40 protein-coding genes and 1 pseudogene are annotated in these 57,671 nt (G+C 66.0%); 19 read left to right on the top strand and 22 right to left on the bottom strand.

Annotated features, from left to right (window positions below; translation table 11 throughout):
* From HMPREF2716_RS01610 to HMPREF2716_RS01640, 7 genes are all read right to left on the bottom strand, one after another.
* Positions 1–1,114: alpha/beta fold hydrolase (locus HMPREF2716_RS01610; RefSeq protein WP_049263036.1), on the bottom strand; the 1,114-nt coding region annotated here is incomplete at its 3' end.
* 418 nt (positions 1,115–1,532) lie between these two features.
* Positions 1,533–1,904: a gamma-butyrobetaine hydroxylase family protein gene (locus HMPREF2716_RS01615; protein WP_003095857.1), complete on the bottom strand. Its 372-nt coding sequence runs from the start codon at positions 1,902–1,904 to the stop codon at positions 1,533–1,535.
* 94 nt (positions 1,905–1,998) lie between these two features.
* A complete protein-coding gene (hslU, locus tag HMPREF2716_RS01620; protein WP_003095854.1) occupies positions 1,999–3,342 on the bottom strand; it encodes an ATP-dependent protease ATPase subunit HslU in 1,344 nt (447 codons plus the stop codon).
* A gap of 28 nt (positions 3,343–3,370) precedes the next feature.
* Complete coding sequence (gene hslV, locus HMPREF2716_RS01625; RefSeq protein ID WP_003095852.1) at positions 3,371–3,904, bottom strand: ATP-dependent protease subunit HslV; 534 nt, start codon at positions 3,902–3,904, stop codon at positions 3,371–3,373.
* 118 nt (positions 3,905–4,022) lie between these two features.
* Entirely contained in the window at positions 4,023–4,718 is a 696-nt protein-coding gene (locus tag HMPREF2716_RS01630) for an SPOR domain-containing protein (protein ID WP_003095850.1), read from the bottom strand.
* Between the two features lie 34 nt (positions 4,719–4,752).
* Positions 4,753–6,516: an arginine--tRNA ligase gene (argS, locus tag HMPREF2716_RS01635; protein ID WP_003110892.1), complete on the bottom strand. Its 1,764-nt coding sequence runs from the start codon at positions 6,514–6,516 to the stop codon at positions 4,753–4,755.
* Between the two features lie 249 nt (positions 6,517–6,765).
* Positions 6,766–8,985: a primosomal protein N' gene (locus HMPREF2716_RS01640; RefSeq protein WP_003103282.1), complete on the bottom strand. Its 2,220-nt coding sequence runs from the start codon at positions 8,983–8,985 to the stop codon at positions 6,766–6,768.
* A gap of 175 nt (positions 8,986–9,160) precedes the next feature.
* Here HMPREF2716_RS01640 and rpmE point away from each other — a divergent pair, with 175 nt between their 5' ends.
* The 4 genes from rpmE (at position 9,161) to HMPREF2716_RS01660 (ending at position 13,010) form a co-directional block, all read left to right on the top strand.
* The gene (gene rpmE, locus HMPREF2716_RS01645; protein ID WP_070621782.1) at positions 9,161–9,376 is read left to right on the top strand and encodes a 50S ribosomal protein L31; all 216 of its coding nucleotides are present in this window, start codon (positions 9,161–9,163) and stop codon (positions 9,374–9,376) included.
* 59 nt (positions 9,377–9,435) lie between these two features.
* Positions 9,436–10,203: a thermonuclease family protein gene (locus tag HMPREF2716_RS01650; RefSeq protein ID WP_003103280.1), complete on the top strand. Its 768-nt coding sequence runs from the start codon at positions 9,436–9,438 to the stop codon at positions 10,201–10,203.
* A complete protein-coding gene (locus tag HMPREF2716_RS01655) occupies positions 10,200–11,639 on the top strand; it encodes a M48 family metalloprotease (RefSeq protein WP_070621783.1) in 1,440 nt (479 codons plus the stop codon). Before HMPREF2716_RS01650 ends, HMPREF2716_RS01655 begins: the two co-directional genes overlap by 4 nt.
* 102 nt (positions 11,640–11,741) lie before the next feature.
* A complete protein-coding gene (locus HMPREF2716_RS01660; protein ID WP_003103278.1) occupies positions 11,742–13,010 on the top strand; it encodes a malic enzyme in 1,269 nt (422 codons plus the stop codon).
* 104 nt (positions 13,011–13,114) lie between these two features.
* On the opposite strand, the gene HMPREF2716_RS01665 is transcribed toward HMPREF2716_RS01660, so the two are convergent.
* Complete coding sequence (locus HMPREF2716_RS01665; protein ID WP_023518163.1) at positions 13,115–15,586, bottom strand: penicillin-binding protein 1A; 2,472 nt, start codon at positions 15,584–15,586, stop codon at positions 13,115–13,117.
* 184 nt (positions 15,587–15,770) lie between these two features.
* On the opposite strand from HMPREF2716_RS01665, the gene pilM reads away from it, so the two are divergent.
* The 11 genes from pilM (at position 15,771) to hemE (ending at position 31,494) form a co-directional block, all read left to right on the top strand.
* Positions 15,771–16,835, top strand: a complete 1,065-nt coding sequence (gene pilM / locus HMPREF2716_RS01670; protein WP_003110888.1) for a type IV pilus assembly protein PilM — start codon at positions 15,771–15,773, stop codon at positions 16,833–16,835.
* Positions 16,835–17,431, top strand: a complete 597-nt coding sequence (gene pilN, locus HMPREF2716_RS01675) for a type 4a pilus biogenesis protein PilN (protein WP_003095839.1) — start codon at positions 16,835–16,837, stop codon at positions 17,429–17,431. Before pilM ends, pilN begins: the two co-directional genes overlap by 1 nt.
* On the top strand, positions 17,428–18,051 hold the full coding sequence (pilO, locus tag HMPREF2716_RS01680; RefSeq protein ID WP_003103268.1) for a type 4a pilus biogenesis protein PilO: 624 nt from the start codon (positions 17,428–17,430) through the stop codon (positions 18,049–18,051). Before pilN ends, pilO begins: the two co-directional genes overlap by 4 nt.
* On the top strand, positions 18,048–18,572 hold the full coding sequence (pilP, locus tag HMPREF2716_RS01685) for a type 4a pilus biogenesis lipoprotein PilP (protein ID WP_003095836.1): 525 nt from the start codon (positions 18,048–18,050) through the stop codon (positions 18,570–18,572). Before pilO ends, pilP begins: the two co-directional genes overlap by 4 nt.
* Before the next feature lie 53 nt (positions 18,573–18,625).
* The gene (pilQ, locus tag HMPREF2716_RS01690) at positions 18,626–20,770 is read left to right on the top strand and encodes a type 4a pilus secretin PilQ (protein ID WP_070621784.1); all 2,145 of its coding nucleotides are present in this window, start codon (positions 18,626–18,628) and stop codon (positions 20,768–20,770) included.
* Between the two features lie 11 nt (positions 20,771–20,781).
* The gene (gene aroK / locus HMPREF2716_RS01695) at positions 20,782–21,300 is read left to right on the top strand and encodes a shikimate kinase AroK (RefSeq protein ID WP_003095833.1); all 519 of its coding nucleotides are present in this window, start codon (positions 20,782–20,784) and stop codon (positions 21,298–21,300) included.
* 49 nt (positions 21,301–21,349) lie between these two features.
* Positions 21,350–22,456 carry a 3-dehydroquinate synthase gene (gene aroB / locus HMPREF2716_RS01700; RefSeq protein ID WP_003112148.1) on the top strand — a complete coding sequence of 369 codons (1,107 nt, stop codon included), beginning with the start codon at positions 21,350–21,352 and terminating at the stop codon, positions 22,454–22,456.
* Between the two features lie 6 nt (positions 22,457–22,462).
* Positions 22,463–24,118: an AAA family ATPase gene (locus HMPREF2716_RS01705; RefSeq protein WP_015503769.1), complete on the top strand. Its 1,656-nt coding sequence runs from the start codon at positions 22,463–22,465 to the stop codon at positions 24,116–24,118.
* 224 nt (positions 24,119–24,342) lie between these two features.
* Positions 24,343–28,788, top strand: coding sequence for a glutamate synthase large subunit (gene gltB / locus HMPREF2716_RS01710; protein WP_023518162.1), 4,446 nt, complete (start codon positions 24,343–24,345; stop codon positions 28,786–28,788).
* A 28-nt stretch (positions 28,789–28,816) separates the two neighbouring features.
* Complete coding sequence (locus tag HMPREF2716_RS01715; RefSeq protein WP_003095829.1) at positions 28,817–30,250, top strand: FAD-dependent oxidoreductase; 1,434 nt, start codon at positions 28,817–28,819, stop codon at positions 30,248–30,250.
* Positions 30,251–30,426: 176 nt separating this feature from the next.
* The gene (gene hemE / locus HMPREF2716_RS01720; RefSeq protein ID WP_017148632.1) at positions 30,427–31,494 is read left to right on the top strand and encodes a uroporphyrinogen decarboxylase; all 1,068 of its coding nucleotides are present in this window, start codon (positions 30,427–30,429) and stop codon (positions 31,492–31,494) included.
* A gap of 120 nt (positions 31,495–31,614) precedes the next feature.
* On the opposite strand, the gene HMPREF2716_RS01725 is transcribed toward hemE, so the two are convergent.
* Together HMPREF2716_RS01725 and HMPREF2716_RS01730 are read right to left on the bottom strand one after the other, a co-directional pair.
* Entirely contained in the window at positions 31,615–32,595 is a 981-nt protein-coding gene (locus HMPREF2716_RS01725; RefSeq protein ID WP_003103696.1) for a PA5033 family protein, read from the bottom strand.
* Between the two features lie 73 nt (positions 32,596–32,668).
* Positions 32,669–33,742, bottom strand: coding sequence for an AraC family transcriptional regulator (locus HMPREF2716_RS01730; RefSeq protein WP_019726983.1), 1,074 nt, complete (start codon positions 33,740–33,742; stop codon positions 32,669–32,671).
* A 111-nt stretch (positions 33,743–33,853) separates the two neighbouring features.
* Here HMPREF2716_RS01730 and HMPREF2716_RS01735 point away from each other — a divergent pair, with 111 nt between their 5' ends.
* Positions 33,854–34,783: an oxidoreductase gene (locus tag HMPREF2716_RS01735; protein WP_019726982.1), complete on the top strand. Its 930-nt coding sequence runs from the start codon at positions 33,854–33,856 to the stop codon at positions 34,781–34,783.
* A 27-nt stretch (positions 34,784–34,810) separates the two neighbouring features.
* Here HMPREF2716_RS01735 and HMPREF2716_RS01740 read toward each other — a convergent pair whose 3' ends face one another.
* Positions 34,811–36,127: an MFS transporter gene (locus tag HMPREF2716_RS01740; protein WP_003103690.1), complete on the bottom strand. Its 1,317-nt coding sequence runs from the start codon at positions 36,125–36,127 to the stop codon at positions 34,811–34,813.
* A gap of 175 nt (positions 36,128–36,302) precedes the next feature.
* On the opposite strand from HMPREF2716_RS01740, the gene HMPREF2716_RS01745 reads away from it, so the two are divergent.
* Positions 36,303–37,208, top strand: coding sequence for a LysR family transcriptional regulator (locus HMPREF2716_RS01745; protein ID WP_003095817.1), 906 nt, complete (start codon positions 36,303–36,305; stop codon positions 37,206–37,208).
* A 90-nt stretch (positions 37,209–37,298) separates the two neighbouring features.
* Positions 37,299–38,066: a ParA family protein gene (locus HMPREF2716_RS01750; protein WP_003103688.1), complete on the top strand. Its 768-nt coding sequence runs from the start codon at positions 37,299–37,301 to the stop codon at positions 38,064–38,066.
* A 21-nt stretch (positions 38,067–38,087) separates the two neighbouring features.
* Here the strand turns inward: HMPREF2716_RS01750 and HMPREF2716_RS01755 are convergent, their stop codons facing one another.
* From HMPREF2716_RS01755 to HMPREF2716_RS01790, 8 genes and pseudogenes are all read right to left on the bottom strand, one after another.
* Positions 38,088–38,903 carry a universal stress protein gene (locus HMPREF2716_RS01755; protein ID WP_003161256.1) on the bottom strand — a complete coding sequence of 272 codons (816 nt, stop codon included), beginning with the start codon at positions 38,901–38,903 and terminating at the stop codon, positions 38,088–38,090.
* Between the two features lie 112 nt (positions 38,904–39,015).
* Positions 39,016–39,468 (bottom strand): YiiD C-terminal domain-containing protein, encoded by a 453-nt coding sequence (locus HMPREF2716_RS01760; RefSeq protein WP_003116142.1) that lies wholly within the window; start codon positions 39,466–39,468, stop codon positions 39,016–39,018.
* Between the two features lie 90 nt (positions 39,469–39,558).
* Positions 39,559–40,837 (bottom strand): annotated as a pseudogene (locus tag HMPREF2716_RS01765) (bifunctional O-acetylhomoserine aminocarboxypropyltransferase/cysteine synthase).
* 120 nt (positions 40,838–40,957) lie between these two features.
* On the bottom strand, positions 40,958–41,932 hold the full coding sequence (locus HMPREF2716_RS01770; RefSeq protein WP_003103681.1) for a sulfite exporter TauE/SafE family protein: 975 nt from the start codon (positions 41,930–41,932) through the stop codon (positions 40,958–40,960).
* A gap of 150 nt (positions 41,933–42,082) precedes the next feature.
* Positions 42,083–43,543, bottom strand: a complete 1,461-nt coding sequence (gene selO / locus HMPREF2716_RS01775; protein ID WP_003116144.1) for a protein adenylyltransferase SelO — start codon at positions 43,541–43,543, stop codon at positions 42,083–42,085.
* Between the two features lie 66 nt (positions 43,544–43,609).
* On the bottom strand, positions 43,610–46,966 hold the full coding sequence (mscK, locus tag HMPREF2716_RS01780) for a mechanosensitive channel MscK (RefSeq protein WP_019726981.1): 3,357 nt from the start codon (positions 46,964–46,966) through the stop codon (positions 43,610–43,612).
* 91 nt (positions 46,967–47,057) lie between these two features.
* Complete coding sequence (locus HMPREF2716_RS01785; protein WP_019726980.1) at positions 47,058–48,800, bottom strand: potassium/proton antiporter; 1,743 nt, start codon at positions 48,798–48,800, stop codon at positions 47,058–47,060.
* Positions 48,801–49,092: 292 nt separating this feature from the next.
* Positions 49,093–50,895 (bottom strand): acyl-CoA dehydrogenase, encoded by a 1,803-nt coding sequence (locus HMPREF2716_RS01790; RefSeq protein WP_003114561.1) that lies wholly within the window; start codon positions 50,893–50,895, stop codon positions 49,093–49,095.
* 301 nt (positions 50,896–51,196) lie between these two features.
* On the opposite strand from HMPREF2716_RS01790, the gene HMPREF2716_RS01795 reads away from it, so the two are divergent.
* Entirely contained in the window at positions 51,197–52,033 is an 837-nt protein-coding gene (locus HMPREF2716_RS01795; protein ID WP_003095790.1) for a 23S rRNA (adenine(2030)-N(6))-methyltransferase RlmJ, read from the top strand.
* 3 nt (positions 52,034–52,036) lie between these two features.
* Here HMPREF2716_RS01795 and msrA read toward each other — a convergent pair whose 3' ends face one another.
* The 3 genes from msrA to aceF form a co-directional block, all read right to left on the bottom strand.
* Complete coding sequence (msrA, locus tag HMPREF2716_RS01800) at positions 52,037–52,684, bottom strand: peptide-methionine (S)-S-oxide reductase MsrA (protein WP_019726979.1); 648 nt, start codon at positions 52,682–52,684, stop codon at positions 52,037–52,039.
* A gap of 93 nt (positions 52,685–52,777) precedes the next feature.
* On the bottom strand, positions 52,778–55,477 hold the full coding sequence (gene dipA / locus HMPREF2716_RS01805; RefSeq protein ID WP_003114559.1) for a phosphodiesterase DipA: 2,700 nt from the start codon (positions 55,475–55,477) through the stop codon (positions 52,778–52,780).
* A 417-nt stretch (positions 55,478–55,894) separates the two neighbouring features.
* On the bottom strand, positions 55,895–57,538 hold the full coding sequence (gene aceF, locus HMPREF2716_RS01810; protein WP_003115359.1) for a dihydrolipoyllysine-residue acetyltransferase: 1,644 nt from the start codon (positions 57,536–57,538) through the stop codon (positions 55,895–55,897).
* Between the last annotated feature and the right edge of the window lie 133 nt (positions 57,539–57,671).

The raw sequence follows: 57,671 nt of genomic DNA on the forward strand, positions 1-57,671 counted from the left end.
TGGGGCGCATCCAGGCGAACACCTTGGCCATGTCCTTGCCTTCCAGCACGCCGGACTGGTAGGAGCGACGCTTGGCGGCCTCCAGGGTCTTCTCGTCGGCGAACAGCGCGACCTGGGTATTCAGTTCGAAGTCGAGCACGCTGACCAGTTGGGTGAAGGCGTTGACCTTCTTCTCGCCGCTGGCCACGTAGTGGCCGACCAGGGTCGCGGTGGTGATCCCGCCGGAGCAGGCGCCGAGGAGGTTGAGGTCCTTGCTGCCGGTGATCGACAGGACTACCTCGATGGCCTCCTTGAGCGCCTCGATATAGGTGGTCAGGCCCCATTCGCGCTGCGACTTGGTCGGGTTGCGCCAACTGACGATGAAGGTCTGCACGCCGTTGCGCAGGCAGAAGCGCGCCAGGCTCTTGTCCGGCGACAGGTCGAAGACGTAGAACTTGTTGATCTGCGGCGGCACCACCAGCAGCGGGCGTTCGTGCACCGACTCGGTGATCGGCCGGTACTGGATCAGTTCCAGCACGTCGTTGCGGAACACCACGGCGCCCTCGGTGGTGGCCAGGTTCTTGCCCACCTCGAAGGCGTCCATGTCCACCTGGCTCGGCATCCCGCCGTTGTTCACCAGGTCCTTGGCCAGGTGGCCGAGGCCGTCCAGCAGGCTCTTGCCGCCGGTCTCGAAGAAGCGCTTGACCGCCGCCGGGTTGCTCAGGCTGTTGGTCGGCGACATCGCCTCGGTCAGCAGGTTGATGACGAACTGGCCACGACTGATGTCCTGCGGCGACAGGTCGCTGTGGCTGATCCAGCTGTGCAGCTCCTTGCGCCAGGCCAGGTAGGTCTGCATGTAGCGCTTGTACAGCGGATTCTGGCTCCAGGCCGGATCGGAAAAGCGTCGGTCGTCATCGCCTGGGCGTAGCTCCGACTGGCCGAGCAGGACGTTCTTCAGCTCCAGGCTGAAATGCGCCACGTGCCTGGCGCTGTGCAGCGGCTGGCGCACCGCCTGGAGCAGGACCATGCGCGCGGAGGTGAGCAGGTCCTTGCCCCGGATGCCGATCACCGGATTCAGGTTCAGCGTGTTTTCCGCGGCTTGCTTGGGAAGCTCGTTATTGTTCTTCTGACTCATCGGCAACGCTCCATTGTTCGAGGCGAAACAGGGGACCGCAACGAAACCGGGGACCAGGTGTCCGGCCGGCTACTGCTCGACTACCAGCCCACCCGCACGTTTCAGGGCGGGGCGGACGCACGTCAGGGAAGGGAACCCGGACAAGGGGCTGCACCGTCTTGGTTACGCGAGTTTCCGCTGGCGTGCAAGCTGGCAGAAGCATCGGTGGCCGGCGTGGCTGGCCCGGCGAGCGGCCGACCTGCGGACTAGAGCGTTGCTGCCGTGCAGGGTAGGACATTCGCCGTGGCGACCGCGCCGACCGGATGTCTGGCCTGGCAGTCTGCGGGGCGAATGTTGCAAATGACGTGCCCTCGTTCGGGGCAGCGGGGAAAAATCGCCTGGATGCCGTGTGCCGCGAAGGGGCACTCGGCCCGGCGCTTCAGAGCATCAGCTTGACGACCGACTCGTCGGGGTCGCGCGACTTGCCGGCGCTGGCCAGCTCCGCCAGGTAGTCGGCCCATAGCTGGTCCTTGCGGGTCGCCAGCTCGTACAGGTAGTCCCAGGTGAACAGGCCGCTGTCGTGGCCGTCGTCGAAGCTCAGCTTAAGTGCGTACTGGCCGGCGGGTTCGACGCCGACCAGGCCGACGTTCAGCTTGCCGTACTGCAATACCGGGTTGCCGTGGCCCTGGACCTCGGCCGAGGGCGAATGCACGCGGAGGAACTCGGCAGGCAGGTCGTAGCTATCCTCGCCGTAGCGCAGGGTCAGGGTCTTCGAGGCTTTGTGCAGCTGGATGGCGGAAGGGATACGCATCGCATCGGACTCGCGGAAGGGCGGAGTACAAGGATACCCCGGTTCGGGACCGCGCGGCCCGCCGCCACGGTGTTGGCCGTGGCGGCGGCGGTGGTCAAAGGATGTAGCGGGACAGGTCCTCGTCCTCGGCCAGCTCGCCGAGGTGGCTGTTGACGTAGCCGGCATCGATCAGGATCGGCTTGTCGCTATGCTCGCTGGCCAGGTCGGCGGCGCTGAACGAGACCTCTTCCAGCAGCCGCTCGAGCAGCGTATGCAGGCGGCGGGCACCGATGTTCTCGGTCTTCTCGTTGACCTGCCAGGCGATCTCGGCAAGGCGCTTGATGCCGTCCTCGGCGAACTCGATGGCCAGCCCCTCGGTCTTCAGCAGCTCGCGGTACTGCTCGGTGAGCGAGGCATGCGGCTCGGTGAGGATGCGCTCGAAATCGTTCGGACTGAGGGCCTTGAGCTCCACGCGGATCGGCAGGCGGCCCTGCAGCTCGGGAACCAGGTCGCTCGGCTTGCTCAGGTGGAAGGCGCCGGAGGCGATGAACAGGATGTGGTCGGTCTTGACCATGCCCAGCTTGGTGTTCACCGTGCAGCCCTCGATCAGCGGCAGCAGGTCGCGCTGTACGCCCTCGCGGGAGACGTCGGCGCCGCCGGCGTTGGCGCGCTTGGCGATCTTGTCGATCTCGTCGATGAAGACGATGCCGTGCTGCTCGACCGCCTCCAGGGCGCGTGCCTTGAGCTCTTCCTCGTTGACCAGGCGCACCGCCTCTTCGTCGCGGATCAGCTTCAGGGCCTCGGCGACCTTCAGCTTGCGGGTCTTCTTCTTGCCCTTGCTCATGCCGGAGAACAGGTTCTGCAACTGGTTGGTCATCTCCTCCATGCCGGGCGGGGCCATGATCTCCACGCCGGCCGGGTTGTCGGCCACCTCGATGTCGATTTCCTTGTCGTCCAGCTGGCCTTCGCGCAGGCGCTTGCGGAACAGCTGGCGGGTGTTGCTGTCCTCGCGTGCCGGCTCGTCGCCGAAGCCCATGGCGGGACGCGCGGCCGGCAGCAGGGCATCGAGGATGCGCTCTTCGGCGGCGTCCTCGGCGCGATACTTGACCTTCTGGATCTCCTGTTCGCGGAGCATCTTCACCGCGGCGTCGGCGAGATCGCGGATGATCGATTCGACGTCGCGTCCGACATAGCCGACCTCGGTGAACTTGGTCGCCTCGACCTTGATGAACGGCGCGTTCGCCAGGCGCGCCAGGCGGCGGGCGATCTCGGTCTTTCCGACGCCGGTGGGGCCGATCATGAGGATGTTCTTCGGTGTTACCTCGGCGCGCAGCTCGGCCGGCAGTTGCATGCGTCGCCAGCGGTTGCGCAGGGCGATGGCGACGGCGCGCTTGGCGTCGTCCTGGCCGATGATGTGGCGGTTGAGTTCGTGGACGATCTCGCGGGGCGTCATGGACATTCGTTTACTCCAGCGGGGGACGAGCGCTTCAGACGGCGCTGTCCAGCTCCTCGATGGTCAGGTTCTGGTTGGTGAAGACGCAGATCGAGCCGGCGATGTTCAGCGCGGTCTCGGCGACTTCCCGAGCGCTCAGCTCGGCGTTGTGCTGCAGCAGGGCCAGGGCCGCGGCCTGGGCGAAGCCGCCGCCGGAGCCCATGGCGATCAGGCCGTGTTCGGGTTCGACCACGTCGCCGTTGCCGGTGATGATCAGCGAGGCATCCTTGTTGGCGACCGCGAGCATGGCTTCGAGGCGGCTCAGGGAGCGGTCGGTGCGCCAGTCCTTGGCCAGTTCGACGGCGGCGCGGACCAGGTGCCCCTGGTGTTTCTCCAGTTGCTGCTCGAAGCGTTCGAACAGGGTGAAGGCATCGGCGGTGGCGCCGGCGAAACCGGCCAGTACCTGACCGTGATACAGGCGCCGGACCTTCTTGGCGTTGCCTTTCATCACGGTGTTGCCCAGGGAAACCTGGCCGTCGCCGCCCATGACGACTTTGCCGTTGCGGCGGACAGATACGATGGTGGTCAAGGGGGAAATCTCCACACTGCGGGGCCGAATGCCCGGAATGCTGGGAGATATAGGGGCGATCCGCGGCTTTTCAACCGCACGCACCGCCGTGCGTCGGAACGCACGGCGTGGCCCGCGTTCAGCGGGCCTTGCGTTGCTGTAACAGCAGGTTGCTGAAGCCGTTGGAGGACAGTGTCTTCTGCGCCTGGGACAACTGGTCGCGGCTGTTGAACGGGCCGACCATCACCCGGTACCAGGTCTCGTCGCGGACGTTGCCGGCCTCGACGTTCACCGACTGCCCGAGCAGGATGATCTGCGCGCGCACGCGGTCGGCGTCGGACTGCTTGCGGAACGAGCCGGCCTGCAGGAAGAACTGCGTGCTGGCGGCGACCACCGCTTTCGGCAGCGGCGGTGGCACCTGCCCGGCGAGTGCGGCCTTGGCCCGCGCTTCGTCGGCCTTGGCCAGCTCGGCGGGGGTGGGCGGCGGCGGGGCCTTCTCCGGTACCGCTTCCGGCGGCACCACGACCTCGGACTCCGGCAGCAGGGTGTAGAACTCGTACTTCGGCTTGGCCTGGGCCGGCGTCTGCGTTTGCGCGGGCTGCTGGGCCTGGCCGTTCTGCTGCGGCTGCTTGCCCTGCACGGCGGCCGGGCGCTGGGCGTCCGGGCGTTCGCGCTGGACGTCCTTGCGCCCGGGTTCGAGCTTCATCAGGAACATGATGAAGCCGCCGATGGCCAGGCCGGCGACCAGCCAGACCCAGCCGGGAACGCCGTTCTTCGCGGCGGGCGCCTGGTAGCGGCTGGCGCCGCGCTTGGGGGCGGGTTTCTTCTTTGCCATGGGGGTTCCCGGACTCCTGTTCGGGCGGGTTCGATTACATGCGTTCCAGAGTCTTCAGACCGAGCAGCTCCAGGCCCTGTTCCAGGGTACGGCCGGTCAGCGCGGCGAGACGCAGGCGGCTGTCCTTCTGCGCCGGGTCCTCGGCGGTGAGGATCGGGCAATGCTCGTAGAAGCTGGAGAACAGCCCGGCCAACTCGTACAGGTAGGCGCAGAGCAGGTGCGGCACGCCCTTGAGCGCGACGTTGTTGATCAGGTCGCCGAACTGCGCCAGCTGTGCGGCCAGGGCCAGCTCCTGGGGCTGCTCGAGGACGATCTTCCCGCCCAGTTGCTCGCGGCCCTGGCCGAGCTTGCGGAAGACGCTGGCCACGCGGGTGCAGGCGTAGAGCAGGTAGGGTGCGGTGTTGCCTTCGAAGCTCAGCATCAGTTCGAAGTTGAAGCTGTAGTCGCTGGTGCGGTGCTTGGACAGGTCGGCGTACTTCACCGAGTCGATCCCCACCACCCGGCCGATCTCGCGCAGCTGGACCTCGTCGAACGGCTCCTCGCCACGCTCGGCGCGCTGCTCGTTGCGTTCCTTGACCAGCGCATAGGCGCGGCTCTCGGCCTCTTCCAGCAGGTCGATCAGCTTCACCGTACCGCCGTCGCGGGTCTTGAACGGACGGCCGTCGGCGCCGTTCATGGTGCCGAAGCCCATGTGCTCCAGCTCCATGCCGGCCGGAACGAAACCGGCGCGCCGCGCCACTTCGAAGACCTGCTGGAAGTGCAGGGCCTGGCGCTGGTCGACGAAGTACAGCACGCGGTCGGCGTGCAGCACGTTGTGCCGATAACGCATGGCGGCGAGGTCGGTGGTGGCGTAGAGGTAGCCGCCGCCGGCCTTCTGCACGATCACCGGGAGCGGATTGCCCTCGGCGTTCTTGAACTCTTCGAGGAAGACGCACAACGCGCCGTTGTCTTCGGTGAGCAGGCCCTTGGCGGTCAGGTCGGCGACCACCTGGGCGAGGTCGTCGTTGTAGGCGCTCTCGCCCATGACGTCGGCCATGCTCAGCTTCACGCCGAGACGGTCGTAGACCTTCTGGCAGTGCGACAGGGAAATCTCGTTGAAGCGGGTCCACAGGCGCAGGCAGTCGGGGTCGCCGGCCTGCAGCTTGACTACCAGTTCGCGGGCGCGGTCGGCGAATTCGGGAGACTCGTCGAAGCGTTTCTTCGCCGCGCGGTAGAAGACCTCCAGGTCGTGCAGCTCGGCCTCGGCGTCGACCGGTTGCTCTTCCAGGTAGGCGAGCAGCATGCCGAACTGGGTGCCCCAGTCGCCGACATGGTTCTGCCGGATCACCGTGTCGCCGAGGAACTCGAGGACGCGCGCGACGGCGTCGCCGATGATGGTCGAACGCAGGTGGCCGACGTGCATCTCCTTGGCCAGGTTCGGCGAGGACAGGTCGATCACCACGCGCTGCGCCGGGCCTGCCTTGCGCACGCCGAGACGTTCGTCGGCGAGTGCGCGGTCGAGGCTGGCGGCGAGCCAGACGTGATCCTGGAAGAAGTTGAGGAAGCCGGGGCCGGCGATCTCCACCTTGGCCAGTTGCTCGTGGGCGGGGATTGCCTCGACCAGCCTGGCGGCCAGGTCGCGCGGCTTCATCCCGGCCGGCTTGGCCAGCATCATGGCGATGTTGCTGGCGAAATCGCCGTGGCTACGGTCCTTGGTGTTCTCCACCTGGATGTCCGGGGTCAGGCCGGCGGGCAGGGTGCCGTCCGCGGTCAGTTGGTCGAGGGCTTGCTGGATCAGCTGGCGAATCGTGTCTTTCATCGTTTTTCTCCGTGCTCGCGGGCAGAGGGGCGGCGCGCGACGGTCGGGCAGGGGAAGGGCCGGCGGATGCGGCGCTCCGAAGTTCACTCCCCGCGATGTGCGCGGGGTGGCCGGTCGAGGCTCAGAACCGCGCATTATCCGTGGGCGGACAGGCGTTGCCAACCGTTGCGGCGATTAGCCGACAGTTTGCGCCGGACATCGCGGATTCCGGCTGACCCCAGTCAAGCGGGGCGTCTTCCTGGAAGGCGCTCAGAACAGGTCGATCGGATCGATATCGAGCGACCAGCGCACCTGGCGCCCGCCGGGCAACTGTTCGAGGCTCTGCAGCCAGGGCGTCAGCAGGCGATGCAGCGGCGCCCGGCTCATGCACTGCAGCAGCAGTTGCGCGCGGTGCTTGCCGGCACGCCGCTCCATGGGCGCGGGCACCGGCCCGAGCAGTTCCACCTCCGGTCCGCCCATCTGCTCGAGCAATTGCTCGGCGGCACTGCAGGCGCTGTCGAGGAAGGCTTCCGCCTGGCCCGGCTTGTGCGCTTCGGCGCGCAGCAGGGCGAGGTGGGCGAAGGGCGGCAGGCCGGCGGCGCGGCGTTCGCTGAGGGCCTGTTCGGCAAAGGCGAAGTAGCCGTCCTCGGTGAGCTGGACCAGCAGCGGGTGATCGGCCAGGTGGGTCTGGATCAGTACCCGTCCGGGCTCCTCGGCGCGTCCTGCGCGGCCGGCGACCTGGACGATCTGCTGGGCCATGCGTTCGCTGGCGCGGAAGTCGGCGGAAAACAGGCCGCCATCGGCATCGAGGATCGCCACCAGGGTGACCCGTGGGAAGTGGTGCCCCTTGGCGAGCATCTGGGTGCCGACCAGGATGCATGGCTCACCGCTGTTGATGGTGGCGAAGAGGTCGCGCATGGCGTGCTTGCGCGAGGTGCTGTCGCGGTCGATGCGCAGCACCGGATGGTTCGGGAAGAGAATCCGCAGGCGTTCCTCGGCGCGCTCGGTGCCGGCGCCTACCGGACGCAGGTCGAGCTTGCCGCACTGCGGGCAGTTCATCGGCGGCCGCTGGCGGTGGTCGCAGTGGTGGCAGCGCAACTCGCCGCTGCCCTGGTGCACGGTCATCCGCGCGTCGCAGCGCGGGCATTGGCTGATCCAGCCGCAGTCGTGGCAAAGCAGGGTCGGAGCGAAGCCGCGGCGGTTGAGGAACACCAGGACCTGCTGGCCGGCCGCCAGGGTATCGCCGATGGCCTGTTGCAGCGGGCGGGAAAGGCCGGCGTCGAGCGGCATGCTCTTCACGTCGAGGCGGATGAATTTCGGCGGGTGCGCGCCACCGGCGCGCTGGGTCAGGCGCAGCAGGCCGTAGCGGCCGGCCTGGGCGTTGTGCAGGCTTTCCAGGGCGGGCGTGGCCGAACCGAGCAGGATCGGCACGTTCTCCAGGCGTGCGCGTACCAGTGCCAGGTCGCGGGCGTGGTAGCGCAGTCCGTCCTGCTGTTTATAGGAGGCGTCGTGTTCCTCGTCGACGATGATCAGTCCCGGCCGCTTCAGCGGCGTGAACAGTGCCGAGCGGGTGCCGATGACGATGTCGGCCTCGCCATCCCGGGCGGCGAGCCAGGCGTCGAGGCGCTCGCGGTCGGTCAGGGCCGAATGCAGCAGGGCGATGCGCGCGTTGAAGCGGCGTTCGAAACGCGCCAGGGTCTGCGGCCCCAGGTTGATCTCGGGAATCAGCACCAGGGCCTGGCGGCCTGCGGCCAGGGTTTCGCGGATCAGTTGCAGGTAGACCTCGGTCTTGCCGCTGCCGGTGACCCCGGCCAGCAGGAAGCAATGGAAACCGCCGTGGCTGGCGCGAACCGCCTCGAAGGCGGCGCGCTGCTCGGGGTTCAGCGGCAACTCCGCCTGGGCCAGCCAGCCGCCTTCGCGCGGCGGGGTGCTGTGGCGCCGCACCTCCAGTTCGACCAGGCCTTTTTCCTTGAGCAGGTCGAGGCTGTCCTTGTTTATCTGCAACTGGTTCAGCAACTCATGGGACACCCCGTGCGGATGCTGCTTGAGAATCGCCAGGGCCTGGCGCTGGCGCGGCGCCCGGGCCAGGCGCGGATCGTCGAGGCTGGATTGCGCGGTGGCATGCCAGAAGCGCTGCTGGCGCGCCTCGGCCGGCTCGCCCTGGCGCAACAGGTTGGGCAGCGCCCAGGACAGGGTGTCGCCGAGGCTGTGCTGGTAGTACTGGGCGGTCCAGCGACAGAGTTCGAGCAGGTGCGCCGGCATCGGCGGCTTGGCGTCGAGTACCCTGAGGGCAGGCTTGAGCTTGTCTTCGGGTACTTCGGAACGGTCCGTCACCTCTATCAGAACGCCAACCAGCTCCCGGCGCCCGAACGGCAGCAGCAGGCGAATCCCCGGCTGTAGGGCGCTGCGCGGAATGCCGCGGGGCGCGCGGTAGTCGAACAGGCGGCGGAGTGGCGAAGGCAGGGCTAGGCGTAGGATCAGGTCTGACACTCAGCGGCTTCCGGGGATGAAGGAAACGAGGACTGGGCCGGCGATGTTAGCAGACGACCGGCGGGCGGGGTCGCTTGCATAGATGAATCGGTCTGGTATGATCCACGCCCTTAATTACGTGCGGTGCCTGGTAAACGCGCTGGGTGGCGGCACACAACGCCTCGAGGATTGAATCATGAAAGCGGACATCCATCCGACTTACGAAGCTATCGAAGCTACCTGCAGCTGCGGTAACGTCATCAAGCCCCGTTCCACCCTGTGCAAGCCGATCCACCTGGACGTGTGCTCCGAATGCCACCCGTTCTACACCGGCAAGCAGAAGGTGCTGGACACCGGCGGCCGTATCGACCGCTTCAAGCAGCGTTTCGGCGTATTCGGCGCCACCAAGTAAGCCGCTTGCCGCGAACGCGCGCAATGCTACTTGTCGCTGTACCGAGAAAGGCGTCCCTGGTGGGCGCCTTTTTCATGTCCGTGGTTTCCGCCTTCGCCGGTGCGGCGGAGGCCTGCCGGCCTACCGGCGCCTTGCAGAACGTCGAGGTGGCGCGGGTGGTGGACGGCGATACCGTGCGCCTGCGCGATGGCCGCAGCGTGCGGCTGATCGGCATCAACGCGCCTGAGCTGGCGCACAACGGTCGCACCACCGAGCCCTTCGCCGAAGCCGCGAAGCAGCGACTGCAGGCGCTGGTATCGGCCAGCGACGGGCGTCTCGCCCTGCAGCCGGGCCGCCAGGCCCGCGATCACTACGGGCGGACCCTGGCGCACCTGTTCGATGCCAGCGGCGCCAACCTCGAGGCGCGCCTGCTCGGCGAGGGCCTGGGCTACCTGGTGGCGGTCGCGCCGAACACCGAGCTGACGGCCTGTCAGCAAGCGGCGGAACGTGCAGCGCGTTCGGCTAATCTGGGTGTATGGAAGCGTTCGCCGGTGCTTTCGCTCGATCGACTGGCGCAGAGCGGCTTCGCCGTGGTCCGCGGGCGGGTGCTCGAGGTCGAACGCAACCGGGGCGGTATCTGGCTGGAGATGGACGGTCCGCTGGTCCTGCGGATCGAGCCGAAGGTGCTCAAGGCGTTCGATGCGAAACGGGTGATGCAGATGGCGGGACGTTCGCTGGAAGTGCGTGGCTGGGTGGTCGATCGTTCCCGCCGTGGCGCTGTGCCGGCCGGCAAGGCGCGCTGGCAGATGTCGGTGACCGATCCGGCGATGCTGGAATGGTTGCCATGAAGACCGCCTGGCTCCTGCTGCTGTTGCTGGGAGTCGGCGCGCTGGGCGGCTGCGCGGTGAACCCGGCCACCGGCAAGAGCGATTTCGTGATGATGAGCGAGCAGCAGGAACTCGGCATGGGCGCTCGCTACAACCAGGAAATCCTCAAGCAGTTCCCCCGCTACAACGATGAAAAGCTCCAGGCCTACGTGCAACGGGTAGGCGAGCGGGTCGCCCGCAGCAGCCACCGCAGCAATCTGCAATATCATTTCACCGTCATCGATTCGCCGGACATCAACGCCTTCGCCCTGCCGGGCGGCTACATCTATATCCATCGCGGACTGATCGCCTACCTTGGCTCCGAGGCCGAACTGGCCGCGGTGCTCTGTCATGAGGTCGGCCACGTCACGGCGCGCCACAGCGTGCGCCAGCAGAGCCAGGCCAGCGCCTGGAACATCCTTGGCCAGGCGGTGGCGATCGGCACCGGGGTCGGTGCCGCCGGCGACCTGGCCAACGTGCTCGGCACGGCCTTCGTCCGCGGCTACGGGCGTGACATGGAACTGGAAGCCGATGGTCTCGGCGCTCAGTACCTGGCCCGCGCCGGCTACGATCCGACGGCGATGATCCAGGTGGTGCGGGTGCTGAAGAACCAGGAGGACTTCGCTCGCGAAGAGGCTGCGCGCAATGGCCAGGCGGTACAGGCCGGCGGCTACCACGGGTTGTTCGATACCCATCCGGACAACGACCGGCGTCTGCAGGAAGTGGTCGGCCCGGCCCGGCAACTGGCCAACGGACAGCAGGAAGTGGGGCGCGAGGTCTTTCTTCGCCATCTGGAAGGCATGCCGTTCGGCGACTCGGCATCGGCCGGGGTGCGTCGCGGGCAGAACTTCTACCATGCCGAGCTGGACTTCACCCTGAGCTATCCGGCGGGCTGGAAGATCCTCAACCAGCCCAGTGCCCTGCTTGGCTATCCGGCGGACGAGCAGTCGTTCATCGGCATGAAGCTGGTGCCCCATGATTCCCGCCTGACGCCCGCGGAGTTCCTGCGCAAGAACGCCGGGCAACGGCTGGCCCAGGAAGAGTCGCTGAAGCAGGCAGGACTGAACGGCTACACGGCGGTGGTGCCAGGCAACCCGGCGCGACGGGTTGCTGTGATCTACCAGGGCGACCGCGCCTACCTGTTCGTCGGCGTGGTCAAGGTCGGTTCCCTGGAGACCCAGGACGACCGCTTCCTCAGCGTGATCCGCAGCTTCCGTCCGCTGCGCGACAAGGAGCGGGCCCTGGCGCAGCCGCGACGCCTGCACCTGGTGCAGGTCAAGGCGGGGCAGACGCTGGAGCAATTGGCGGCTGGCGGCGAGGGGTCATTGAGTGACTCCGTGGCTCGTCTGCGTCTGCTGAATGACCTTTATCCGAGCGGTGAACCCCGTCCGGGCGATTGGCTTAAAGTCGTACGCTAGAGGTCTTGACAGCCGGGTCCTGACGATCTTGTGGGGCGTCGTCTTCTTGCGTATGCTCGGTCGCCCCGTCTGTCCAACAAGCAATAAAGCGGAAGTGCCCAAATGTCCGATCTTAAAACCGCTGCCCTCGAATATCACGCACAACCCCGTCCGGGAAAACTGAGTGTCGAGCTGACCAAACCCACCGCTACCGCCCGGGACCTGTCCCTGGCCTACAGCCCGGGTGTCGCCGAGCCGGTGCGTGAAATCGCCCGCGATGCCGAGCTGGCCTACCAGTACACCGGCAAGGGCAACCTGGTGGCAGTGATTTCCGACGGCACCGCGATTCTCGGCCTGGGTAACCTCGGCCCGCTGGCCTCCAAGCCGGTGATGGAAGGCAAGGGTGTGCTGTTCAAGCGCTTCGCCGGCATCGACGTGTTCGACATCGAGGTCGACGCCGAGAGCCCGCAGGCTTTCATCGATACCGTCAAGCGTATTTCCATCACCTTCGGCGGTATCAACCTCGAGGACATCAAGGCTCCCGAGTGTTTCGAGATCGAGCGCGCGCTGATCGAACAGTGCGACATCCCGGTGTTCCACGATGACCAGCACGGCACCGCCATCGTTACCGCGGCGGGCATGCTCAACGCGCTGGAACTGGCCGGCAAGAAGCTGGAAGAAGCGAAGATCGTCTGCCTCGGCGCCGGCGCTGCCGCCATCTCCTGCATGAAGCTGCTGGTGAGCATGGGCGCCAAGGTCGAGAACATCTACATGATCGACCGCAAGGGCGTGATCCACGCCGGTCGCGACGACCTGAACCAGTACAAGTCGGTGTTCGCCACCGAGACCGACAAGCGCACCCTGGCCGACGCCCTGGAGGGCGCCGACGTGTTCGTCGGCCTGTCCGGCGCCAACCTGCTGGAGCCGGAAGACCTCAAGCGCATGGCGCCGAACCCGATCGTGTTCGCCTGCTCGAACCCGGACCCGGAGATCAAGCCGGAACTGGCCCATGCCACCCGTAACGACGTGATCATGGCTACCGGTCGTTCCGACTATCCGAACCAGGTCAACAACGTGCTCGGTTTCCCCTTCATCTTCCGTGGTGCCCTGGACGTACGTGCCACGCGCATCAACGAAGAGATGAAGATCGCCGCCGCCCTGGCCCTGCGCGACCTGGCCAAGCAGCCGGTCCCGGAAGACGTCTGCGCCGCCTATGGCGTGGACAAGCTGGAATTCGGCCGCGAGTACATCATTCCGAAGCCGATGGACAAGCGCCTGATCACCGTGGTCTCCGATGCCGTGGCCAAGGCTGCCATCGAGACCGGCGTGGCTACCCTGCCGTATCCGAAGAACTATCCGCTGAAATCGGTGGACGACGTCTTCAACGGCTGATCGATCGATCCGCCGGATAAAAAGAAACCCCGCCTTGGCGGGGTTTCTTTTTGCCTGCGCCTCGCGCTCCCGTCGTCGCCAACGAAGCGCAGGCGCCGGCCGGTTCAGAACAGGTCGATCGGCGCGCCTTCGTCATCCGGCAGCGGGCTGCCAGGGAAGCTGCCTGGCGGCAGTTCATTGACCGAGGGCGGGGTATCCTCGTTCTTGAACATCTCGAAATAGGCGCCGGGAGTGCCCGGCGCGGCCGAACGGCCGGTCACCGGGTCGATGCGCAGGCTGACGATGCCTGGCGGCTCGGCCATGGTGTGCATCGGCTTGTCCTTGAGGGCGAAGCCCATGTACCTGATCCAGATCGGCAGCGCGACGGTACCGCCGTACTCGCGGCGACCCAGGGTCTCCGGCTGGTCGAAGCCGACCCAGACGCTGGTCACGTAGTCGGAGTTGTAGCCGGAGAACCAGCCATCCTTGGAATCGTTGGTGGTGCCGGTCTTGCCGGCTAGGTCGGTGCGCTTCAGCGCCAGGGCGCGACGCCCGGTACCGCGCTTGATCACGTCCTGCAGCATGCTGGTCATGATATAGGCGGTACGGGCATCGATGATCCGCTCGGCCGGGGTCGGCTCGAAGGTGGTCTGGGCCTTGGCGGCGACTTGCTGGGCTTCGATCGAACCTTCGCCTTCGGCGCTCTCCGGATGCTCGGGGTCACCAGGATTCCCGGCGTCTTCCGCATCCGGCGCAGCGACCTGTTCTTCCACCGGCACGCGGGGCGGATTGGCCTGGTACAGCACCTGTCCGTCGCGGCTCTCGATGCGTTCGATGACGTACGGATTGACCTTGTAGCCGCCGTTGGCGAATACGCTCCAGGCGCCGGCGATTTCCATCGGTGTGACTGTCGCGGTACCCAGGGCCAGGGAGAAGTTGCGCGGCAGTTCGTCGCGCTGGAAGCCGAACTTGGTGATGTAGCTGATCGCCCGCTCGATGCCCAGGCCCTGCAGGACGCGGATCGAGACCATGTTGCGGGACTTGTACAGGGCTTCGCGCAGCGGGATCGGGCCGAGGAAGGTATTGGTGTCGTTCTTCGGTCGCCAGACCTTGTCCAGGTACTCGTCGACGAACACGATCGGCGCATCGTTGACCAGGCTGGCGGCGGTGAAGCCGTTGTCCAGGGCCGCGCTGTAGATGAACGGCTTGAAACTGGAGCCCGGCTGGCGCTTGGCCTGGATCGCGCGGTTGTAGTTGCTCTGCTCGAAGGAGAAGCCGCCGACCAGCGAGCGGATCGCCCCGTCCTTCGGGTCGAGGGAGATCAGCGCGCTCTGTGCGGCGGGAATCTGTACGAAGCGCAGGGTGCCGTCTTCCTGGCGCTGCACGCGGATCTGGTCGCCGGCCTGGGCCACGTCGGCGGGCTGGCGCGGCATCGGGCCCATGCTGTTGTTGCTGAGGAAGGGGCGTGCCCATTTCATGCTGTCCCAGGTCACGGCTTCTTCCTTGCCGTCGCGGGTCATCACCATGATCCCGCTCTTTTCCACCTGGGTGACGATCGCCGGCTCCAGGCCGCCGATGCTGCGCTGCTGGCCCAGGTGCTTGAGCCAGGCGTCGCGGGTCTGGCCCGGCAGGCGGGTCTCCGGGCCGCGGTAGCCGTGGCGCTGGTCATAGTCGATGAGGCCGTCGCGGACCGATTGGCTGGCGGCGTTCTGCAGGTCGCTGCGGACCGTGGTGATGACCTTGTAGCCCTCGGTATAGGCCTCGCTGCCGTAGCGGCCGACCATCTCGGCACGGGCCATCTCGGCGATGTAGGGCGCATTCAGTTCGGGGGTCTGCACGTGGTAGGAGGCGTTGATCGGCTCCTCGACGGCGGCCTGGTAGCGTTGCTGGTCGATGAAGCCGAGCTTGAGCATGCGCTCGAGGATCCAGTTGCGCCGCTCCGTACTGCGGGTCGGGTTGACCAGCGGGTTGTAGCGCGAGGGCGCTTTCGGCAGGCCGGCGATCATCGCCATCTCGGCCAGGCTCAAGTCTTTGATCGGCTTGCCGTAATAGACCTGTGCGGCAGCCTCGATGCCATAGGCACGGTTGCCCAGGTAGATCTTGTTGACGTAGAGCTCGAGGATCTCGTCCTTGGTCAGCTGTCGCTCGATCTGCAGGGCCAGGAGGATTTCATTGATCTTTCGCGAGAAGCTTCTTTCATTGGTAAGGAAGTAGTTCTTCGCTACCTGCATGGTGATGGTGCTGCCGCCAGTCTGGATGTGACCGCTTTTCAATAATTGCGCGGCGGCGCGCATTAGGCTTTTCACATCGACGCCATAATGGTTGGCGAAATTGTCGTCCTCGGCGGACAGCAGGGCATGGATGAAGTCCTGCGGGATGTCGGAGAAGCGGATCGGCGTCCGACGCATCTCGCCGAACTCGGAGATCAGCTTGCCGTCCTCGCTGTAGACCTTGAGGGGGATCTGCAGCTGGACGTTACGCAGAGCTTCCACCGAGGGCAGGCTGGGACTCAGATAGAGATAGGCGCCGCTGAAACTGAGCAGCACTCCACAAATCAGGGTGACGCAAGTCCACCACAGGAACTTCAGCAGGCGCATGGGTAGATTCGGATTTCCAGGAAAAAGAAAGAGTTAAGCGAATAGGACAGGAAAAAGGCAAAAGCTGTTCACATTATAAGCAATTTTTCTGTGACCTAGCCATTTGCCTGGCCTTCGGCTCTGGTATCTAATGTGAAAAAAGAAGAATCGTTCGTAAGTATTGAACGCTAATAGGGAATTGGTCGTGCTAGGGCTCATAAAGAAGAAAGCGAACACCTTGCTGGGGATCGACATCAGCTCGACCTCGGTAAAGCTCCTTGAGTTGAGCCGCTCCGGAGGCCGCTACAAAGTGGAGGCCTATGCCGTCGAGCCGCTTCCGCCGAATGCAGTCGTGGAAAAGAACATCGTCGAGCTGGAAGGGGTCGGCCAGGCGTTGTCACGGGTGCTGGTCAAGGCGAAAACCAACCTGAAGTCGGCCGTGGTCGCCGTCGCCGGTTCGGCGGTGATCACCAAGACCATCGAGATGGAAGCCGGGCTTTCCGAGGATGAACTGGAAAACCAGCTGAAGATCGAGGCCGACCAGTACATCCCCTATCCGCTGGAGGAAGTCGCCATCGACTTCGAGGTCCAGGGACTCTCCGCGCGCAATCCCGAGCGCGTGGACGTACTCCTGGCCGCCTGTCGGAAAGAGAACGTCGAGGTTCGCGAAGCGGCCCTGGCGCTGGCCGGCCTGACCGCCAAGGTGGTCGACGTCGAGGCCTACGCGCTGGAGCGCTCCTATGCGCTGCTGAGCAGCCAGCTGGGTGCCGACACCGACCAGTTGACCGTGGCGGTAGTGGACATCGGCGCGACCATGACCACCCTGAGCGTCCTGCACAACGGACGCACCATCTATACCCGCGAACAGCTGTTCGGCGGTCGCCAGCTCACCGAGGAGATCCAGCGGCGTTACGGACTCTCGGTGGAGGAAGCCGGTCTCGCCAAGAAGCAGGGCGGTCTTCCGGATGACTACGACAGCGAAGTTCTGCGTCCGTTCAAGGACGCCGTGGTGCAGCAGGTTTCCCGCTCGCTGCAGTTCTTCTTCGCCGCCGGACAGTTCAACGACGTCGACTACATCGTCCTGGCGGGCGGTACGGCGTCTATCCAGGATCTCGATCGGTTGATCCAGCAGAAGATCGGCACCCCGACCCTGGTCGCCAACCCGTTCGCCGACATGGCGCTGAACGGCAAGGTGAATGCCGGCGCCCTGGCCAGCGACGCTCCGGCGTTGATGATCGCCTGCGGCCTGGCGTTGAGGAGTTTCGACTGATGGCACGGATCAACCTTCTACCCTGGCGCGAAGAGCTGCGCGAGCAGCGCAAGCAGCAGTTCCTGGTGATTCTTGGCGGCGTCCTGGTGGCATCGGCTGCGCTGGTATTCCTTGGCGACCAGTACTTCACCGCGGCCATCGAGAACCAGAACGCCCGCAACGACTTCCTGCGCAAGGAAATCGTCGTACTCGACGCCCGGATCAAGGAAATCAGCGAACTGAAGTCGCGGCGCCAGCAATTGCTCGAGCGGATGAAGATCATCCAGGACCTGCAGGGCAACCGTCCCATCATCGGACGGGTGTTCGACCAGCTCGTGCGGACCTTGCCCGACGGCGTGTATTTCACCGACCTGAAGATGACCGGCAAGAACATCGCCATCGCCGGCGCGGCCGAGTCCAATAACCGCGTTTCCAATCTCATGCGCAACATGGACGCGTCCGAGTGGCTGACCGCCCCGACCCTGAACGAGGTCAAGGCGGTGACCCAGGGCGCGGTGGACCAGGCCAACGTGTTCCAACTGACCGTGCAGCAGACGCAGCCCGGCGAGGAAGACGCCAAGGCGAAGCATGGGGTTGCGCAAGGAGCCAAGAAATGAGTCTGGCCAGTTCCCTGGAAAGTCTGCGCAAGATCGATATCAACGATCTCGACCTGAACAACATCGGTTCCTGGCCGGCGGCGGTCAAGGTCATCGTCTGCGTGCTGCTGACCGCGGCGGTCCTGGCGCTGGGCTACAACTTCCATCTGAGTGACATGCAGGCTCAGCTCGAACAGCAGGCCGCGGAAGAGGAGACGCTCAAGCAGCAGTTCTCCACCAAGGCCTTCCAGGCCGCGAACCTGGAAGCCTACAAGGCACAGATGAAGGAGATGGAAGAGTCCTTTGGCGCCTTGCTGCGGCAGTTGCCCAGCGACACCGAGGTACCCGGGCTGCTCGAGGACATCACTCGTACCGGCCTGGGCAGCGGCCTGGAGTTCGAGGAAATCAAGCTGCTTCCCGAGGTTGCCCAGCAGTTCTACATCGAGCTGCCGATCCAGATCAGCGTGGTCGGCGGCTACCACGACCTGGCGACCTTCGTCAGCGGCGTGTCCAGCCTGCCGCGGATCGTCACCCTGCATGACTTCGAGATCAAGCCGGTCGCGCCCGGCAGCACGTCCAAGCTGCGCATGAGCATCCTGGCCAAGACCTATCGCTACAACGACAAGGGGCTGAAGAAATGAGAGCCCGCCTGATTCTGAGCAGCCTGCTGCTCGCCAGCCTGGCCGGATGCGGCGGCGGTTCCGATTTCGCCGATCTGCAGTCCTACATGGACGAGGTTCGCGCCCGGCCCAAGGGCACCATCGAGCCGTTGCCGAAGTTCCAGCCGTACGAGGCCTTCACCTATAGCGCCGCGTCGCTACGCAGCCCGTTCCAGCCGCCGGTGAAGATCGACCTGACCGTGCGGCAGAAGGGCAACAAGGTGATCAAGCCCGACGAGACGCGGGTCAAGCAGTTCCTGGAAGGCTTCAACATCGAGACCTTCGAGATGGTCGGCACCCTGTCCAACGCCCAGGGCACCTTCGCCCTGGTGAAGGGCGCGGGTGGCGTGCACCGGGTGAGGGTCGGGGACTACCTGGGGCGCAACGACGGCAAGGTCGTCGGCATCAGCGAAGGAAAAATAGACGTGATCGAAATCGTTCCTGACGGAGAGGGGAACTGGCTGGAGCGTCCGCGCAGCCTGACTCTCAAGGAACGCTCCTGAGGGCGGGGAAAAACATGCATAACCAACAGCAGTCTGTACAACGGAGTCGGACGATGAACAGTGGCCTCTCGCGCCTCGGGATCGCTTTGCTGGCCGCCATGTTCGCGCCGGCATTGCTCGCCGCGGACCTGGAGAAACTCGACGTGGCGGCACTGCCTGGCGACCGGGTCGAGCTAAAGCTGCAGTTCGACGAGCCCGTCGCCGCGCCGCGTGGCTATACCATCGAGCAGCCGGCGCGAATCGCCCTCGATCTGCCGGGGGTGCAGAACAAACTCGGCACCAAGAATCGCGAGCTGAGCGTGGGCAATACGCGCAGCGTCACGGTGGTCGAGGCGAAGGATCGCACACGGTTGATCATCAACCTGACCACGCTGTCGTCCTACACCACCCGGGTGGAAGGCAACAACCTCTTCGTGGTGGTCGGCAATTCGCCGGCCGGCGCCAGCGTCGCTTCCGCCGCTCCGGTCAAGGCAAGCCCGGCTCCGGCCAGCTATGCCCAGCCGATCAAGCTCAAGCCGTACGTGCCGGCGGGTCGTGCCATCCGCAACATCGATTTCCAGCGTGGCGAAAAGGGCGAGGGCAACGTGGTCATCGACCTGTCCGACCCGACCTTGAGCCCGGATATTCAAGAACAGGGCGGCAAGATCCGCCTGGACTTCGCCAAGACCCAGCTGCCGGATGCGCTGCGGGTTCGCCTGGACGTCAAGGACTTCGCCACGCCGGTGCAGTTCGTCAACGCCAGCGCGCAATCCGACCGTACCAGCATCACCATCGAACCGAGCGGGCTCTACGACTATCTGGTCTACCAGACCGACAATCGCCTGACCGTCAGCATCAAGCCGATGACCACGGAAGACGCCGAGCGGCGCAAGAAGGACAATTTCGCCTATACCGGTGAGAAACTGTCGCTGAACTTCCAGGACATCGACGTGCGTTCGGTGCTGCAGCTGATCGCCGACTTCACCGACCTGAACCTGGTGGCCTCGGATACCGTGCAGGGCAATATCACCCTGCGCCTGCAGAACGTGCCGTGGGACCAGGCGCTGGACCTGGTACTGAAGACCAAGGGCCTGGACAAGCGCAAGCTCGGCAACGTACTGCTGGTGGCCCCGGCCGACGAGATCGCCGCCCGTGAGCGCCAGGAGCTGGAAGCGCAGAAGCAGATCGCCGAGTTGGCGCCACTGCGCCGGGAACTGATCCAGGTGAACTACGCCAAGGCCGCGGACATCGCCAAGCTGTTCCAGTCGGTGACCAGCGATGGTGGCCAGGAAGGCAAGGAAGGCGGGCGCGGCTCGATCACCGTCGACGACCGCACCAACAGCATCATCGCCTATCAGCCCCAGGAGCGACTGGACGAACTGCGGCGGATCGTTTCGCAGCTGGATATTCCGGTGCGCCAGGTGATGATCGAGGCACGCATCGTCGAGGCTAACGTCGGTTACGACAAGAGTCTCGGTGTGCGCTGGGGCGGCGCTTATCACAAGGGCAACTGGAGCGGCTACGGCAAGGACGGCAATATCGGGATCAAGGACGAGGACGGCATGAACTGCGGCCCGATTGCCGGTAGCTGTACCTTCCCGACCACGGGTACCAGCAAGTCGCCGTCGCCGTTCGTCGACCTCGGTGCCAAGGATGCCACCTCCGGGATCGGCATCGGCTTCATCACCGACAACATCATCCTCGACCTGCAACTGTCGGCGATGGAAAAGACCGGCAACGGCGAGATCGTCTCCCAACCCAAGGTCGTGACCTCGGACAAGGAAACCGCGAAGATCCTCAAGGGCTCGGAAGTCCCCTACCAGGAGGCCAGTTCCAGCGGCGCTACCAGCACCTCGTTCAAGGAAGCCGCGCTGTCCCTCGAGGTGACCCCGCAGATCACCCCGGACAACCGGATCATCGTCGAAGTCAAGGTGACCAAGGACGCGCCGGATTACCAGAATATGTTGAACGGCGTACCTCCTATCAACAAGAACGAGGTCAACGCCAAGATCCTGGTCAACGACGGCGAGACCATCGTCATCGGCGGCGTGTTCAGTAACGAGCAGAGCAAGTCGGTGGAGAAGGTGCCGTTCCTCGGCGAACTGCCTTACCTGGGGCGGCTGTTCCGGCGTGATACCGTCACCGACCGGAAAAACGAACTTCTGGTTTTCCTGACACCGCGGATCATGAATAATCAGGCCATCGCAATCGGTCGCTGATATCGAACAACGTGGTCAACCTGATCCTCGTCGGCCCGATGGGTGCTGGAAAGAGCACCATCGGGCGCCTGCTCGCCAAGGAGCTGCATCTCGCGTTCAAGGACTCCGACAAGGAGATCGAACAGCGGTGCGGCGCGAATATCCCATGGATCTTCGATGTCGAGGGCGAGGTCGGTTTCCGCGAGCGCGAGCAGGCCATGCTCACCGAACTCTGCGCCGCCGACGGCATGGTGATCGCCACCGGCGGCGGGGCGGTGATGCGCGACGGTAACCGCCAGGTGCTGCGCGCCGGTGGCCGGGTTGTGTACCTGCATGCCTCGGTCGAGCACCAGATCGCGCGCACGGCGCGGGACCGCAACCGCCCCTTGTTGCAGAAGCCCAACCCGGGACAGATCCTCCGCGACCTGATGGCGCTGCGCGACCCGCTCTACCGCGAAATCGCCGATGTGGTGGTGGAGACCGACGAAAGGCCGCCGCGCCTGGTCGTCCAGGAAATTCTCGAACGCCTGCGCAAGTTGCCGCCCCGCTGAGGCGCGGCGAATTGCGTTATCCTATTGCCCTTTCCTGTCTGGGGGCCTCATGCGCACACTTCACGTCGATCTAGGCGAGCGTAGCTATCCCATTTACATCGGTGAAAACCTGCTGGGCGACGCCCGCTGGTTCGCGCCGCATATCGTCGGTCGCCGGGTCGCGGTGATCAGCAACGAAACGGTCGCTCCTCTCTATCTGGAAACCCTGCTCAAGGCACTGCAAGGCCACGAGGTCACCCCTGTGGTGCTGCCCGACGGCGAGGCCTACAAGCAGTGGGAAACCCTGCAACTGATCTTCGATGCCCTGCTGAAGGAGCGGCATGACCGCAAGACTACCCTGATCGCCCTGGGCGGCGGCGTCATCGGTGACATGGCCGGTTTCGCCGCGGCCTGCTACCAGCGTGGGGTCAACTTCATCCAGGTGCCGACCACCCTGTTGTCCCAGGTCGACTCCTCGGTGGGCGGCAAGACCGGGATCAACCATCCGTTGGGCAAGAACATGATCGGTGCGTTCTACCAGCCCCAGGCGGTGGTCATCGACACCGCGTCGCTGAAGACGCTGCCGTCCCGTGAGCTGTCCGCCGGGCTGGCGGAGGTGATCAAGTACGGTTTCATTTGCGACGAACCGTTCATCACCTGGCTGGAAGCGCACATGGATGCCTTGCTGGCACTGGAGCCGACCGTTGTCACCGAGGCCATCGAGCGCTCTTGCGCGGCGAAGGCCCGCGTGGTGGGCGCCGACGAGCGCGAGTCGGGCGTGCGTGCCACGCTGAACCTCGGCCATACCTTCGGTCACGCGATCGAGACCCAGCAAGGTTACGGCGTCTGGTTGCACGGCGAAGCGGTAGGGGCGGGAACCGTGATGGCACTCGAGATGTCGCATCGGTTGGGTTGGCTGAGCGCCGCCGAGCGCGATCGCGGTATCCGCCTGCTGCGCCGGGCTGGCCTGCCCGTGGTACCGCCGGCCGAGATGACGGCGGAAGATTTTATGGAACACATGGCCGTCGACAAGAAAGTGCTCGATGGCCGCCTGCGTCTGGTTTTGCTGCAAGGACTGGGGAATGCCGTGGTCACCGGCGATTTTCCCCGTGAGATCTTGGACGCGACCCTGCGCACCGACTATCGGGCCTTGGCCGACCAGCTTGGAGATGAATGAGGTCCCATGACCAGCTTGCATGCCGATGAGGCCTTCCTGGGCCACTACCAATTCAGTCACGACCCGTTCGCGCCGCGCGTTCCGGGTTTCAAGTTCTTCCCGGCGCAGCGCAAGCCGGTGCTCGGCCAGTTGCACCATCTGGCCCGCTACAGCCAGCTCCTGCTGCTGGTCACCGGGCCCCTGGGCAGCGGCAAGACCCTGCTGCGCCAGGCGCTGGTGGCCAGCACCAACAAGGATGCGGTCCTCAGCGTGGTGATCTCGGCGCGCACCGCCGCCGACGAGACTTCGTTGCTGCGCCAGGTGGCGCAGGGCCTGAGCATCAACCAGGCGAGCCTGGAGGCGATCCTGACCAAGGTGGCGCAGCTGGCGATCACCGGGCAGGACGTCTATCTGATGGTGGATGATGCCGAGCAGCTCCAGGACAGCGCGCTGGAAGTGCTGTTGCTGCTGGCTTCCGGCACCAACGAGGGACGCCTGCATGTATTCCTGTTCGGTGAGCCGTCGTTGCTGCCGCGCCTGGAGGTGTTTTCCGAGGGTGAGGAGCGCTTCCATGCCATCGAGTTGCAGCCATACAGCGAAGAGGAAACCCGCGACTACCTGGCCCAGCGTCTCGAGGGCGCCGGGCAGGGCATCGAGCTGATTTCCAACGACCTGCTGGTGGACATCCACGAGCAGTCGGAAGGCTGGCCGGGAGCGATCAACCAGGTCGCCCGCGATGCCCTGATCGAAGCGATGCTGGCCAATCGTGGCGCAGCGCGCAAGGCAACCGGAGGGTCTTTCAACTTGCCCAAGAAGCATCTGGTGATTCTTGCGGTCGTGGCCATCGGCGTGATCGCCGCCTGGTTCATGCAAGGCAAGAGCAAGCCGGAGGCGCCGCAGACCGCCTCTACCGAATTGTCCATGAATGGCGCTACGCCGGCCCAGGCCCAGCAGCCGGGCAGCGGCCCGGCCGTGGAGTTCAACGGTTCCAGCCAGCCGTTGCCGCTACCGTTGGTCGGCGAGTCGCAGCCGGTCATTCGCGAGCCGCTGGCCCAGGCCGCCGGGCAAGGTGGCGACGACGAAGGCGGCCTGCCGTCCGCCGCGGTGCCGCCTACCGTTTCCAGCTCGGCTCCTCCGGTGACGCCGCTGGCCAACAATGGCGTCACGCCGATGCATCCGGTGCCGCCGGCGCCGACCGAACCGACCGCGCCTGCGGCGACCCCGACTCCGGCGCAGACCCCGGCACCGACCGCGCCGGTCGCCAGCGCCCCGGCCAGCAAGCCGGCCCCGGCCCCCGCTCCGGCCAAGCCGGCGGCGAGCAAGCCGGCCACCACCGCCGCGGCGAAGCCGGCCCCGGCTCCGGCCGCCAAGCCGGCCAGCGGTGGCGGTGCGGGAAGTCAGTGGTATCGCAACCAGTCTGGTGGTAACTTCGCCCTGCAGATCCTCGGTACCGGCTCCGAAGCCAATGCCCAGGCGTTCATTCGCCAGCAGGGCGGCGGCGATTTCCGCTACTTCAAGAAAACCCTGCAAGGCAAGCCGTTCTACGTCGTCACCTATGGCAGCTTCCCGAACCGTGCCGCCGCCCTGGCCGCAGTGAAAAAACTGCCGTCCAAGGTGCAGGCCGGCAAGCCGTGGCCGCGTACCTTCGCCAGCATCCAGCAGGAGATCGGCCAGGCGCATTGATCCGACCTGCCGTCGCCTCTTGACGAAACTCGCTAGTCGTTAGCATGACTGGTGGGTTTCGTCTTTCATTTTGGCGACATTGAATTTCATTTTCTCGCCGCAAAATTTGTGAGGCCTTGTGCACCTATGTACAATGGCCTCCCTTTGCCTGTCGAAAACTCGCCGCATGAGCGGGTGACAGGCGAAGTAGATGACTAAAAAAGTTTTGCCGGTGAGAGTTCCTTATGAAAGCAGGTCTGTACCATCCTGAAACGTTCAAGGATAACTGCGGATTTGGCCTGATCGCCCATATGCAGGGCGAGCCGAGCCATCAACTTCTGCAAACCGCAATCGAAGCACTGACCTGCATGACCCACCGCGGTGGGATCAATGCCGATGGCAAGACCGGGGACGGCTGCGGGCTGCTGATCCAGAAGCCCGACCTGTTCCTGCGTGCCGTCGCCAGGGAAGCCTTTTCTGTCGACCTGCCCGAGCAATACGCGGTGGGCATGGTGTTCTTCAACCAGGACCCGGTGAAAGCCGAGGCGGCACGCGAGAACATGAATCGCGAGATCGTCGCCGCCGGACTGCAGCTGGTCGGCTGGCGCAAGGTGCCGATCGATACCAGCGTTCTCGGCCGCCTGGCGCTGGAGCGCCTGCCGCAGATCGAACAGGTGTTCATCGGCGGCGCCGGCCTGAGTGACCAGGACTTCGCCATCAAGCTGTTCAGCGCACGGCGCCGCTCGTCGGTGGCCAACGCCGCCGACAGCGACCACTACATCTGCAGCTTTTCGCACAAGACCATCATCTATAAGGGCCTGATGATGCCGGCCGACCTGGCCGCCTTCTATCCGGACCTTGGCGACGAGCGCCTGCAGACCGCGATCTGCGTATTCCACCAGCGCTTCTCCACCAACACCCTGCCGAAATGGCCGCTGGCGCAGCCGTTCCGCTTCCTCGCCCACAACGGCGAGATCAACACCATTACCGGCAACCGCAACTGGGCCCAGGCGCGGCGGACCAAGTTCACCAACGAACTGATCCCCGACCTGGAAGAGCTAGGCCCGCTGGTGAACCGCGTCGGCTCCGACTCGTCGAGCATGGACAACATGCTCGAACTGATGGTCACCGGCGGCATGGACCTGTTCCGCGGCCTGCGCATGATCATCCCGCCGGCCTGGCAGAACGTCGAGACCATGGACGCCGACCTGCGCGCGTTCTACGAGTACAACTCGCTGCACATGGAGCCCTGGGATGGCCCCGCCGGCGTCGTGCTGACCGACGGTCGCTATGCCGTCTGCCTGCTCGACCGCAATGGCCTGCGCCCGTCGCGCTGGGTCACCACGAAGAACGGCTACATCACCCTGGCTTCGGAAATCGGCGTCTGGGACTACAAGCCCGAGGACGTCATCGCCAAGGGTCGCGTCGGTCCGGGGCAGATCCTCGCGGTGGACACCGAGACCGGCCAGGTCCTGCACAGCGACGACATCGACAACCGCCTGAAGTCGCGCCATCCCTACAAGCAATGGCTGCGGCAGAATGCCCTGCGCATCCAGGCGACCCTGGACGACGACCATGGCGTGGCCAGCTACGACGCCGACCAGCTCAAGCAATTCATGAAGATGTTCCAGGTCACCTTCGAGGAGCGTGACCAGGTGCTGCGTCCGCTCGGCGAGCAGGGCCAGGAAGCGGTGGGCTCCATGGGCGACGATACGCCGATGGCGATCCTCTCCCGGCGCATCCGCTCTCCGTACGATTACTTCCGCCAGCAATTCGCCCAGGTCACCAACCCGCCGATCGACCCGCTGCGCGAAGCCATCGTGATGTCCCTGGAAACCTGCCTGGGCGTCGAGCAGAACATCTTCGAGGAAGCCCCGCACCATGCCAACCAGGCGATCCTCACCACTCCGGTGATCTCGCCGGCGAAGTGGCGGACCATCATGACCCTGGACCGCCCGGGCTTCGACCGCCACTTCATCGACCTCAACTACGACGAGTCGATGGGCCTGGAGGCCGCGGTGCGCAACATCGCCGACCAGGCCGAGGAAGCCGTGCGCGGCGGCAAGGTGCTGCTGATCCTCAGCGACCGCCATATCGCTCCCGGCAAACTGCCGGTGCATGCTGCCCTGGCCGTCGGCGCGGTGCATCACCGCCTGGTGCAGACCGGGCTGCGCTGCGACTCCAACATCCTGGTGGAGACCGCCACCGCCCGCGATCCGCACCATTTCGCGGTGCTGATCGGCTTCGGCGCCTCGGCGGTCTATCCGTTCCTCGCCTACGAGGTGCTGGCCGACCTGATCCGCACCGGTGAAGTGCTGGGCGACCTCTACGAGGTGTTCAAGTACTACCGCAAGGGGATCTCCAAGGGCCTGATGAAGATTCTCTCGAAGATGGGCATCTCCACCGTCGCGTCCTACCGTGGCGCGCAGCTGTTCGAGGCGGTGGGCCTGTCCGACGAGGTCACCGGCCTGTGCTTCACCGGAGTCGCCAGCCGCATCCAGGGCGCGCGCTTCGTCGATATCGAGAACGAGCAGAAGCTCCTGGCCGCCGAGGCCTGGAGCAACCGCAAGCCGATCCAGCAGGGCGGCTTGCTGAAGTTCGTCTATGGCGGCGAATACCACGCCTACAACCCGGATGTGGTGAATACCCTGCAGGCTGCCGTGCAGCAGGGCGACTACGAGAAGTTCAAGGAATACACCGCGCTGGTGGACCAGCGCCCAGTGTCGATGATCCGCGACCTGTTGCAGGTGAAGACCGCCGCGCAGCCGCTGGCGCTCGACGAGGTGGAGCCGCTGGAAGCCATCTTCAAGCGCTTCGATGCCGCCGGGATTTCCCTCGGCGCGCTGTCGCCGGAGGCCCACGAGGCGCTGGCCGAGGCGATGAACACCCTGGGCGGTCGCTCCAACTCCGGCGAGGGCGGCGAGGACCCGGCGCGCTACGGCACGCTGAAGAGTTCGAAGATCAAGCAGGTGGCTACCGGCCGCTTCGGCGTGACCCCGGAATACCTGGTCAACGCCGAGGTCCTGCAGATCAAGGTGGCCCAGGGCGCCAAGCCCGGCGAGGGCGGCCAGTTGCCGGGCGGCAAGGTCAACGGCCTGATCGCCCGCCTGCGCTATGCGGTGCCCGGCGTGACCCTGATCTCGCCGCCGCCGCACCACGACATCTACTCCATCGAAGACCTGGCACAGCTGATCTTCGACCTCAAGCAGGTCAACCCGCAGGCGCTGGTATCGGTGAAGCTGGTATCCGAGCCGGGCGTCGGCACCATCGCCGCCGGCGTGGCCAAGGCCTATGCGGACCTGATCACCATCTCCGGCTACGACGGCGGTACCGGTGCCTCGCCGATCACCTCGATCAAGTACGCCGGCTCGCCCTGGGAACTGGGCCTGGCGGAAACCCACCAGACCCTGCGCGGCAACGACCTGCGCGGCAAGGTCCGGGTGCAGACCGATGGCGGCCTGAAGACCGGCCTGGACGTGATCAAGGCGGCCATTCTCGGCGCCGAGAGCTTCGGCTTCGGCACCGCGCCGATGATCGCCCTGGGCTGCAAGTACCTGCGCATCTGCCACCTGAACAACTGCGCCACCGGCGTGGCGACGCAGAACGACAAGTTGCGCAAGGACCACTTCATCGGCACCACCGCGATGGTGATCAACTTCTTCACCTTCATCGCCACGGAAACCCGCGAGTGGCTGGCGCGCCTCGGCGTGCGCAGCCTGGGCGAGCTGATCGGCCGCACCGACCTGCTGGAGATCCTCCCCGGCGAGACCGCCAAGCAGCAGAACCTGGATCTCGCTCCGTTGCTGGGCAGTGAGCTGATCCCGGCCGACAAGCCGCAGTTCTGCGAGGTGGAGAAAAACCCGCCGTTCGACCAGGGCCTGCTGGCCGAGAAGATGGTCGAGCTGTCGAAGGCCGCCATCGAAGGCCTGAGCGGCGGCGAGTACGAGCTGGACATCTGCAACTGCGACCGATCCATCGGCGCGCGGGTATCCGGCGAGATCGCCCGCCTGCACGGCAACCAGGGCATGGCCAAGGCACCGCTGGTGTTCCGTTTCAAGGGCACCGCGGGACAGAGCTTCGGCGTGTGGAACGCCGGTGGCCTGCACCTGTACCTGGAAGGCGACGCCAACGACTACGTAGGCAAGGGCATGACCGGCGGCAAGCTGGTGATCACCCCGCCCAAGGGCAGTCCGTTCAAGACCCAGGAATCGGCCATCGTCGGCAACACCTGCCTGTACGGCGCCACCGGCGGCAAGCTGTTCGCCGCCGGAACCGCCGGCGAGCGCTTCGCCGTGCGCAACTCCGGTTCCCATGCGGTGGTGGAAGGTACCGGCGACCACTGCTGCGAATACATGACCGGCGGTTTCGTCTGCGTGCTGGGCAAGACCGGCTACAACTTCGGCTCCGGCATGACCGGGGGCTTCGCCTACGTCCTCGACATGGACAACACTTTCGTCGACCGCGTGAACCACGAGCTGGTGGAAATCCAGCGGATCAGCGGCGAGGCGATGGAGGCCTATCGCAGCCACCTGCGCAAGGTCCTGGTCGAGTACGTGAACGAAACGGCAAGCGAGTGGGGCGCGAACATCCTGGAAAACCTGGATGACTACCTGCGTCGGTTCTGGCTGGTGAAACCGAAGGCGGCCAGCCTCGGTTCGCTGCTGACCAGCACCCGTGCCAACCCGCAATAAGCGCCCGAAGTTGTGATGAGGTTTCGATATGTCTGAACGTCTGAATTCCGACCGCCTGAACAACGACTTCCAGTTCATCGAAGTCGGGCGCAAGGACCCGAAGAAGAAGCTGCTGCGCCAGCGCAAGCGCGAGTTCGTGGAGATCCACGACCTGTTCAAGCCGCAGCAGGCCGCCGACCAGGCCCACCGCTGCCTGGGCTGCGGCAACCCGTACTGCGAGTGGAAGTGCCCGGTGCACAACTTCATCCCTAACTGGCTGAAGCTGGTTTCCGAAGGCAATATCCTGGCCGCCGCCGAACTGTCGCACCAGACCAACACCCTGCCGGAAGTCTGCGGCCGGGTCTGCCCGCAGGATCGCCTCTGCGAGGGCGCCTGCACCCTCAACGACGGTTTTGGCGCGGTGACCATCGGCTCGGTGGAGAAGTACATCACCGATACGGCCTTCGCCATGGGCTGGCGTCCGGACCTGTCCAAGGTCAAGCCGACCGGCAGGCGCGTCGCGGTGATCGGCGCCGGCCCGGCCGGCCTCGGCTGCGCCGACGTGCTGGTGCGCAACGGCGTGACCCCGGTGGTGTTCGACCGCAACCCGGAGATCGGCGGCCTGCTGACCTTCGGCATTCCCGAGTTCAAGCTGGAGAAGCACGTCCTCAGCCGTCGCCGCGAGGTGTTCACCGGCATGGGCATCGAGTTTCGCCTGAACACCGAGATCGGCAAGGACGTGACCATGGAGCAGTTGCTCGATGAGTACGATGCCGTGTTCATGGGGATGGGCACCTACACCTACATGAAGGGCGGTTTCCCCGGCGAGGACCTGCCGGGCGTACACGACGCCCTGGACTTCCTGATCGCCAACGTGAACCGCAACCTCGGCTTCGAGAAGTCGGCCGAGGACTTCGTCGACATGAAGGGCAAGCGCGTGGTGGTCCTGGGCGGCGGCGACACCGCGATGGACTGCAACCGCACTTCGATCCGCCAGGGCGCCAAGTCGGTGACCTGTGCCTATCGCCGTGACGAAGAAAACATGCCGGGTTCGCGCAAGGAAGTGAAGAACGCCAAGGAAGAGGGCGTGAAGTTCCTCTTCAACCGCCAGCCCATCGCCATCGTCGGCGAGGACCGGGTGGAGGGCGTGAAGGTGGTCGAGACCCGCCTCGGCGAGCCGGACGCCCGCGGCCGCCGCAGCCCCGAACCGATCCCCGGTTCCGAGGAGATCATCCCGGCGGAAGCCGTGCTGATCGCCTTCGGCTTCCGGCCGAGTCCGGCGCCGTGGTTCGAGCGCTTCGAGATCGCCACCGACAGCCAGGGCCGCGTGGTGGCTCCGGCGCAGGCGCAGTTCAAGCACCAGACCAGCAACCCGAAGATCTTCGCCGGTGGCGACATGGTCCGTGGTTCCGACCTGGTGGTGACGGCGATCTTCGAAGGACGTACCGCGGCCGAAGGCATCCTCGACTACCTTGGCGTCTGATCCGCGGCGCCATCGGCGCTGCGACAAATCACCGCGATAGACAAAAGGCACGGCCCCCGCCGTGCCTTTTGTTTTGTGCTTTGCGACAATAGCGGCCCTTTTCGCCCGCCGGCCTGTGGATAACCCCCTTCCGCACGCGCCCGCGTGAAGCCAGCAGCCTTTGATCGGATGCCGTTATGACTGCCCTGAAGAACGACCGCTTCCTCCGCGCCCTGCTCAAGCAGCCCGTCGATGTCACCCCCGTCTGGATGATGCGCCAGGCCGGTCGTTACCTGCCGGAATACCGTGCCACCCGTGCCAAGGCCGGCGATTTCATGAACCTGTGCATGAACCCGGAGCTGGCCTGCGAAGTGACCCTGCAGCCGCTGGACCGTTACCCGCAGCTGGACGCCGCGATCCTCTTCTCCGATATCCTGACCATTCCCGATGCCATGGGCCAGGGCCTGTACTTCGAGACCGGCGAAGGCCCGCGCTTCCGCAAGGTGGTCTCGTCGCTGGCCGACATCGAGGCGCTGCCGGTTCCCGATCCGGAACAGGACCTGGGCTATGTGATGGACGCCGTGCGCACCATCCGCCGCGAGCTGAACGGCCGCGTACCGCTGATCGGCTTCTCCGGCAGCCCCTGGACCCTCGCCACCTACATGGTCGAGGGCGGCTCGAGCAAGGACTTCCGCAAATCCAAGGCGATGCTCTACGACAACCCGAAGGCCATGCACGCTCTGCTGGACAAGCTGGCGCAATCGGTGACCAGCTACCTCAACGGGCAGATCCGCGCCGGCGCCCAGGCGGTGCAGATCTTCGACTCATGGGGCGGCAGCCTGTCGGCGGCGGCCTACCAGGAGTTCTCCCTGACCTACATGCGCAAGATCGTCGATGGATTGATCCGCGAGCACGACGGACGCCGGGTGCCGGTGATCCTCTTCACCAAGGGAGGCGGCCTGTGGCTGGAGTCGATGGCCGAGGTCGGCGCCGAGGCGCTGGGCCTGGACTGGACCTGCGACATCGGCAGCGCCCGGGCCCGTGTCGGTGAGCGCGTAGCCCTGCAAGGCAACATGGATCCCTCGGTGCTCTACGCCAATCCGGCGGCGATCCGCGCCGAAGTCGCGCGGATCCTGGCGGCCTACGGCAAGGGTACGGGGCATGTGTTCAATCTCGGCCACGGCATCACCCCGGAAGTCGACCCGGCCCATGCCGGCGCCTTCTTCGAGGCGGTGCACGAGCTGTCGGCGCAGTACCACGGCTGAGCCGGAACGAAAGAAGGGGAGCCGAGGCTCCCCTTTTTCATGCGCGGGCCGACGGCCCTCCGGCGCGTTGGCTGGCGGGGTCGCGCCGGTGGCGTACCCGCCCTACGCAACCCGCCCGGCTCAACTGCTTACCTTGCCGGTGCGGTCGTTGATCACGAACAGCTTGCCGTTGGCGTCGCGCACGAGGATTTCCGCGCCCGGCTGGCCATCCATGTCGGCCACCGAATCGATGCTGTAGTTGACGTCGCCGATGCGGTAGTCGCTGCTGGCGCCGCTGGCGTGGTGGATGACCCGCACCTTGCCCTGCATCACCACGATCAGCTCGTTGCCCGGCTTGCCGTCGGTGTCCGCGGTGCCGCCATAGAGTGCCCAGGCGCTGGCGCCGATGTTGTATTCCTTGCGGGAACTGGCGTTGCTGATCACGTAGATGCCGGTGCTGGTGCGGCCGATGATCTCCGCGCCGGGCTGGCCGTCGAGGTCGGCGATCTGTGCGAGCGCGTGGTAGCCGCTGAAGGTGAAGTCCTTGGCGCCACTGGTGCGCGGGTCGATGACCTTGACGCCGTTGCCCATGTTCAGCACCAGTTCCTTGCCCGGCGCGCCGTCCACGTCGGCGACGTCGAACAGGCCCCAGGTGCCGTTGTAGCTGAAGGTGGCGTCGCGTTGCGTACGGGTGCGATCGAATACGGTGCGCACGCCGTTGCCGATGCTGAGGATGACTTCGTCGCCGGCGACGTTGTCGACGTCGGTGGCGCGCATGATCGCCCAGGAGACGTTGCCTACCGGGTACTTGCGCTGGGTGGTGCTGGCGTGGGAAACGATCACCAGGTCGGGACCGGCCTTGACCAGGATTTCCGCGCCGGGCTGGCCGTCGGTATCGGTGGCGCCGAAGACCGACCAGACCACGTTGCCGAAGCTGTAGTTGCGGGTGCTGCCGCCTTCCACCACCTGCAGGTTGGCGCCGTCGCGGTAGACCGCGGCGAGCTGGCCGTTGCCCCGCAGGTCCCAGGTTCCTACCAGAACGCCGGCCGCCTGGGCTGCGCTGGCGCAGAGGGAGAACAGTGCCGTGCCGAGCAGGCAGGCGCGCTTGATCGCTGGTTTCATAAAGTCCCTTTCATATCGCTGTCGAGGCCGGCCGGATGCCGGCCGCAGCAGCATAGGACAGCGCTTGCTGCGCTCAAGGGAAACGCGAGGGATTTGTCGAGCGCTTGGCATTTGTTCGTGAAACTGGTTGCCCGCCCAGCAGGCGGGCGCGGGTGTCGCTCGGCGGCTCGCCGGTCCAGCGCTTGAAGGCGCGGGTGAAGTTGGTTGGATCGCTGTAACCCAGGTACAGGGCGATACGCTGCAACGACACCTCGGGACGCCGCAGCAATCGCAAGGCCTGGCGCTGGCGAGCCTGACCGAGCAACTGGCGAAAGCTGGTGCCGGCGTCATGCAGATGCCGCTTGAGGCTGCGGCTGGACAGGTGCAGGCGCGCGGCTACTTCCTCCAGGTTGGGGAAGCGCTGTTCCTGGCGTTCCAGCTCCAGCCGCACGCGGGCGCAGATGTCCCGGCGGCCGGCATCGAGCAGCGCCAGTTCGCGCTCGCAGTGTTCGCGGGCGCGGCGCAACGCAGCCGGATCGGCCATCGGTAGCGAGCGGGCGAGCAGGATGGCGGGGAACACCAACTGGACGTGGGCCTGGTCGTAGCGGCACTGCGGCAGCGGCACAGGCACGGCAGGTTCGGGGTAGTCGAAGTCGAGCCTGCCGACCAGGGCCGGTTCGCCGAGCAGCCAGGCGCCGGAGCGATACAGGCCGATCAGCAGGGCTTCGCTGAAGTACCGGTGCAGCGCCGGCGGGAGCGCAGGGCCTGGCAGCAGGCGCAGGATCACCTGCTCGTCCTCGCGCAGCAGGCTGATTTCGACGTTGCCCTGCAGCAGCGGCATGTAGCGCAGCGCCAGGCACAAGGCATCGCCGAGCGTCGCCGAGGCCATCATCGCGTAGCCCAGGCTGCCATGGGCGGTGGGAGGCGTGCGCAAGGCGAGCTGTGCGCCGAGGCCGGGGTCGCCGCTCAGCGCGAGCGCCGTGGCGGCGATCGCCTGGTACTGCTGCGATGTGACGCGTGCTTCCGGCTCTTCCAGTCGCAGCGTCGACAGACCGATTTCCCGCAGCAGCGCACGTCCGTCCAGGCCGCGTTCCTCCAGCAGGCCGAGCAGCAGGCGCGGATAGGTAGCGGTGATGGTCGGTGCGTCGGAGTCCGTGCGGCGGCTCATGCTGGCGTGTCCTGGCCCGAAATGATCGGCAGTCTGGCGCGAGCGCGTCTGCCGCTGCATTGGCTGGTGCCGCGATACTGCCCGGCAACGCAGTCAAGCGGAGAACGAGCGATGCATCCCTGGGCACGACGCAACATTCCACAACTGGCCGGGCGCCTGGCGCTGGTCACCGGCGCCAACAGCGGCCTGGGTTGGCAGGCGGCGCGCACGCTGGCCGGCAAAGGGGCGACCGTGGTGATGGCCTGCCGCAATCGCGAACAGGCGGAGCGGGCGCGGCGGGCGATCCTCGACGAGTATCCCCAGGCACGCCTGGAGCTGGCCGATCTCGACCTGGCCGACCTCGCCTCGATCCGCGCCTGCGCCACCGGTTTCCGTCAGCGCCACGAACGCCTCGATCTCTTGTTCAACAACGCCGGAGTGATGTTCCTGCCCCTGCGGCGTACCCGCGACGGTTTCGAGATGCAGATGGGCACCAATCACCTCGGCCACTTCGCCCTTACGGGACTGCTGCTGGAGTCGTTGCTGGCCGCTCCACGGCCCAGGGTGGTGGGCATGACCAGCGGTTTCAACCAGTTCGGCCGGCTGCCGCTCGACGACCTCAACGCCGAGCGCGGCTACAACCGCTATCTCGCCTATTGCCACAGCAAGCAGGCCAATCTGCTGTTCAGCCTGGAGTTGCAGCGCCGCGCCGGCCAGCGGGGCGTGCTTCTGCAGAGCCTGGCGGCGCATCCGGGCTACGCGGCGACCAACCTGCAGTACGCGGCGCCGGCGATGTCCGGTTCGCGCCTGGGACGCTGGGCGATGAAGGTGGCCAACGGAGCGTTCGCGCAATCGGCGGAGATGGGGGCGTTGCCGGCACTTTCCGCGCTGACCGAACAGCGCTGGTATGGCGGGGCCTATGTCGGCCCGGATCGCTGGCTGGAAACCCGCGGTTATCCGGCGGCGGCGCGGATTCCGCGGAATGCGCGCGACCTGGGGCTGGCCGCGCGGCTGTGGGCGCTATCGGAAGAACTGACCGGAGTACGCTTCTGGTCGGAGTGAAGGCGCCGGGAGACCGGCGCATCGAACTCAGTGGGCGGCCTGCGCCAGGGTGTTGCCAGGCAGGGCCGGCAGGCGCGCCAGGTGCAGCGAGACCAATACCGCGACCACCAGCAGCGAGCCGATGAACAGCCCGATGCCGTTCCAGCCGTAGTAATGCCAGAACACCCCGCCGAGGGTGCCGGCCAGGCTCGAGCCGACGTAGTAGCTGAACAGGTAGAGCGACGAGGCCTGGCCCTTGGCGCGCAGGGCGCGGCGCCCGATCCAGCTGCTCGCCACCGAGTGCGCGCCGAAGAAGCCGAAGGTGAATAGCAGCAGGCCGGCGAGCATCAGCGGGATCGGCTCGAACAGGGTCAGCAGCAGGCCGCCGAGCATCAGCAGGATGACCGCCCAGAGCACCTTGCGTCGCCCCAGCTTGTCGGCCAGCGAACCGACCCAGGCCGAGCTGTAGATGCCCGAGAGGTAAACCACCGAGAGCACGCCGACCACCGCCTGGCTCATGTGGTAGGGCTCGGCCAGCAGGCGGTAGCCGATGTAGTTGAACAGGGTGACGAAGCTGCCCATCAGCAGGAAACCGATCAGGAACAGCCAGGGCAGTCCGGCGTCGCGGAAGTGCAAGCGGTAGCCGTTGAGCAGGGTCGCCGGTTTCAGCGGTGCCGGCCGGAAGTGTTTCGATTCGGGCAGCACGCGCCAGAACACCAGCGCGGCGACCAGGGCCAGGCCGCCGAGGACCGCCAGTGCGGCATGCCAGGAGATGAAATCGACCAGGACGCCGCTGATCAGGCGTCCGCTCATCCCGCCGATGGCGTTGCCGCCGATGTACAGGCCCATCGACAGGCCGATGTGCTGCGGATGGATCTCTTCGCTGAGATAGGTCATCGCCACCGCGGCCAGGCCGCTCAAGGACAGCCCGACCAGCGCGCGCATCAGCAGCACGCCATGCCAGGTGGGCATCACCGCGCTGCCGAGGGTGAACAGCGCGGCGGCCAGCAGCGAGACGACCATCACCGGCTTGCGACCGATCGCGTCGGAGATCGGGCCGGTGACCAGCAGGCCAAGGGCGAGCATGGCGGTGGCGACGGACAATGCCAGGCTGCTTTCCGCGGCGCTGATGGAAAACGCCTTGGACAGCACCGGCATCATCGGCTGGATGCAGTAGAGCAGGGCAAAGGTAGCGAAACCGCCGGAGAACAGCGCCAGCGAGGTGCGCATGAACTGCGGGGTGCCTTTCTCGATATAGCGTTCGACTTCGGTGGCGGCTTCCAGCACCTCGTTGGCTGCTTCGCGGGCCGCCTCGATTAACGCGGGTTCTTCTTCGGCCTGTGGCCGGACTTGCGGATTGCTCACGGGGCACCTCTGGGGTCGGTGGCGAGCAGGCACAACGAGGCCGCGCCACCTGGATTTCAGGGACAAGGGGTCGTTGTTGGAGGTTATGTGGCAAAGGATATAGATAGGTTTATATGATTTCCAATATATTGATCGACACGATTGATATGTAAAAAGACCTAATTGGAGGGGCCGCGTGGAACTCAGGCACCTGCGCTATTTCATCGCCGTCGCCGAGGAGCTGCACTTCGGCCGCGCCGCCGAGCGCCTGGGGATCTCCCAGCCGCCGTTGAGCCAGCAGATCCAGGCGCTGGAGGAGGAAATCGGTGCGCGCCTGTTCGAGCGCACCAACCGCCGCGTCGAACTCACCGACGCCGGCCGGCTGTTCCTCGACGAGTCCCGCCAGGTGCTGGCCCAGGTAGACAAGGCGGTGTTGCTGGCGCGTCGGGCCCACCTGGGGGAACTGGGCGAGCTGAAGATCGGTTTCACTTCCTCGGCACCCTTCACCTCGACCATACCCAGCAGCATCCATGCCTTCCGCAAGGCCTATCCGGACGTACACCTCGACCTGCAGGAAATGAGCAGCCGCCAGGTACTCAAGGCGCTGCTCGAGGAAAGCCTGCAGGTGGGCGTGATCCGCCCGCTGGCGCTGCCGGATGCGGTGCATTGGGTGGAGTTGTTCCGCGAACCGCTGGTGGCGGTGCTGCGGGCCGACCATCCGCTGGCGGCCGGCAGCGAGGATGGCCTGGCCATCGCCGCCCTGGCCGAGGAGCCCTTCGTGTTCTTCCCGCGCAGCTACGGCACCGGGCTCTACGACCAGGTCATCGCCCTGACCCGACAAGCCGGCTTCAGCCCGCGCATCGCCCAGGAGGCCAGCGAGGCGATGACCATCATCGGCCTGGTCTCGGCCGGACTGGGGGTGTCGATCCTGCCGGCGTCGTTCCGCCGCACCCGGGTCGACGGCGTGGTCTACCGCACCCTGAGCGATCCCGAGGCGACGACTGCGGTATGGCTGGTCCGTCGGCAGAACGAGGGCTCGCCGCTGGCGCTGTCCTTCATCGACCTGGTGACCCGTGAGGCGGCCAGCCTGCGCCGGCGCTGAACCGCTCTACGTCAGGACCGAGACGGCGCTCGCGCTTGCCCGCGGCTTTGCCTATCATCCGGGATCAGGCTCGGCTCACGGAGATTTCCCATGCGGCGCGTGGTGTTCAATCAGAAAGGCGGGGTAGGCAAGTCCAGCATCGCCTGCAACCTGGCGGCGGTCAGCGCGGCGGAGGGCTATCGCACCCTGCTGGTGGACCTGGACGCCCAGGCCAACTCCACGCACTACCTGACCGGACTGACCGGCGAGGACCTGCCGGTGGGGATCGCCGACTTCTTCAAGCAGACCTTGTCTTCCGGGCCCTTCAGCAAGAAGGGCAGGGTCGAGATCTACGAGACGCCGTTCGACAACCTGCACATCGTCACCTCCAGCCCCGAACTGGCCGACCTGCAGCCGAAGCTGGAGTCGAAGCACAAGATCAACAAGCTGCGCAAACTGCTGGACGAACTGGACGAAGACTACGACCGGATCTACCTGGATACCCCGCCGGCACTGAATTTCTACACGGTATCTGCGCTGATCGCTGCCGATCGCTGCCTGATTCCCTTCGATTGCGACAGCTTCTCCCGCCAGGCGCTGTATGGCCTTCTCCAGGAGATCGAGGAACTGCGTGACGACCACAACGAAGACCTGCAGGTCGAGGGCATCGTGGTCAACCAGTTCCAGCCGCGCGCCAGCCTGCCGCAGCAACTGCTCGACGAGCTGGTGGCGGAGGAACTGCCGGTGCTGCCGGTGTACCTGATGAGTTCGGTGAAGATGCGCGAGTCGCACCAGGCTTGTACCCCGCTGATCTTCCTCGAACCGCGGCACAAGTTGACCCAGCAGTTCGTCGAGTTGCACGGGCTGCTCGAAAGCTGAGCAGCCTCTGCGGCAGCGCTTCTACGAGGTAACCAGGACGTCGCAGCTCGGCTGGCGCAGGTAACGTTGCGCCAGGTTGCCGAGCAGCGCCTGCATCAGCGCGTTGCGGCTGTGCCGGCCGAGGGCGAGCAGCTCCGGCTGGCGCTGCTTCAACGCGGCGTCCAGGCTGTACGGCAGCACGCCGGGAACCACTTCGTGGCTCAGCTGCGGCCCGACGCCCGGCAGGCGCTCCTGCTCGTCGCTCAGCAATTGTTCGATCAGCCCGGCCTGGGTGGCCAGGTGCGCGGCATTCTGCCTGGGCAGGCCGAGCACGCTGTCGTCGGGGGACTCGAACACGTGCAGGGCGTGCAGGTCGGCTTCCACCGGCAGCAGGCGGTAGGCCTGGCGCAGCGCGGTACAGGCGCACTGGGAAAAGTCCAGGGCGCTGAGCGCCTGGCGGTAGGGTTCGTCCGCCTCGCGCACGGCGAGCAGCACCGGCACCCGGCTGCGCCGCACCACCTGGTCGAGGGTGGTGTTGCCGAAGCGTTCGAAGGTCTTCTGGTGGTGTGCGCCCATCAGCAACAGGTCCGGTTCGAGCGCCCGGGTCTGCTGCAGGATGCCGTCGATCGGCTGGCCCCTGAACAGGTGGATGGCGCTGTCCTCGTCGAGGCCGGCCTCCTTGCGCTTGAGCTGCAGCATGGCGCTGACGGTCTTCACCGCTGACGCCGATAGCCCCGGGTCGTACACGTGCAGCAGGCTGACCCGCGCATCGTGCTGGCGGGCCAGTTGGGCGGCGCGGGCGAGGGCGACGTCGGCTTCCGGGGTGAGGTCGTGGGCGACCAGGAGGTGGCGGATCATGGCGGACTCCGTGGGATGGCTACGCTGGCTTCTCCACTGTCGCGCCGCAGCTCGCTACGGACCTTGATCCATGGCAGAAAAAACCTTCGCCGTGCCCTGCGAAATCTGCCAGTCAGGGCCGCGCGTGGCTGCGTAGCTGGTACAACGCGGTGCTTTCCGCCACCACCTCCCCCTGCTCGTCGGTGAGTTGCAGTTCGAGGCTGTATTCGGCCTTGCCGCGCTCTCCAGCCTCGGTTTCCAGTTGGCGGATGCGCTCGGCATCCAGGCGTGCCTCGACGCGTATGTCGCCCTTGGCCGGGCGGCGGAAGCGCAAGGTCATCTCCTTGACGATGGGATAGAAGCGGGCGCTGTCGAAGCTGGTCAGGAACAGCGCGCCACCGGGAATTTCGGCGAGGGTGAAGAGCGCCCCGGCGTACATGCTGCCGATGTGGTTCTCGTTGCCGGCGCCCGGCATGCGCAGGCGCACGTAGCCGGGTTCGAGGACTTCCGCCCTGAGTCCGCTGCGCTGGACGAAGGCGATCTTTTCTTCGGTCAGGTGCCTGGCGAGTTCGGTGGGCAGTGGCATGGCGCTCTCCATGTCGGGGATCCCAGCCAGACTAGCCGGCCGGCCAGGCCGGGCAAGGACCGAAACGCTCGCCCGGACTGACCGATCCGCTCAGCGTGCGGCGGCGGCCAGGGCCTGGTCGAGGTCGGCGAGGATGTCGTCGATGTGCTCGATGCCGATCGACAGCCGCACCATGTCGTCGGAGACTCCGGCGCGGGCCAGTTCCTCCGCGTTCAACTGGCGGTGGGTGGTGCTCGCCGGGTGGCAGGCCAGGGACTTGGCGTCGCCGATGTTGACCAGCCGCACCACCAGCTTCAAGGCGTCGATGAAGCGCGCGCCGGCGGCGCTGCCGCCCTGGATGCCGAAGGACAGGATCGCCGCCGGGCGGCCCCCCCAGGTAGCGCCGGGCCAGGGCGTGCTCGGGGTTGTCGGCGAGGCCGGCGTATTTCACCCAGGCCACCTGCGGATGTTGTTGCAGGTAGCGGGCTACGGCGAGGGCGTTGTCGCAGTGGCGCTCCATGCGCAGCGCCAGGGTCTCCAGGCCTTGGAGGATGAGGAAGGCGTTGAACGGCGAGAGCGCCGCGCCCATGTTGCGCAGCGGTACCACCCGGCAGCGGCCGATGAAGGCGGCGGGTCCGAAGGCCTCGGTGTAGGTGACGCCGTGGTAGGACGGATCGGGCGTGTTCAGCAGCGGGAAGCGCGACTTGTTCGCCGCCCAGTCGAATTTGCCGGAGTCGACCACGATCCCGCCGATGCTGGTGCCGTGGCCGCCCATGTACTTGGTCAGCGAGTGCACGATGATGTCGGCACCGTGCTCGAACGGCCGGCAGAGCACCGGGGTGGCTACCGTGTTGTCGACGATCAGCGGTACGCCGTGGCGGTGAGCGGCGTCGGCCAGTGCCTGCAGGTCGATGATGTTGCCCGCCGGGTTGCCGATGGTTTCGCAGAACACGGCCTTGGTCCGCTCGTCGATCAGCGCTTCCAGGGCGGCGATGTCGTCGTGGGCGGCGAAGCGCGCCTGGATGCCGATGCGTGGCAGGGTGTGGGCCAGCAGGTTGTAGGTGCCGCCGTAGAGCTTGGCCACCGAGACGATGTTGTCGCCGGCTTCGGCGACGGTCTGGATCGCGTAGGTGATGGCCGCCATCCCCGAGGCCACCGCCAGCGCCCCGACCCCGCCTTCCAGCGCCGCGACGCGCTGTTCCAGTACATCGTTGGTGGGGTTCATGATCCGTGTGTAGATGTTGCCCGGTACCTTCAGGTCGAACAGGTCGGCGCCATGCTGGGTGTCGTCGAAAGCGTAGGAGGTGGTCTGGTAGATCGGCACCGCCACCGCGCGGGTGGACGGGTCAGGGCTGTAGCCGGCGTGGACGGCCAGGGTTTCCAGTTTCATGCAGCGTTCCTTCGGGCAGATTGGAAGGACGCAGCATGGGAAAGCGCGCCGGGCGGGTCAATGCGCCCGGGCAAGGAAAAGCGTGCCTGGTTAGACCGTTGTGTTCGCCGCTTATGCCTGTCAGCGCAGGCCGATGTAGATGTTGTAGGCGCTGATCAGGGTGATCAGGGTGCCGACGATGACCAGCAGGGTGCGCGGCGAAAGCTTCTTGCACAGCAGGGCGGCGAACGGCGCGGCGAACAGGCCGCCGAAGACCAGTCCGGCGACCATCTTCCAGGTGTCCGGCTGGCCGGCGAGGAGGATGAAGGAGGTGGCGCTGGCGATGGTCAGGAAGAACTCGGCGAAGTTCACCGAGCCGATGGTGGTGCGCGGGTCGCTACCCGAGCCGATCAGGCTGCTGGTGACCACCGGGCCCCAGCCGCCGCCGCCGGCGGCATCGACGAAGCCGCCGAAGAGTGCCAGCTTGGCCACGTGGCGCGGTGCCCGGCGCTTGATCACGTGGCGGTAGGCCTTGCTCAGGATGTACAGGCCCATCAGCAGCAGGTAGGCGGAGATGAAGGGCTTGAGTTGGTGGCCGTCGAAGCGGGTGATCAGCACGGCGCCGAGCACCGCGCCGATCATTCCCGGCAGCAGCAGGCGGAGGAAGAGTGACTTGTTGACGTTGCCGAGCTTGACGTGGGAAATCCCGGAAAAGCCGGTGGTGAACACTTCGGCGATGTGCACGCTGGCGCTGGCGGCGGCCGGCGTGGCGCCAGCGCTGAGCAGGAAGGTGGTGGCAGTAATGCCGTAGGCCATGCCCAGCGCACCGTCGATCACCTGGGCGAAGAAGCCCACCGCCACCGCGCTCCAGAAACCTCGGCTGGTCAGGGCCTGCTCGATGATCTCGAAGCCGCTGCTGCCGCCGTTGTCGAAGAACAGGCGCCAGGCCAGGAAGGCGAGCAGGCCGACCAGGATCAGCACCGCCGCCCACATGGCGGCGCGCAGTACCGGGTGGTCGTCCGGATGGGTGACGAAATCTTCGACAGGAGGCAGACCTAGCGCCTGGTGTTCGGTGTTGATCGAACTCTGGCTGAGATCGAGGTCGCGTATCTTCATGCGGCAAGGCGCCTGACAGGAGGTGGTAGAACAGGCTGGAATAAGTGTGGCGGCGAAGATAATCGGCTTTTCTTAGTGCGTCTAAGAAGTTTTCCGAAGGTATTTATTCCACTGCGGCATTAACGGCCGCCGTTCTGTCAGGGTATCCCGTCAGGAGGAGCAACTGATTTCCAGGTGCCGCCCCCAGTCCGGAGGGCGCCGGGTGAAGCGCTCCATGCCCGGCTGTTCCTCGAACGGGCGACTCAGCACCTGGTGCAGCAAGCGGACTTCCGTGTAGTCGCCCTGCTCGGCCGCTTCGATGGCCTGCTGTGCCAGGTAGTTGCGCAGCACATAGAGCGGATTGACCGCGTGCATGCGCCGGCGCCGCGACTCCTGGTCTCCGCCTTCTTCCTCGACGCGCCGGCGGTAGGCCTCGGCCCAGCGGTCGAAGGCCTCGCGGTCGACGAAGTCGTCGCGCAGGCTGGCCAGCGCCCGCTCCGGAGTTTCTTCGCCGAGTCGGCGGAAGAACAGCGAGTAATCCACCGCGCTGCCCTGCATGCGCTGCAACAGTTCCTGGACCAGGGCCTGGTCGTTCTCCGCGGCGACGCCCAGGCCCAGGCGCCGGCGCATCAGGTCGAGGTAGTGGGCCTGGTAGAGGGGCAGGAACAGGTCGAGGCTGGCGCGCAGTTCGTCCACTTCCACCAGTGGCGTCAGCGCCTGGGCCAGGGCGGCCAGGTTCCAATGGGCGATCGGTACCTGGTTGCTGAAGGAGTAGCGGCCGGCGTCGTCGGAGTGATTACAGATGTGATTGGCGTCGAAATCGTCGAGGAAGGCGTAGGGCCCGTAGTCGAAGGTAATGCCGAGGATCGACATGTTGTCGGTGTTCATCACCCCGTGGCAGAAGCCATAGGCCTGCCAGCGGGCGATGAGTTCGGCGTTGCGCTCGACGACCTGGCGGAACATCGCCGCGTATGGCCGCTCGGCTGCGTTGCAGTCGGCGAAGTGGTGTTCCAGAACGAACGCCGCCAACTGTTTCAACTGGTCGTGCTGGCGGGTGTAGTAGAAGTATTCGAAGTGACCGAAGCGCACGTGGCTGGGCGCCAGGCGCAGCAGCGTCGCCGCGCTTTCCTTCTTCTCGCGCCAGACCGGCGTGCTCGAACCGATCACGCAGAGCGCCCGGCTGCTGGGAATGCCCAGTGCCGGAAGGGCTTCGGAGGCGAGGAACTCGCGGATCGACGAGCGCAGCACGGCGCGCCCGTCGCCCATCCGCGAGTAGGGGGTCTGGCCGGCGCCCTTGAGGTGCAGGTCCCAGTGCTCGCCGGCCTGGTTGATCACCTCGCCGAGCAGCAGGCCGCGGCCGTCGCCCAGGCGCGGGTTATAGGAGCCGAATTGGTGGCCGGAATACACCATCGCCCGCGGCTCGGCTTCCGACCACAGCTTGTGCCCGCCGAACAGTTCGGCGAACAGCGCTTCGTCGCTGGTTTCCGCTGGCAGGTCGAGCAGCGCCAGGGCGGCGGGGCTGGCTACCACCAGGCGCGGCTCGGCGATGGGGTCGGGCAGGACTTCGGTGGAGAAGGCGTCGCCCAGGCGGGCGAAGCGGTTGTCGAAGTCGAGGTCGTCGAGTGATTTCAAGAGAGGCCTCCGGCAATTCCCGAGCATTGTGCTGGGAATTGCCGGAGGGCGTCCAGGCCCGGAGGTTCAGCGGGTCGGTTCGGCGGGACCGTCCTGGCCCTTGAGCGCGGGCGGATTGCCGACGCCGCTGTGCTGCGGCTCGCCGACGAACAGCTGGACCTGCTGGCCCTGGAGGTTCTTGACGAACACATCGACCTGGTTGAAAGCCATGTCGATCTTGTGTTCGCGGAAGCTGGTGGCGATCTTCGTCAGGATCTCGTCGGTAGAGGGGTTGCGGTCGCCCAGTTCGCGGACGTGGAAGCGCAGCTCGTAGTCGAAGGTACTGGCGCTGATGGTCAGGAAGTACAGCAGCGGCTCCGGGTCGCGCAGTACCCGCGGGTTTTCCTTGACCGCCTGCATCATCAGCTTGCGCGCCAGCGGCAGGTCGGTCTCGTAGGCCAGGCCGATCTTGATGGTGACCCGGGTCACGGTATCGCTCAGCGACCAGTTCACCAGTTGCCCGGTGATGAAGGTCTGGTTCGGGACGATGATCTCCTTGCGGTCGAAATCGGTGATGGTGGTGGCGCGGATGCGGATCCGGCTGACCGTGCCGGACAGGTTGCCGATGGTCACCACGTCGCCGATTCGTACCGGACGCTCGAAGAGGATGATCAGGCCGGAGACGAAGTTGGAGAAGATCGCCTGCAGGCCGAAACCGAGGCCTACCGAGAGCGCCGCCACCAGCCATTGCAGCTTGTCCCAGCTGACCCCGAGGGTGGACAGGGCGCTGACGATGCCGATGCCGCTGATGGCGTAGGAAAGCAGGGTGGTGGTGGCGTAGGCGCTGCCCTGGGCCAGGGTCAGGCGCTGCAGTACCAGGACTTCCAGCAGGCCGGGCAGGTTGCGCGCCAGGGCCACGGTGACCACCGCGATGGCCAGCGCCGCGAGGAAGTCGCGCAGGCTGATCGGCACGCTGGTGGCCGCTTCGCCGGTGCCGGCGGTGTACTGGTACAGGGTGACGTTGTCGAGGTAGGAGATCACGCTGATCAGGTCGGCCCAGACCCAGTACAGGCAGACGATGAAGCCGATCAGCAGGGCCAGGCGGATCAGCCGCAGCGATTGCTGGTTGATCTGCTCGATGCCGAGGGTCGGCTCCTCGACGTTGGTCTCGCCGTCGACGCCTTCCTTCGCCGCGTTCTGCCGTTTCGCCAGGGCCCGGGCGTAGGCCAGGCGCCGGGCCGCCACACCCAGGCCGCGGACGAAGGCGGCCTCGATGACGAACCAGAGCAGCAGCAGGTAAAGGGTATCGATGAGACGGTCGGTGAGCTTCAGCGAGGTGTAGTAGTAGCCGAAGCAGACCGCGACGAAGAGCACCAGCGGCAGCGCGGTGAAGAGGAGGCCGACGATCATCTTGATCAGCGACGGACGCTCGTCGCCGGGGCTGCTGAACAGCAGGCGGCTGAGCAGCCAGGCCATGGCCGCGTAGCCGAGCAGGACCACGGCGATGCCGATCACGTCGTCGGCCAGACTCGCCGGCTGGTGCTCGGCCACCGTCACCACGCCGACCAGCGCCAGGACCACAACGCCGAGGCGGACCAGGTGCCGGTCGAGGAAGCCGACCTGTTCGCGGCTCCAGTGGAAATGCCGCTCGGCGATGCCGCCCGGGGTGAGGATGCGATGGGCGGTGTAGAACAGCAGCCAGACCTGGGCCATTTCCAGCAGGGCGCTGCCGAGGGTGGCGTTCTGGCCGCGGGCGTCCAGCAGCAGGGCCAGGCCGGCGACGGCGAAGGTCAGGGTGCCGGGCAGGGCGAGGAGGATGGTGATCAGGATCGCCAGCGGGGTATGCAGCTGGCTGTCGCGCTTGAAGTGGCCGATGTCGTCGTTCAGCTCCGCCAGCTTGTCGTACAGGTAGCGGCGTTTCCACAGCAGCGCGGCGATCAGCAGGAACAGCGGCAGGAACAGCAGCGGCCGATCGACCAGGCCTTCGCCCAGTTCACGCACCCCGGAGCCCCAGGGGATCTCGGTGAGCTGGTTCTTCAGCAGGGTCGGGGTCATCTTGAACCAGGACAGGTCGAGCGGCTGGTTGCTGGGAATCCAGAACATCTGCTCGTCGAGGGTGGTGCGCAGGCTCTCGCTGGTGGAAAGCAACTGTTTCTGGTTCAACTGCAAGGTGATCGCTTCGTTGAGCAGCGCGTTGAGTTCGTGGTTGAGCCGTTCGAGCAACTCGGAACGGGTTGCCAACAGGGTGTCGAGATCCTTGCGCAGTTCCGGCGTGACCTGCTCGCTGGGCTGCTGGGCGAGCAGGTCGTCCAGGTATTGCTGCGGGGTCGCCAGCTTGTCGCGTTCCTGGTTCAGTTCGAACTGGCCGAGGCGCAGGTCGGCGATCTCGTCGGCCAGGCTCTGGTCGGCCTTGATCTTGGGCAGCGCCTGTTTCTGCTTGTAGAGGATGCGCGACAGCAGCAGGCTGCCGCGCAGGACGTTGATCTGTTCCTCGAGGGCCTGGTTGGACTGGGTCAGGTTGTCCAGTTGCTGCTTGGTCTCGAGGTTGCGCCGGGTGAGCACGTTGAGGCGGTCGGTGGCACGCAGGAGGTAGTCGGAGAGACGCAGGTTCTTGGCGTTCTCCTGGCTCAGCAGGCTGTCGGTGCCGGCCCCCTGGGCGCCTTCCTTGGACAGCTCGGCGACGGTCTTTTCCGACTGCTCGCGGCGCTTCTCGCTGATCAGCGCCTGCAGGTCGAGGGTTTCCTTTTCCAGGCGCGAGATCTTCTCGGTGAGCAGATCGTGCTGGCTCTTGCCGAGGTCCTGCAGCAGGTTGTTGCCGGCCAGCTCCTGGCGCAACAGCTGGCTCTGCACGGTCAATGCGGCCTGCTCGGCGAGCAGCTCGCCGCGACGGTCGGCGTTGATCGTCTTGCCGCTTTCCTTGCCGGCCTTGAGCAGCGAGCCGATTTCCAGGATCCGTGCCTGCATGCTGCTGATGCCGGCCTGGGCTCGTTCCGGACGGGTCTCGGCGGTGATCGACAGGCTGTTGGCCTCGCCCAGGGCTTTCTGCCACTCGGCCTGCTGGGTGGTGCGGTCGTTGAGCAGCATTTCCAGGCGGGCCGCGCTCTCGCCGCTGTAGCGTTCGCTGACCGGACGTTCTTTGGTCTTCTTCAGGCGCTCCAGTTCGCGCTGGTTTTCCTCGATCTGCCGGGGCGCGTCGCTCAGGCGCTTTTTCAGGTCCTCCAGGCTCTGCAGCGCTTCGTCGCGCGCGGCGAGGAACTTGAGGGTCTGTTCGAGGCTGGCCTTTGCGACCTTCTGGTCGGCTTCGGCGAGCTTGCGCTCGGCCAGCTTGTCGAGGCTTTGCTGGACGGCCTCGGCCGAGGGCGGCTCGGACTGGGCGAGGAGCGGCGGACTGGCAAGGCAGAGGCCGAGGAAAAGAATAGCGATCAGGGAGCGGAGGGCAGGCATGGTCGAGAAGAGACTCGAAGAAGGGTGAATGCAGGTTAGTGGTGGCTCCGAGGCGCCGCAAGGCGCCTCGGAACGGGAATTCGACAGGAAATCAGAGGAAAAGTCCGGGCCCTGGGCGGCCTTCCGGAAACTTCACGCCGACCTTGCGGATACGGTTGCCTTCCAGGGCGGCCACGGTCCAGGTCAGGCCGTTCCACTCCACCTGGTCGCCGATCACCGCTTCGCCGCCGATCTCGTGGGCGATGAAGCGCTCCAGCGCTTGCTCGCCGTCGATGCCGTCGAGCTTCAGGCCGTAGAGCGAGGCCACCGCCGACAGCTGGGCATCGCCTTCCAGCACGAAGTCGCCGAAGAAGCGCGCGCCGAGGCCGCGGTCGGGCGCCTGGCTGAACAGCTTGCCGAGGGCCGGCAGGTCGTGTTCGTGGCCGATCACGCAGAGAATGTCGTCGGCCTCGAGGATGGTGCTGCCCGACGGGTGGAGCAGTTCGGTGCCGCGGAACAGCGCGGCGATCCGGGTCCCGCCGGGCATCTTCAGCTCGCGCAGGGCGGCGCCGATGCACCACTTTTCCTTGTTCAGGTGGTAGACGAACAGCTCCCACTCGCTGGTCGGGTGGATCTCCAGGCCGGCGCGGGATATCGGTGCCGGATCCGGCGGCACCACCACCCGCAGCAGCCTGGCCGCCCAGGGCAGGCTGGTGCCCTGCACCAGCAGCGAGACCAGGACGATGAAGAAGGCCACGTTGAAGAACAGTTGGGCGTTCGGCAGGCCGGCCATCAGCGGGAACACCGCGAGGATGATCGGCACCGCGCCGCGCAGGCCGACCCAGGCGATGAAGGCTTTCTCCCGGTCGTGGAAGGCGCGGAACGGGATCAGTCCGATCAGTACCGACAGCGGTCGTGCCACCAGGATCATCCACAGCGCCAGGGCCAGTGCCGGCAGGGCGATCGGCCACAGGTCGTGGGGGGTGACCAGCAGGCCGAGGACCAGGAACATGCCGATCTGCGCCAGCCAGGCCATGCCGTCGAGCATGTGCAGGATGCCGTGGCGGCTGCGGATCGGGCGGTTGCCGAGGAGCAGGCCGCACAGGTAGATGGCGAGGATGCCGCTGCCGCCGACGGCGTTGGCCAGGGCGAACACCAGCAGGCCGCCGCTGATCACCAGCAACGGGTAGAGGCCGCCGGCCAGGTGCATGCGGTTGATCAGTTGCAGCAGCAACCAGCCGCCGCCAAGACCGAGCAGGGCGCCGAGACCGAACTGCTGCACCAGGTGCAGGGCGAAGCCCCAGCTGAGGCCGGTCTGGCCGCTGGCGAGCATCTCGATCAGGGTCACGGTGAGGAACACCGCCATCGGGTCGTTGCTGCCCGATTCGATTTCCAAGGTCGCGGTGACCCGCTCGTTGAGACCTTTGCCGCCGAGCAGGGAGAACACCGCGGCGGCGTCGGTGGAGCCGACGATGGCGCCGATCAGCAGGCCTTCCATCCAGTGCAGGTCGAACAGCCAGGCTGCCGCGATGCCGGTCAGGCCGGTGGTCACCAGCACGCCCAGGGTGGCCAGCGACAATGCCGGCCAGAGCGCCACGCGGAAGCTGGAGACGCGGGTGCGCAGGCCGCCGTCGAGGAGGATCACGGCGAGCGCCAGGTTGCCCACCAGGTAGGCCATCGGATAGTTGTCGAAGACGATGCCGCCGACCCCGTCGTTGCCGGCGATCATGCCGACGGCGAGGAAGATCACCAGGATCGGGATGCCCAGGCGGGAGGACAGCGAGCTGACGAGGATGCTCATGCCGACCAGCACCGCCCCGATCAGGAAGAAATTATTGACGGTGACGGCGTCCAAGGTCGGCCTCCTCGCGGCGGGACAGGGGGAAGGCGACGCTACGGGTCGGTTTTACGTAGGGGAATTACGTAGACAGGATGCAGGCCGCATGCCAAGTGATTCTAACCTGCGGATTTGGCGGACTGTAAAGGGGCGGCTGCGGTTTTTTTCGAAGGAATTCCAAGGCTTTCGCGTTGTCCGGGCGAGTGCGCGCGGACTCGCCGGCGTGGCCGCCAGGCAACGGCAACCCGGCGTCCATGCCCGGACATAAAAAAGCCCCGGACGTGACCGGGGCGGGAAAGGGCAGGCAGGATCAGAACCATTCTTCCTGCATGCTCGAACACACGTCGTCGCGGGCCTCCAGCAGCGCCAGTTCGTGGTGGCAGCCAGGCACTTCCCAGGTCAGGAAGTAGCGTGCGGCCTGCAACTTGCCGCGATAGAAGTCGGCGTCGGCGCAGTCGCCGCGAGCCAGCCCTTCCTCGGCGCGGATCGCCTGCTCCAGCCAGCGCCAGCCGATCACCGCATGGCCGAACACTTTCAGGTACAGCGCCGAGTTGGCCAGGCCCTGGTTGACCTGGCCCTGCATCAGGTCGCCGAGCAGTGCCAGGGTCACCTCGGACAGCCGCGCCACCAGCCGTTCCAGCGGCTGGCGCAGGGCGACCAGGGATGGGTGGGCTTCGGCGCGCCGGCAGGCGTCCTGGATCAGGCGGGTCAGCTGGCGCAGGCCGGCGCCATTGTTCTGCCCGACCTTGCGTCCCAGCAGGTCGAGGGACTGGATGCCGTGGGTGCCTTCGTGGATCGGGTTCAGGCGATTGTCGCGGTAGTACTGTTCCACCGGGTATTCGCGGGTGTAGCCGTGGCCGCCGAGGATCTGGATCGCCAGCTCGTTGGCCTTCAGGCAGAACTCCGAGGGCCAGGACTTGACGATCGGGGTCAGCAGGTCGAGCAGGTCGTGGGCCTGGCGGCGCTGTTCGTCGTCTTCCAGGGTCTGGCTGTCGTCGAACAGGCGCGCGGCGTACAGGCCCAGGTCGAAGGCGCCTTCGACATAGGCCTTCTGGGTCAACAGCATGCGCCGCACGTCGGCGTGGCGGATGATCGCCACCTGTGGCGCGCTCGGGTCCTTGCCGTCCGGCAGGCGGCCCTGCGGGCGTTCGCGGGCGTACTCCAGCGAATAGAGGTAACCGGCATAGCCAAGCATCACCGCGCCCATGCCGACGCCGATGCGCGCCTCGTTCATCATCTGGAACATGTAGGCCAGGCCGTGGTGCGGCTTGCCCACCAGGTAGCCGACGCAGGCGCCGTTGTCGCCGAAGTTCAGCGCGGTGGAGGTGGTGCCGCGATAACCCATCTTGTGGAACAGGCCGGCGAGGATCACGTCGTTGCGCGGCCCGAGGCTGCCGTCGGCGTTGACCAGGAACTTCGGCACGATGAACAGCGAGATGCCTTTCACCCCCGGCGGTGCATCCGGCAGCTTGGCCAGGACCATATGCACGATGTTCTCGGAGAGCGGGTGGTCGCCGCCGGAGATGAAGATCTTGTTGCCCTTGATCCGATAGCTGCCGTCGGCGGCCGGTTCGGCGCGGGTGCGGATGTCGGAGAGGGAGGAGCCGGCGTGCGGTTCGGTGAGGGCCATGGTGCCGAAGAAGCGGCCCTCGATCATCGGTTGCAGGAAGCGCTGCTTCTGCTCCTCGCTGCCGAAGCTCTCGATCAGGTTGGCGGCACCCATGGTCAGGAACGGATAGGCCGAGCTACCGACGTTGGCCGCCTGGAAGTGGGCGAAGCAGGCTTGCGACAGCAGGGTCGGCAACTGCATGCCGCCTTGCTCGAAGCTGCGGGTGGCGTTGAGGAAGCCGGCGTCGAGGAAGGCATCCACTGCCGGCTTCACTTCCGGAATCAGCGTGGCTGAGCCATTCTCATAGAGCGGCTCGTGTTCGTCGCCCTTGCGGTTGTGCGGGGCGAACAGCTTTTCCGCCAGGCTCCGCGCGGTGCCGAGGGCGGCATCGAAGGTTTCGCGGCTATGTTCGGCGAAGCGCGGGCGCTGGGTCAGGGCTTCGGCATCGAGGACTTCGTACAGCTCGAACGCCAGGTTGCGGGAACTGAGCAGGGTTTCGGACATGACGACCTCGGCGAAAGGGGATCGTGGGGCGGCGCGGCGAAGGCATCGACCGTCGCAGGCGGTGCCAGGGTGCCAGCGAGTCTAGGCTGGTGAATGAAGGTCGCCAACCAACATCGATATGCGTGATACAAGGGCCAAACCTGCGACGGCGAGACCGCTGCCGAAGCCTCGGGAGGCTGGTAGAATCCGCGCCCCTCGCCCATGGGCGAGGGCCTGTGCCGACGCGGGGTCGGCGCGAAACCGCCGGGGCCGGGCGGTCCGGCTAGCAGCGCTGCCTGGCGCTGTCCAAGGAGCAGTCATCATGAACTATCGTCACGCTTACCACGCCGGCAACCATGCCGATGTCTTCAAGCACCTGGTGCTGGCGCGGATCTTCGCCCTGCTGGGGCGCAAGGACACGCCGTACGCCTACCTGGACAGCCATTCCGGGGTCGGCCTCTACGACCTGCAGGGTGACGAGGCCAGCCGCACCGGCGAGTGGGAGCAGGGCATCGCCCGCCTGTGGGAGCGCGAAGGCCTGCCCGAGCAACTGGACGATTACCTGGACGTGATCCGTCACCTGAATCCGGACGGCTCCCTGCGCTACTACCCGGGCTCGCCGGAACTGGCGCGGCGCCTGACCCGCGCCCAGGACCGCGTGCTGCTCAACGAATTGCATCCCGAGGACGGCCGCCTGCTCAAGGCCAACATGGCTGGCGAACGGCGGGTCGCCGTGCACCAGGGCGACGGTTGGCTGCTGCCGCGGGCGTTCCTGCCGGCGCCGGAAAAGCGCGCGGTGCTGCTGATCGATCCGCCGTTCGAGCAGGCCGACGAATTGCAGCGTTGTGTCGCTGCGCTCGACGAGGCGATCGGGCGGATGCGCCAGACGGTGGTGGTGATCTGGTATCCGATCAAGGACGAGCGCCAGCTCAAGCGTTTCTACCAGGCCCTGGAACGTAGCGTCGCGCCGAAGCTGCTGCGTGCCGAGCTGCACGTGCATCCGATCGACGACGCCGAGCGTTTCAACGGCTCCGGGCTGGCCATCGTCAATCCGCCGTGGCCGCTGGAAGACGAACTGCGCGACCTACTGCCCTGGCTGGCCGAGGTCATGGCCCAGAGCCAGGGCGGCTGGCGTCTCGACTGGCTGGTGGCGGAATAGTCGTCAGGCCGGCAGGCACACCCCGGTGCCGCCCAGGCCGCAGTAGCCGTTGGGGTTCTTCGCCAGGTACTGCTGGTGGTAGGCCTCGGCGTAGTAGAAGGGCGGGACGTCGGCGATCTCGGTGGTGATGCGGTCGTAGCCGGCTTTCGCCAGTTCGGCCTGGAAGTTCTCCCGGCTGGCCAAGGCCGCGGCCTTCTGGGCCGCGTCGAAGGTGTAGATCACCGAGCGGTACTGGGTGCCGATGTCGCCGCCCTGGCGCATGCCCTGGGTCGGGTCGTGGGCTTCCCAGAATACCTTGAGCAGCTGTTCGAAGCTGGTCTCCTGCGGGTTGTAGACCACCAGCACGACCTCGCTGTGGCCGGTCAGGCCGGAGCAGACTTCGTCGTAGGTCGGGTTCGGCGTGTAGCCGCCGGCATAACCCACCGCGGTCACCCAGACACCCGGTTGCTGCCAGAGGCGACGCTCGGCGCCCCAGAAGCAGCCCATGCCGAACAGCACCTGTTGCAGGCCGGCGGGGAACGGCGCGGTCAGCGGGCGGCCGTTGACGAAGTGCGCTTCGGGCACCGGCATGGCGCTTTCGCGACCCGGCAGGGCCTGGTCCGGCGTGGGCAGCTCGCTTTTCTTGGTGAGGATTTCAGAACGCAGAACCATGGCTCTCGTCTCCTGCTCAGGGGGTAGGCGAATGACTCGCGGATGAGCACAGAGAGTACAGCCTTTCCGCGCCGGCGGGGGAGGCCTGGGCGATCAGTGCAGGGTGCGGCAGGGATAGCGCAGCAGACTGGTATTGAGCAGGTCGCTGGGGATCGGCCGGTCGAACAGGTAGCCCTGGCCGATGTCGCAGCGGTTGCGCCGCAGGAAGGCCAGTTGCTCGGCGCTCTCCACGCCTTCGGCGACTACCTTGAGCTTGAGGTTGTGGGCCATGGCGATCACCGCCGAGGTGATTTCCATGTCGTCCTGGCTGTCCGGAATGTCCTTGATGAAGCTGCGGTCGATCTTGATCACGTCGATGGGGAATTTCTTCAGGTAGCTCAGTGACGAGTAGCCGGTGCCGAAGTCGTCCATCGCCAGGGTCAGGCCGAGGCTCTTCAGGCGTTCGAGTTGCTGGCGGGTATCGTCGGTGGCGTCCAGCAGCAGGCTTTCGGTGAGCTCCAGTTCCAGTTGGCTGGCCGGAATGTTCTCTTCGTGGAGGATCGCCGCGATCGAGCCGACCAGGTCCGGGTCGGTGAACTGCTTGGGCGACAGGTTGATGGCGATCTGCAGCTCGCCCAGCCCGGCCTCGGCCAGCTCGCGGGCCTGGCGACAGGCTTCGCGGATCACCCACTTGCCGATCGGCACGATCAGCCCGGTTTCCTCGGCCACGCTGATGAAGCGGTCCGGGCGGATCATGCCTTTTTCCGGATGCTGCCAGCGCAGCAGGGCTTCCAGGCCGAGCAACTGGCCGCTGCGCAGGCACAGCTTGGGCTGGTAGTGCACCGCCAGTTCGTTCTGCGCCAGGGCGCGGCGCAGGTTGCTCTCGACGAACAGCTTGTAGCTGGCCTCGGCGGTCAGCGCCTCGGTGAACACCTGGACCTGGTGCTTGCCGTTGGCCTTGGCCTTGTGCAGCGCCAGGCCGGCGTACTTCATCAGGGTCTGCGGGTCGCAGCCGTGCTGCGGGGCGCTGGCCAGGCCGATGGAGCCGGTGATGTTGATCAACTGGTTGTCGACGAACAGCGGCTTGTCGAGCATGTGCAGGACCTGCGCGGCAATGCTTTCGCCCTTTTCCACCGCGGTGTCGTCGAGCAGCACGGCGAACTCGTTGCTGGCGAAGCGCGCCAGGGTGGCGCCGTCGCCGAGGCAACTGCGCAAGCGCCGGGCCAGGCTGACCAGCAGCTTGTCGCCGGTCTGGTGGCCGAGGCTGTCATTGATCCGCTTGAAGTTGTCGATGTCCACCAGCAGCAGGCTGAGCGGGCGGTCGCCGCTGCTTTCCAGGCGTTCCTCGAGGGCACCGATGAAATAGTGCCGGTTGGCCAGGCCGGTGAGGTTGTCGCGGTAGGCGAGTTTCTCGATGTGCTGCTGGGCCAGCTTGTTCTGCGTGATGTCTTCGTAGATGCCGATGTAGTGGGTCAGCTCGCCGAGATCGTCGTAGACCTTCGACAGCGACAACTGGCCCCAGTAAGGCTCGTGGTTCTTGCGGCGGCTGCGGAACTCGCCCTGCCAGCTGTTCTGCTGGGTCAGCGCGGAACGCGCGTCGAACAGCAGCTCGCTGAGGTTCTCCAGCGCCGGAAGCTCGGACAGGCGTCGGTTACGCACTTCGTCGGCGCTGTACTGGGTGATCGAGGTGAAGCTCGGATTGACGTATTCCACCACGCCGTCGCGGTCGATCAGCAGGAAGGCGCTGGCGCTCTGTTCCACCGCGCGCTGGAACAGGTGCAGGGCGCTGGAGACATTGCGTCGCTCGTGGTTCATCAGGACCTGCGCGTACTGGTCGGCGAGTTCCCCGGCGAAGGCGATCTCGTCGCTCTGCCACATGCGGTTCTCGCCGGCGTGTTCCAGGCACAGCACGCCGACCACCTCGCCGCCGATGCGGATGGTGGCGTCGAGCAGGGCGTTGACGCCCAGCGGCCTCAGGTAGTCCTTGTAGAGTTCCTGGGTGCGTGGGTCGCGCTGGGCGTTGTGGGCGTCGATGGCGCGCCCGCTGTGTACCGCCTCGAGGTAGGCGGGGTAGCGGCTGGCGTCGATGCTCTGGGGCTTCTCGTACTGGTCGAGGTCGCGGCGGTAGACGGTCACCGCTTCCAGGCGCTGGTCGTCGAGCAGCCGCCAGATGCCGGCTCGCGCGGTGCCGTAGGCTTCGCAGGCGGCCTGGGTGATCAGTTGCGCAGCCTCCAGCAGCGGGTCGCTGGACAGGTAGCGATGGCGGGCCAGGCGGACGATCAGGTTCTGCTGGGTGCGCGAGCGCAGCAGGTGTTGCAGGTGGTCGTCCTGGGAGCGCTGGTAGAGGTCCAGGGACGCCTTCAGGCGCAGGTTCTGCGATTCCAGGTCGAGCAACTGTTCGCTGCGCTCGGCGCTCTCCGCTCGCTCCTCGACCATCAGGTAGCCGTGCAGCAACTGGCGGCCATGCTGCTGGAAGGCTTCGCCGAACTCCAGCATGGTCAGCACGCCGTTGGGTGTGTGCAGCTTGTAGCTCACCTGGTAGTGCGGGCGCTTCACCAGTTGCTGCTGGATCTGCTCGTGCAGGCGGTGGCGGGCCTCGGGTTCCATCAGGCTGGCGTAAGGCGCATCGAGCAGTGCGCAGAGGGTAGTCGCCGGCAGCCCGAGCTGGCGCTCGCAGGCAGGATCGAGGAACAGCAGTGCCCAGCTCGGCTCGTTCAGCCGCTCGAAACGCAGCAGCCCGAGCCGCGACGGCACGGGTAGCTGCGTGACAACCTCGGCCGCCGAACGGCTGGCGGCATCGGGATGACTTTTCATGCGAGGCTGATTCCAGGTACTGAGCGAGGGGGAGGCCTCGACCCGTTTCGATGGGGTGCAGGCAAAGGGTGCATTATGCCGATTGGTCTGACAAGTAACTCTGTATCGGCCCGGCAGGGCCCAAGTTAAGCGTATCCGGGAAAAAACCGCTGGACGGTCGGAGGTCTGCGGTGCCGCTGGAAAAGCCCTGTTTTTCGTAGGGTTGGCTTCGCCGGGAGGGTTGGCGTCGAGCGCCTGTCATCGTGCGCGCCGAACTCGCGCCTGCGGGTCCTGTGGCATTCGCTGGCGGTACGACGGGACGCAGTTTCGCCGAGCCGTCAGGCGGGCAAAAAAAGCCCCACCATCCGGTGGGGCCGAGAGACGAGCGTGGCATGCTCGCGAGAGGGGCTGGCCGCTCCGTGGGGAGCGGCGCAGGTATTACAGGAGCAGGGTGCGGATGTCCGCCAGCAGCTCGCCCAGGCGCTTGGTGAAGCGCGCCGCGGCGGCACCGTTGATCACGCGATGGTCGTAGGACAGCGACAGCGGCAGCATCAGGCGCGGCTGGAAGGCCTTGCCGTCCCATACCGGCTGCATGGTCGCCTTGGACACACCGAGGATCGCCACTTCCGGCGCGTTGACGATCGGCGTGAAGCCGGTGCCGCCGATGTGGCCGAGACTGGAGATGGTGAAGCAGGCGCCCTGCATGGCATCGGCCGAGAGCTTCTTGTTGCGGGCCTTGTCGGCCAGGTCGGCGGCCTCGGCGGCCAGTTGCAGGAGGCTCTTCCGGTCGACATCGCGGATCACCGGGACCAGCAGGCCGTCCGGAGTGTCCACGGCGAAGCCGATGTGTACGTACTTCTTGCGGATCAGCGCCTTGCCGCTGGGGGCCAGCGAACTGTTGAAGTCCGGCAGTTCCTTGAGCAGGTGGGCGCAGGCCTTGAGCAGGATCGGCAGTACGGTCAGCTTGACCCCGGCCTTCTCCGCCGCGGCCTTCTGGGCAACGCGGAAGGCTTCCATGTCGGTGATGTCCGACTGGTCGAACTGGGTCACGTGCGGCACGTTCAGCCAGCTGCGATGCAGGTTGGCGGCGCCGACCTGCATCAGGCGGGTCATCGCCACTTCTTCCACTTCGCCGAACTTGCTGAAGTCGACTTCCGGGATCGGCGGGATGCCGGCTCCGCCGGTGGCGCCGGCACCGCCGGACTTGGCGCGCTGCAGTTGCTCCTTGACGAAGACCTGGACGTCTTCCTTGAGGATGCGACCCTTGGGACCGCTGGCTTTCACTTCGCTCAGCTCGACGCCGAACTCGCGCGCCAGCATGCGCACCGCCGGGCCGGCGTGGACCTTGGCGCCGTCGCGGCTGGGTGCGCCGACCGGAGCCGGGGTATCGGCCTTGGCTGGCGCAGGGGCCGCCGCGGCGGGCTTCTGCTCGGCGGCGGGCGCCGCGGCCTGGGCCGGAGCGGCTGCCGGTTGCTCTTCGGCTGCCGGAGCGGCGCCTTCCACCTTCAGCTTGAGGATCAGGTCGCCGGTGCCGACTTCGTCACCGACCTTGATCGAGACGCTTTCCACCACGCCGGAGGCCGGCGAAGGGATCTCCATGCTGGCCTTGTCGGATTCCAGGGTGATCAGCGACTGGTCGGCCTCGACCGTGTCGCCGGCCTTGACCATCACTTCGATGACGTTGGCCTTGCCGGCCGAGCCGATGTCCGGGACCTTGATGTCCTGGACACTGGCTGCGGCGGGGGCGGCCGGCTTGCTCTCGCTCGGGGCGGGAGCAGGCGCTTCGGCTTTCGGCGCTTCCGGTTGGGCGGGCGCTGCCTCGGCCTTGGCTTCGGCAGGCTGTTCGCCGCCTTCCACTTCCAGCTCGAGGATTTCGTCACCTTCTTTCAAGGTGTCGCCGACCTTCGCCTTGATGCTTTTCACTACCCCGGCCTTGGGACTGGGGATTTCCATGCTGGCCTTGTCGGATTCCAGGGTCAGCAGGCTCTGATCGGCCTCGACCTTGTCGCCGGGCTTGACCAGCAGCTCGATGACTTCACCCTCACCGTTGCCGATGTCGGGTACGCGAATGAGTTCGCTCACATTCCTCTCCTTTTACGTGCCACCACCGCTGTGCGGCGCGCAAAACAAAGACTTTTGGTCCTTGGTTCGTTGTGAGCCGGCGCCGCCCGTTGGCGGCGCCGGCGTGCTCGAAACCCCTCGCTGCCGAGGGGAG

Source organism: Pseudomonas sp. HMSC076A11 (assembly GCF_001810205.1).
Taxonomy (GTDB): domain Bacteria; phylum Pseudomonadota; class Gammaproteobacteria; order Pseudomonadales; family Pseudomonadaceae; genus Pseudomonas; species Pseudomonas aeruginosa.

Coding starts and splice junctions, on each gene's coding strand:
- pilQ (WP_070621784.1), top strand. CDS start 18,626: ATGAACAGTGGCCTCTCGCGCCTCGGGATCGCTTTGCTGGCCGCCATG.
- argS (WP_003110892.1), bottom strand. CDS start 6,516: ATGAAAGACACGATTCGCCAGCTGATCCAGCAAGCCCTCGACCAACTG.
- dipA (WP_003114559.1), bottom strand. CDS start 55,477: ATGAAAAGTCATCCCGATGCCGCCAGCCGTTCGGCGGCCGAGGTTGTC.
- HMPREF2716_RS01660 (WP_003103278.1), top strand. CDS start 11,742: ATGTCCGATCTTAAAACCGCTGCCCTCGAATATCACGCACAACCCCGT.
- HMPREF2716_RS01770 (WP_003103681.1), bottom strand. CDS start 41,932: ATGAAGATACGCGACCTCGATCTCAGCCAGAGTTCGATCAACACCGAA.
- aroB (WP_003112148.1), top strand. CDS start 21,350: ATGCGCACACTTCACGTCGATCTAGGCGAGCGTAGCTATCCCATTTAC.
- hslU (WP_003095854.1), bottom strand. CDS start 3,342: ATGTCCATGACGCCCCGCGAGATCGTCCACGAACTCAACCGCCACATC.
- msrA (WP_019726979.1), bottom strand. CDS start 52,684: ATGGTTCTGCGTTCTGAAATCCTCACCAAGAAAAGCGAGCTGCCCACG.
- HMPREF2716_RS01730 (WP_019726983.1), bottom strand. CDS start 33,742: ATGAGCCGCCGCACGGACTCCGACGCACCGACCATCACCGCTACCTAT.
- pilP (WP_003095836.1), top strand. CDS start 18,048: ATGAGAGCCCGCCTGATTCTGAGCAGCCTGCTGCTCGCCAGCCTGGCC.
- HMPREF2716_RS01705 (WP_015503769.1), top strand. CDS start 22,463: ATGACCAGCTTGCATGCCGATGAGGCCTTCCTGGGCCACTACCAATTC.
- HMPREF2716_RS01725 (WP_003103696.1), bottom strand. CDS start 32,595: ATGAAACCAGCGATCAAGCGCGCCTGCCTGCTCGGCACGGCACTGTTC.
- HMPREF2716_RS01760 (WP_003116142.1), bottom strand. CDS start 39,468: ATGCCACTGCCCACCGAACTCGCCAGGCACCTGACCGAAGAAAAGATC.
- HMPREF2716_RS01715 (WP_003095829.1), top strand. CDS start 28,817: ATGTCTGAACGTCTGAATTCCGACCGCCTGAACAACGACTTCCAGTTC.
- HMPREF2716_RS01655 (WP_070621783.1), top strand. CDS start 10,200: ATGAAGACCGCCTGGCTCCTGCTGCTGTTGCTGGGAGTCGGCGCGCTG.
- HMPREF2716_RS01630 (WP_003095850.1), bottom strand. CDS start 4,718: ATGGCAAAGAAGAAACCCGCCCCCAAGCGCGGCGCCAGCCGCTACCAG.
- HMPREF2716_RS01755 (WP_003161256.1), bottom strand. CDS start 38,903: ATGATCCGCCACCTCCTGGTCGCCCACGACCTCACCCCGGAAGCCGAC.
- gltB (WP_023518162.1), top strand. CDS start 24,343: ATGAAAGCAGGTCTGTACCATCCTGAAACGTTCAAGGATAACTGCGGA.
- mscK (WP_019726981.1), bottom strand. CDS start 46,966: ATGCCTGCCCTCCGCTCCCTGATCGCTATTCTTTTCCTCGGCCTCTGC.
- pilO (WP_003103268.1), top strand. CDS start 17,428: ATGAGTCTGGCCAGTTCCCTGGAAAGTCTGCGCAAGATCGATATCAAC.
- HMPREF2716_RS01795 (WP_003095790.1), top strand. CDS start 51,197: ATGAACTATCGTCACGCTTACCACGCCGGCAACCATGCCGATGTCTTC.
- HMPREF2716_RS01735 (WP_019726982.1), top strand. CDS start 33,854: ATGCATCCCTGGGCACGACGCAACATTCCACAACTGGCCGGGCGCCTG.
- HMPREF2716_RS01615 (WP_003095857.1), bottom strand. CDS start 1,904: ATGCGTATCCCTTCCGCCATCCAGCTGCACAAAGCCTCGAAGACCCTG.
- hemE (WP_017148632.1), top strand. CDS start 30,427: ATGACTGCCCTGAAGAACGACCGCTTCCTCCGCGCCCTGCTCAAGCAG.
- HMPREF2716_RS01750 (WP_003103688.1), top strand. CDS start 37,299: ATGCGGCGCGTGGTGTTCAATCAGAAAGGCGGGGTAGGCAAGTCCAGC.
- HMPREF2716_RS01790 (WP_003114561.1), bottom strand. CDS start 50,895: ATGTCCGAAACCCTGCTCAGTTCCCGCAACCTGGCGTTCGAGCTGTAC.
- pilN (WP_003095839.1), top strand. CDS start 16,835: ATGGCACGGATCAACCTTCTACCCTGGCGCGAAGAGCTGCGCGAGCAG.
- rpmE (WP_070621782.1), top strand. CDS start 9,161: ATGAAAGCGGACATCCATCCGACTTACGAAGCTATCGAAGCTACCTGC.
- HMPREF2716_RS01665 (WP_023518163.1), bottom strand. CDS start 15,586: ATGCGCCTGCTGAAGTTCCTGTGGTGGACTTGCGTCACCCTGATTTGT.